Here is a 53,739-nt window from a genome sequence, read left to right on the forward strand (position 1 = left end):
CGACATCGACGAACTGAAGCGCCAGATGAAGGAAATGCAGGAGCGGCTGGAGCGCATGTCGAAGCCCTCCGGCGGCGACAACTGAGATTTACATAAATTCCATCAAATGGCCGGGCTCGTCCCGGCCATTTGTTTTATGTGTGCCAGGCATGGCTGCCCTTTCGGGAGCCGGATAGAATCGCGGCACGACGATTCGCCTCCCGATCGATCTTCCGGAGCCTTCATGCACAACCCAGGCCGCAAGCTCGCATTCGTTCTCGTGTCATCGAGCCATGGAACGATGATCGTGAACCGGATGGACCGCCACATGGTCAACGCCGACACCGGCTACGGCGTCGGATACCAAATTCTCGAAACCGCCGCCTTCGATCCTTCGGAGGTCGATCTCGCGCTCCAGATTCTGCATTTGCGGCGGCGCCATTACGGTGACGGCGTCGTCGCCATCGATTGCGGCGCCAATATCGGCGTCCATACCATCGAATGGGCGGCCTCCATGACAGGCTGGGGATCGGTGCTGTCGATCGAGGCGCAGGAGCGCATCTACTACGCGCTGGCGGGCAATATCGCGATCAACAACTGCTTCAATGCGATTGCCATCAATGCGGCGGTGTCTTCGGAAAACGGCACGCTGCGAATTCCCAATCCCGACTATCTGACTGCTGCGAGTTTCGGCAGCCTTGAGATGCGTCAAAGCCCGAACAACGAATTCATTGGCCAGCCGATCGACTATTCTGCGGAGGGCACCGTCGAGGTCCGCAAGCTCGCCATCGACGGCTTCAACCTGCCGCGCGTCGATTTCATCAAGATCGACATCGAAGGCATGGAAATGGAGGGGCTGGAAGGAGCCGCTCAAACGATCGGGCGAAGCCATCCAATCATGCTGATCGAATCGATCAAAACCGATCGCGAACAATTACAGCAGTGGCTGGAGCGGCAGGGCTACACCATCACCAAGGCCGGCATCAATGTGCTGGCGATTCACCAATCCGACAAGACGCTCGGCGATCTCAACCAGCAGTAGCGGTGGACGTGCGGCTCATCGCGCTCCCGCAACAGGATGCGGGACAGCGGCCAGATCCCACGGCCGCTGCGTCGTGGCGAGCCCGGTCAGCCGGCCCTGAATGTAATCGCAGCCCCAGCCCTGCAGGAGCTTCGCGGCTTCCTCGTCCTGCACCCATTCGGCGACGGTCTTGAGCCCGAGCCGATGCGCCAGATCGATCATGGTCTGCACGAAGGCACGATCGTCCGCCGAGCGCGCGACGTTCTGCACGAAGGCGCCATCGATTTTCACGATATCGACGCCAAGTTTGCGCAAATTCCGGAACGACGTGTAGCCTGCGCCGAAATCATCGATCGCGATACGGCTGCCGAAATCCTTCAGCCGGTTCACAAAGCCGCGCACGTCGTCGAGATCCTGGATCGCCACCGTCTCGGTGATCTCCACGATCATGCGCTCCGCCACGCCGGGATAGGTGCGGAACAGGGACTCGATGCTCGCCCACCAGTTCGGATCCATTGTGGTGTCGGGCGAAATATTGAGGCTGAGCTGAACCTGAGGCGACTGCGCGAGCTCTTCCACCACAAGTTCGAGCACGCGATGATCGACAAGGCGAATGAGACCGAGCTTCTCGGCTACCGGGACAATATCGGGCGCCAGCGAAAACTCGCCCTCGCCATGCCGCATCCGCACCAGACACTCGTAGAACGCAGGCTGGCGTGAGACCGCCTCAACCACCGGCTCGAATGCCATGACGATGCGGTGCTCGTTCAAGGCGGCCACGATCTCGTCGGTGACGCGAATATTGACGCGGCGCTGCGCATCGCGCTCGACATTCGGATGCCATGCATGAAACGAACCGCGGCGGCGAGCCTTTGCCGTCTCCAGCGCTTCCTGAGTCCGGCTCATCGCCTCGTCCGCGGTGCGCGCGTAGCGCGGCGCATTGACCGCCCCGATCGAGGCTGTCAGCGACACGGGCCCGGAGGCGGTCGGCACGATCTCATCGCGGATGCCGGCGAGAAAGCGCTCGGCGGCCACCTGCATGTCGTCGGCGGTGCAGTTCTTCAGAATCAATCCGAACTTGTTGCCGGAAAACCGTCCCAGCACATCGCCGCCGCGCAGCCGCGCGCGAATCCGCTGCGACACCTCGCAGATCACCTCGTCGGCCACATCGAAGCCGAAAGCTTCGTTGAGGCGCGCCAGATGGTCGATGCCGATCAGCATGAAGGCGAAGGAGGAACGGAAACGCGCGGCTTCTTCCACTGCTTCCGCAAGCGCTGCGACGAGATGGGTCCGGTTGAGATCCCCAGTCAGCGGATCGCGCTGCGAGAGCTTGCGCAACTGTTCTTCATGGGCATGGCGCTCGTTGTTGATGCGCAGGATGCCCCGCACATAAGCGGGCTTCCCATCGGCACCTGCAAACCAGCGGCCGGTCTCCTCAACCCAGACGACCGGCGCCGACATCCGCGCGCGCAGCCCGTATTCGATCTGATAGTGAACACCCTGTCCCATATCCTGCGCCGAGCCATGCATCACCGCTTCACGACGGATATGCGGCTGCGGCTCGATCAGCTTGGCGAATTCCGCACCCAACTCCATCGCGTCCAATGGAACACCGGGCAGGACCTCATTGATATTCGCGCTCCACGACAGCGCGTCGCTGGCGATATCCCAGGTAAAGGCTGCCTGTCCCAGACATGCCAGAACCGTGTCCACGGATGATTCTTCGAGGCGGCCGGGGGCCTTCTCTGGCAGGGACATCGCGGAAGACGTTTGAATTGCGGACACAGCGCCTCGATCCGGGACAGATTCGAATCATTTGTTCGGAAGCATAGAGCCTTCGTGGACTCCGAGCCTAGGTGGCGTTCCTTAAACAATCCAAAAAAGCGCGGATTCCCGGCGATACCGCAAAGGGTAAGACGCTGCCGCCATGTCCGGCATAATCCTTGCGAGGTTTCCATCGAAGCAGCGCGGCTGTCCCATACCGGGACAGATGGCGCATCGGAATAGCGGCGATGGTATCGGCAATTTCACCACGGCAAGGGTTGGCGGCGGAGCCCCTCAAGGGCCATTCGCATCATGCCGAAGCGTCAGCGACATCGCTTACATCAACGGCTCTGGTGCCCGTTGCTCCGGTGCAGCCCGCGAGCCGACCATACAGCCCAAGGCTCCGTCCTGATCCATCCTTCGTGATGCATCTGATCGCGACCGCCAGCCACGCTCCGCAGACCCGCAGGCTACGGCAAGCTACCGCGAGCGACGGCGTAGCGCGCTACGCCGCAACGCGCGTCGCGGTCCAGCCGCGCGCCTCCAACGGATCGCGGTTCAAGGACATCGCCTGATTTTGTGAGATCAGTCGCGACGCGGCACAATCGGGGGAGACGCCGGTCTATCCGTCGCCTGCTCGTCATGATCGCGCACGAGATCGGACGCGCTCCAGTCCGAAACGCTTTTGTGCGCGGGCTCCTTCACCACACCGCCAACGTCACCGGACTTCGCCGCATCCGGCTGCACATGTTGCGGCGGGCTGTCGACCTCGGGCGTGATGACCTCCATCTGCGGATGAGAGGGCGGCGGCTGTTTAGTGGCGAGTGGCGGAGGTTCGGTGCGAACAGGCGCGGGCGCGGAAGGCGGCGGCGCGGCAGGAACGGGGGCCGGTGCGGGCGCGGGTGCGGCTTCATATCCGGCGGTACGCAGCATCGCGCGGCGCGCCGCACGATGGCGCAGGCTGAGCGTCAGACCGCCCAGGAAATCGACAAATGTGAGAAGCACCAGCAGGAAAAAGGCCGAGGTGCCGAACGGCGCGAGCCACAGGAATTCGGCACCCGCCGCGCCGAGCACAACCAGCGAGAGGATGTGATCCATCACATATTTCGCGCCGGGCCTTGAAGCGCGGGCGAATTCGAACAGCAGAAGGATGATGCCGAGCGCCAGTATCAGATCATTGAAGCTGACGCCCCACGCCACGCCGGACAACAGCGGCAACGTGAACAGCGGCGCGGTGAACGCCGCGCCGGGCATCAGAAATACGACGATGTTGTAGATTGCGATCGGAATGAGAAGGAGCGGGAAACCGATTGTAGGCATCGGCGAAGCCTTCTGTGGGCTGGCGGTCTTCCGAGACGATACTCCGAAAACTGCCGAACCTCATACCCCGCGGCAGACACAATCGCGGCTTGCGCCGCGATTGGAGAGATCGCTTAGTCTTCCTTCTTCACCTTCAGAACCTGACGGCCTTTGTACATGCCGGTCTTCAGGTCGAGATGGTGCGGACGGCGCAATTCACCCGAGTCCTTGTCTTCGACATAGGTCGGCTTCTTGAGCGCATCGGCTGAGCGGCGCATGCCGCGACGGGATGGCGAGGTTTTTCTGCGGGGAACGGCCATTGGATCGTCGTCCTTCAAGCGAAAGCAGCCCGCCCTCGGGAGCTTTCTGGAGAATTTCGGTTGAGGCCGCGCTTATAGAGGATGAAGGCGGTCAGCGCTAGGGCCGGACCAGCTGAAAATGCTTCAAAATCCTCAATTCCGGGTCCAGCAGGCCGAAATCGCCGCCGAACGGGCGCGCGCCGTGTAGGTCCCGGCCAGACGGCGGATATGGGCGCTGGGCATCCGGGCGCTGCGGGTCACCGGATTGGGCAGAACCGCCGCCAGAAGCGCTGCCTGGTGGGGCGAAATGGTCGATACACCCCGACCGAAAGCATAGCGGGCACCCGCCTCGGCCCCGAATTGCCCGCTCGGCCCGAACTCTGCAACATTCAGATAAAGCTCAAGAATTCGTTTTTTTGACAGCACGAGGTCGATCCAAAGCGCCAGCGGGAACTCCAAACCCTTGCGGATGTAGCTGCGCCCTGGCCACAAAAACAGGTTTTTCGCCACCTGCTGGGTGATGGTGGAACCGCCACGGACGACCTCTCCGTCCTCCGCGTCCTCCAGCACGTCGCTGAGGGAATCCCAATCCACGCCATGGTGGCTGCAAAACCGCGCGTCTTCCGCCGCCACCACCGAGCGGGGCATTGCGGGCGACATCGCGCCGAGGTCCACCCAGGTGCGCGACACTGGGCTGCCCGTCAGGAACCGCCCCACCATCAGCACCGAAATCGGATGGCCGACCGAGTAAACCGGTACCAGCAGATACGGCAGCAAAAGCAGGGCCACCACCACAAGCAGGATCGCGCGGAGCGGACGTTTCATCGGCAGCTGGCGTTGCAAGAGCCAATAGGGCGGAAGCAATCCATCCCCTCCCCATAGCAGAAGCTGCGAGAGGCACCGAATCCGGCAATTCCATCGCATGGCAGAATTGACGGGAGCGCCCCCATAAAGGCATGGTCCGGCCAAATTTCGGAGTTTTCGATGACCACGGCCTCTGCCTCGACCACCTCAACCCAGGACTTCAACAAGCTGCTCGATGCCACTGCCGCCGACACCGAGGCGCTGCTGGACCGGCTGCTCTCGGAGCGGCCCGAGCAGGGTGAAATCCTCCGCCCCAAGCGGCTGATCGAGGCGATGCGTTATTCCAGCCTGAACGGCGGCAAAAGGCTGCGGCCGTTTCTCGCGGTGGCGAGTGCGGCGATGTTCGACGTCCCGCGTCAGGGCGCGCTGCTCGCGGGCGCGGCGCTTGAGTGCATCCATTGCTACTCGCTGATCCACGACGACCTGCCCTCAATGGACAATTCGGATTTGCGCCGGGGCCGCCCGACCTCGCACAAGAAATTCGACGACGCGACCGCGATCCTCGCGGGCGACTCGCTGCTCACGCTCGCCTTCGACATCATCACCCGCGACGAGGTACACCGCGACCCGACAGTGCGGCTGTTGCTGACGCGGGCGCTGGCGCGCGCGGCTGGCATTGGCGGCATGGCCGGCGGGCAGATCATGGATCTCGCGGGCGAAGGCCGCTTCGGCGACAAGGAGCCTCCGGATGTCGCCAAACTCCAGCAGATGAAGACCGGCGCGCTTTTGAAATATGGCTGCATCGCCGGCGCGCTGCTCGGCCAGGCCTCGAAGGAGCAATACGCGGCCCTCGATGCTTATGGTCATGCGTTCGGCGAAGCGTTCCAGATTGCCGACGATCTGCTCGACGTCGAAGGCGACGCGGCGGCGCTCGGCAAGCCGGCGGGTCAGGACGCCGCACTCGGCAAAACTACCTTCGTCACGCAACTGGGACTTGATGGCGCCAGGCGCCGCCTGCAAGATTTGCTGAAGCAGGCCGACGCAGCACTTGCGCCGTTCGGCGCGAAGGGCGACGTACTGCGCGCAGCGGCTCGCTTCGTCGCCGAGCGGCAGAACTAGGGATCGCAAAACCAAGGATCGCATGGCGCAAAAGAAAACCGCTTCCCCGTCCCGAAGCGCGTCTCGCGAGAACGACAATCTCGCCCGTTTTCAGCGCATGCCGAAATTTTTGCGCATCGTTTATGCCCGGCCGCGTTTTTTCATGTCGATCGCGGTCGGACTTGTCCTTCTGTTCCTGCTGCCAACCTCGCTGCGCGCGGCAACCCGCCTGTTGCTGGCGTGGGATATCGCGGTCTCGCTGTATCTGCTGCTCGCCTATATCCCCGCCTTTCTCGGCGGCCCTCGTTACATCCGCCGCCTCGCCGCAACCATCGACGACGGGCGGTTTCTCGTTCTCGCAATCACGTTGATCGCGGCCTTCGCGTCTCTCGCCGCGATCATCTTCGAGCTTGGGCAGGCGCAGCGTGCGCCCTACCAACTGGGCCTCGCCATCGTCACCATCACGCTGTCATGGGCCGCCATTCACACCACCTTCGCGCTGCATTACGCGCGCGAGTATTACCACGAGGACACCCGCGGGCTAGCCTTCCCGGGCGATGAAGACGATCCCGATTACTGGGACTTCATCTACTTCTCCTTCGTCGTCGGCATGACAGCGCAGGTGTCCGATGTCGGCATCACCGACAGGATGATCCGTCGCACCGCGACGGTGCATGGTATCGTCTCATTCGTGTTCAATACCGCGCTGCTGGCATTGATGGTCAACATCGCCGCCAGCGCTCTCTAATCTGATTAGGATAACGCTTTCCGGTGACTCACGCCTTTCTGACCTTCCTTCTCGTTCTGAGCGTGCTCGCGGCATCGGCGACGATGGCGCGGCGGCTCGAACTGACACCCGCCATCGTCTTCCTCATCGTCGGCATCGTGCTCGCTTTCATGCCGGGCTTTCCGCCGATCGAGATGAAACCGGAGGGCGTGCTGCTTCTGGTGCTGCCGCCACTGATCTACTCGGCCGGCGTGTCGATGAGCTGGCGCGAATTCAAATTCAACCTGCGCCCCATCGCGCTGCTCGCGGTCGGCTGCGTGATCTTCACCACCTGCGCGGTTGCCGTTGCCGTGCATTACATGCTGGGCCTGCCATGGGGAGTCGGCTTCGTGCTCGGCGCCATCGTCTCGCCGCCCGACGTGATCGCGCCGCTGGCCATCGCGCGCCGCCTCGGCCTGCCTCACCGCATCCTGGTGGTGCTCGAAGGCGAAGGACTCGCCAACGATGCGACCGCGCTCATCCTCTACCGCTTCGCGGTCATGGCGGTATCCACCGGGGCATTCTCGCTGTCGTCGGCCGCTGGCAGTTTCGTCGCCATCGTGATTTGCGAATTGCTGTTCGGCATCGCGGTGGGCTGGCTCAGTCTTCGGCTGCGGCAATGGGCAGGCGATCCGCGCGTCGAGATCACGCTATCGCTGCTCACGCCCTACCTCGCCTTCTGGGTACCCGAACACGCCGGTGGATCGGGCGTGCTCGCCACCGTGGTCGCCGGTCTCTATGTGAGCTGGAACGGCCCGCTGCTGATTTCGGCGGCAACGCGCCTGCAAGGCATCTTCTTCTGGGACTTCGCGACCTGGCTGATCGAAGGCGTGCTGTTCCTGATCGTCGGATTCGAGACGCGCGCGCTCGTCGAGGCATCGAAGTCGCTTCCGGTCCATGACATCATCTCCGCCATCGCCATCACGACCGTCATCGTGATTGTCGCGCGCTTCATCTGGGTGTTTCCCGGCGCCTACCTGCCGCGCCTGCTCAGCAAGCGCATCCGGGCGCGCGAAGAGCCCCCGCCATGGCGCGGCATTGCCATTGTCGGCTTCACTGGAATTCGCGGCGTGGTCTCGCTGGCGGTGGCGCTCGCCCTGCCGCTGACCCTGGACAATGGCGACCCGTTTCCGCATCGCGACCTGATCCTGCTGGTCTCGTTCGGCGTGATCTTCCTCACCGTGGTCGGGATTGGGAGTACGCTGCCTTTCGTCGCGCGGGTGCTCGGCGTGACCGAGTACGGGCATTTCGAGGCAAAACACGAGCGCGAAAAAGAGATCGCGGCACGGCGCGAGCTTGTCGCGGCCTCGCGCAAGGAATTGAACCGGATCGTCAAGGAACGCCAACTGCCGGAAGGTCTCGCGCGATTTCTTGAAACGCGCCACGAGATGCGCGTGCGCGCTTTGCCCGACCCGCCCGCCAAGGACGGCGAGTTCACACCGGCGACCCGCGGCGCGATCATGGTGCGGGAGATCATCTCAATTGAGCGTAAGCTGCTGCACAAGCTGCTGCGCGAGGGAAAGATCACCGACGAGACGCGTCGACGGATCGAGCGCGACCTCGATCTGGAAGAAGCCGTGGTCGACAACCGCGAGAAGAACTCGCCGCTTTAGAACACACCGCCTAAACGAAAATGGCCGGGACGAAGCCCGGCCACCGACAATCCCGAATTCTCAAAACCGCCGAAAACTATTCCGCCGCCGTGACCTTGGCGTTCGCGCCGTAACGCTGGTCGATGTAATCGATCACCAGCGCCTTGAAATCGGCTGCGATGGTCGGCCCGCGCAGGGTGCGGAATTTCTGGCCATCAACGAACACCGGCGCGGCCGGCGTCTCGCCAGTACCCGGCAATGAGATGCCGATATTGGCATGCTTGGATTCGCCGGGGCCGTTGACGATGCAACCCATCACCGCGACGTTGAGCTGCTCGACGCCCGGATAGCGCGTCTTCCAGTTCGGCATCTCGTCGCGGATGAAGCTCTGGATGTCGCGCGCCAGTTCCTGGAACACGGTCGAAGTGGTGCGGCCGCAGCCGGGGCACGCCGCGACCAACGGCACGAAGGTGCGGAAGCCCATGGTTTGCAGGATTTCCTGACCGACCTTCACTTCCAGCGTACGGTCGCCGCCGGGCTCAGGCGTCAGCGAGACGCGAATGGTGTCGCCGATACCGTCCTGCAGGAGAATGCCAAGCGCGGCGGATGACGCCACGATGCCCTTCGAGCCCATGCCCGCTTCAGTCAAGCCGAGATGGATCGCGTAATCGGAGCGCGAGGCCAGTTCGCGGTACACCGCGATCAAATCCTGCACGTTCGACACCTTCGCCGATAGGATCATCTTGTCCTTCGGCAGGCCGATCTCTTCGGCGCGCTTGGCCGACAACAGCGCCGATTGCACCATAGCCTCGCGCGTCACCGCGCGGGCGTCGATCGGATTCGGCGACTTGGCGTTGTCTTCCATCAGGCGCGTCAGCAATTCCTGATCGAGCGAGCCCCAGTTGGCGCCGATACGAATCGCCTTGTTGTTCTTGATGGCAATCTCGACGATGTCGGTGAACTGGCTGTCGCGCTTGTTCTTGAAGCCGACATTGCCGGGATTGATGCGATATTTTGCGAGCGCAGCCGCGCAGTCCGGGTATTCGGCCAGGAGCTTGTGGCCGATGTAGTGGAAGTCGCCGATCAGCGGCACGTCCACACCCATCTTGTCGAGTTTCTCGCGGATGTGCGGAACAGCGGCCGCTGCTTCCTCGCGATCCACCGTGATGCGCACCATCTCCGAGCCCGCGCGGGCGAGAGCCGCAACCTGCGTCACCGTGGATTCGACATCCGCGGTGTCGGTGTTGGTCATCGACTGCACGACGATGGGCGCGCCGCCGCCGACCTTGACGTTGCCGACCGTGACCTGAACGGTCTTGTGGCGGCCCTTCGGGCCAGCCTGAATTTCTTTCACGTCCTGCGGGCGGGCTAGCAAATCGGCATCGGTCATGGCGTTGAAATATCAGCTTTGTGTGACAGCCGGCCATCTGCCGGCATAATGGAGACATCTACCAGAAAAGCCTGTGTAACTTAAAGGCCTTGGCAAATGCCAGCGAAGGCGGATCGCGCGAACCAGGGCTTTCTTCGATACCCTTAAGTAAATGGGCGTCAAAAATGGCTTTGCAAAGGACCTTTTCGCGGTTTCGGTGCCGTTTTCAGGCCGCCCGCTGGCAATGGCCACACAAACCGGTGATCTCCACCACCGAAAGTTTTGGTGAAAATCCGGTTCCATCGACCATCTCGGCGACGCTCCGGGCAAGCGTGGCGGCGGGAATTTCGCCGACCGAGCCGCAGCGGTCGCAGATCAGGAGCGCCACGACGGGCGTGGCGTCATGACTGTGCACGCAGGCCAGAAAGGCGTTGCGGCTCTCGATGCGGTGCACGAGGCCGTTTTCCATGAGAAATTCGAGGGCGCGATAGATCGTGATCGGCGCCGGGCGGGGCATGATACGGGCCAGATCGTCAATGATTTCATAGGCTCCGAGCGGCTTGTGGCTTGCCAGCAGCGCCTGCAGCACCCGCCTGCGAATCGGCGTGAATTTCTGCCCCCGGGCCGCGCATTGCTGTTCCGCATGGGACATCGCGTCCGCCGCACAGCGTCCGTGATCATGATCCGGTGCCGGAAAAGCGGGCTTCAGAGGCATGGGAACGCTTTCTTTATTGCAGCTATGCTGCGCAACATAACTTTTAATATCAATAGCTTAACTGGAATCAACCTTACTGAAAGGCAGGATTCACATCGTTGCTATTGCATTGCAACATAACTGGCCTAGCTTTTGTCGGTGGCCGCACCGCCGCGGTAACATGCAGATCATATAATAAATGCTGGGATCACAGAAAGCAGGCCGCCGTGGCATCAAACCTGAAATCCTATCTCGATAGCCTCGCCCCCTGGGTGGTTGCCGGCAACCGGAGCACCCGGCCGAGCGTCAAGAAGATCAACCTCGCTTTGCAGGGTGGCGGCGCCCACGGCGCTTTCACCTGGGGCGTGCTCGACCATCTTCTCTCCGACGGGCGGCTGGAAGTCACCGGCCTGTCCGGTGCTTCGGCCGGAGCGGTCAATGCGGTGATGGTCGCCGATGGCCTCGCGCGCGGCGGCCCCGAGGAAGCACGTAAGCGCCTCGCCGAGTTCTGGCGCGCGGCGAGCGTCGGTGGAGACCTGCCGCCAGTGCAGCGCGCCATCGCCGATCGGCTGTTCTCGATCTTTCCCTTCTCGACCTCACCGGTGCAGAACTGGTTCGAGACGATGTCGCATTATTTTTCGCCTTACGATTTCAACCCGCTCAACATCAATCCGTTGAGCGAATTGATTGCACGCTTCGTCGATTTCGACGCGATCCACGCCAGCGACCTTGCGCTCTATATCTCCGCCACCAACGTCCACACCGGGCGGCTCAAGGTATTTTGCCGCAACTCTGTCAATGCCGACGTGGTGATGGCCTCCGCCGCGCTGCCCTATCTGTTCCGCGCCGTGGAGATCGACGGCGTGCCCTATTGGGACGGCGGCTACATGGGCAATCCCGTGATTTTTCCGTTCCTGCAGGCCACCGACAGCGAGGACGTGCTGGTGGTGCAGATCAACCCGGTGTCGCAGGAGGTCACACCGAAAACCTCCGCCGAGATCGTCAAGCGGCTGAACGAGATCACCTTCAATTCCGCGCTGATCTCCGAACTGCGCACGATGGATTTTGTCAACCAGTTGATCGATGACGGACGGCTGCCGCGCGGCAAGGAGCACAACCAGTACCGGCGGCTGAACATTCACCGGATCGACCTCGGCACATTCGCATCCAACCTCGATGGCCTCAGCAAGTTGAAGAACGATTACGATTTCTTCGAATCGCTGCATGAGGAAGGCGTGCGCGCCGCCACTGCGTTTCTCGACAGCCATTTCGACGATATCGGCGAGCGCGGCACGCTCGACCTTGCCGCCGAATCCGGCGTGGAATGGGCATAAAATCCCGGCGCGGAACGGGGAAAACCCCGATTCCGTGGCCGTTCCGGGTGTGAAGCCCACCCTTAATTTTGCTAGCGTGCCCGCGCCATGACGATGCACGCCCCATCCCCCACAACGACCGCGCCTGCCGAGCCCAAAGACACGGCTGCGCGCGTGACGCCGATGATGGAGCAATACCTCGAGATCAAGGCCGCCAATCCGGGCCTGTTGCTGTTCTACCGGATGGGCGATTTCTACGAATTGTTCTTCGAGGACGCGGAGACCGCCTCGCGCGCGCTCGGCATCATGCTCACCAAGCGCGGCAAGCATCAGGGCGAAGACATCCCGATGTGCGGCGTACCGGTGGAGCGATCCGACGACTACCTGCACCGGCTGATCGCACTTGGCCATCGCGTTGCGGTGTGCGAGCAGATGGAGGACCCGGCCGAGGCGAAGAAGCGCGGCGCCAAGAGCGTGGTGCGCCGTGACGTGGTGCGCCTCGTCACACCGGGCACGCTGACGGAAGACAATCTCCTCGACGCCAAGGCCAACAATTATCTGATGGCGATCGCGCGCGTTCGCGCCTCCAGCGGCGACGACCGCCTTGGACTCGCATGGATCGACATCTCGACTTCGGAATTCACCATCACCGAATGCAGCGCGGGCGAATTGTCCACTACGCTCGCGCGCGTCAGCCCGAACGAGATCGTCGTGCCGGACGCGATCTTCGGTGACGAGACACTCGGCCCGATCCTGCGCGAGCATACCGCCGTGACCCCGCTGACCCGCGACGTGTTCGACAGCGCCAATGCCGAACAGCGGCTGTGCGCGTATTTCGCCGTCGCCACCATGGACGGCCTCGCCACGCTGTCGCGGCTGGAAGCCACCGCCGCGGCCGCCGCCGTCACCTATGTCGAGCGCACGCAGGTCGGCAAGCATCCGCCGCTGTCTCCGCCTGCGCGCGAACTCGCAGGCACCACGCTCGTCATCGATCCGGCAACACGCGCCAATCTCGAACTCACCCGCACGCTCGCGGGCGAACGCCGCGGCTCGCTGCTTGACGCGATCGATCTGACCGTGACCGCGGCGGGCTCACGGCTTCTTGCGCAACGGCTCGCGGCTCCGCTCACCGACATCGCCGCCATTACACGACGCCACGATGCGGTAGCGGCGTTCGTGGCTGATCCGGCCGCTGCTGACGATCTGCGCGCGATCCTGCGCGAAGCACCAGACATGTCACGCGCATTGGCGCGGCTCTCGGTCGGGCGCGGCGGGCCGCGCGATCTTGCAGGACTGCGTGACGGCATCGTCGCGGCCGATGCCGCCATCGCGCGGCTTCAGCGCATGGAGTCGCCACCGCAGGAGATCGCCGCCGCTCTTGAATCGCTGCGCAAACCTTCGCGCGCATTGGCCGAGGAACTTTCCCGCGCGCTCGCCGAGCAGTTGCCGCTGTCGAAACGCGACGGTGGCTTCGTGCGCGAGCGTTACGACACAACGCTGGACGAAACCCGCTCGTTACGCGACGCCTCGCGCCTCGTGGTCGCCTCGATGCAGGCGCGCTATGCCGACGACACCGGCGTGAAGGCGCTGAAAATCCGGCACAACAACGTGCTCGGCTATTTCGTCGAAGTCACCGCGCAACACGGCGACAAGCTGATGTCGGCGCCGCTGAACGCAACCTTCATCCATCGCCAGACGCTGGCGGGACAGGTCCGCTTCACGACATCCGAACTCGGCGAGATCGAGGCCCGGATCGCCAATGCAGGCGACCGCGCCCTGGGACTGGAGCTTGAAATCTTCGAGCGGCTCGTGGCTCAAACCGTCGCTATCGGTGACGATCTGCGCGCCGCGGCCCATGCCTTCTCCGTGCTCGATGTCGCCACCTCGCTGGCGCGGCTCGCGATGGATGAAAATTACGTCCGTCCCGAAGTCGATGGCTCGCTCGCCTTTTCTATCGAAGGCGGGCGGCATCCGGTTGTGGAGCGCGCGCTGAAACGCGACGGCCAGCCCTTCATCGCCAACACATGTGATCTTTCTCCTGCGCCAACGCAGACCTCCGGCCAGATCTGGATTCTCACCGGTCCGAACATGGCGGGCAAATCCACCTTCCTGCGCCAGAACGCGCTGATCGCATTGCTCGCACAGATCGGCAGTTTCGTACCAGCGAAACGCGCGAAGATCGGCGTGATCGACCGATTGTTCTCGCGCGTCGGCGCCGCCGACGATCTGGCGCGTGGGCGTTCGACCTTCATGGTCGAAATGGTGGAGACGGCGGCGATCCTCAATCAGGCGGGCGAGCGGGCGCTGGTGATTTTGGATGAAATCGGGCGCGGCACCGCGACCTTCGACGGCCTGTCGATCGCATGGGCCTCGATCGAACATCTGCACGACGCCAACAAATGCCGCGCGCTGTTCGCGACGCATTACCACGAACTCACCGCGCTCTCGGCCAAGTTGCCGCGCCTGTTCAACGCCACCGTGCGCGTCAAGGAATGGCACGGCGACGTGGTGTTCCTGCACGAGGTGCTGCCCGGCGCGGCTGATCGCTCCTACGGCATTCAGGTCGCCAAGCTCGCAGGCCTGCCGCCCGCTGTGATCGCACGCGCCAAAACGGTGCTGGCCAAACTCGAAGCACAGGATCGCGGCAACGGCGCGCAAGCATTGATCGACGATCTGCCGCTGTTTGCGGTCACGTCGCGTGCGAGCGACAACGAGCAGGCGCCCTCGCCCGAGGCCTCAGCGCTGATCGAAGCGCTCAACGCCATCCAGCCAGATGAACTGACCCCGCGCGAAGCGCTGGACGCGCTCTACGCGCTGAAGGCGAAGCTTACCAGCTAGGCCGGATGCTTACACCCTGTTGATCGAGACATGCGTAGCCTTCGGCCCGTTCTTGATGGTCTGATAGACCACGCAATAACGCTCGGTCAGCTTCAGCAACTGGTCGAGTTTTTCCTGCGGCGCGTCGGTCTCGACATCGAAGCGCAGGCGGATTTCCGCAAAGCCCACCGGCGCTTCCTTGTCCACGCCCAATGTGCCGCGAAAATCGAGATCGCCCTCGGCACTGACATTGCCGGATTTCAACGGAATGTCGATCGCGGTCGCCACCGATTTCAGCGTCACGCCCGCGCAGGCCACGAGCGCTTCCAGCAGCATGTCGCCCGAGCACAATTCCAGGCCCGAACCGCCGGTCGCCGGATGCAGGCCCGCCACCGCGAGCGCGCGGCCCGTCTCGACCTTGCAGGCGATGCCTTCATTGTCGATCGAACCCTTGGCCTTCAGGGTAATCAGGGCCGTCTTCGGATCTTCCTTGTAGCGGCTCTTGATCGGCGCCTGCATGGCGCGAAGTTCGCTCGAATCCATCGCATGTCTCCTCGTCATGGCCACAGCGGCCATCCGGTTTTCATCTCTTCCTATAATGGCGGGAAGCTTCGGCACAAGACCGTGCGCCGATTCATAACACCGGCACAGGCGACTAAATTCCCTCGCCCGCCGTCAGCAGATCGTCGACGGAATGGCGCTTCTCGCGATCGAGCGAACGATCGAGCGCCTCCAGCACCTGAAGCTTGACCGCCTCGAATGCAGGGGCGGCGCGATCGCGCGGGCGCGCGAGATCGACCCGCACTTCCTCGAACAGGCGCCCCGGCCGCGGCTTCATCACCAGAATCCGATCCGCCAGCACCACGGCTTCATCGACATCATGGGTGACGAGAACGAGCGTCGGCTGCGTGTCGGCCCACAGATCGAGCAGATGGTCCTGCAGATCGGCACGGGTGAAAGCGTCAAGCGCAGAAAACGGCTCATCGAGCAGCAGCACTTCAGGCCGTGGCACCAGCGCGCGCGCAATCGCCACGCGCTGCGCCTGTCCGCCGGAGAGTTCGCGCGGCCACGCCGCCGCCTTGTCGAGCAGGCCGACACGGGCCAGCGCCGCCGCCGCGCGCTCGCGCCGCTGCGCGCGCGTGCCGTCCGACAGGCCGAACGCGACATTCTCCGCGACCGACAGCCATGGCAGCAGCCGGGGCTCCTGAAAGATAATGCCGATCTTTTCGTGCGGCGCCTTGATCGCCTCGCCATCGAGCGTGATCGCGCCGGAAGTCGCGGGATCGAGTCCCGCGATGGCGCGCAGCAAAGTGGACTTGCCGCAGCCCGAGCCGCCGATAACGGCGACGATCTCGCCGATCTTGATGCGCGCGGAAAAGCCCTGCAGCGCCTTGACGCCGTTCGGATAGGTTTTGCCGACATGATCGAGCACGAGCATCGCTTATGCCCTTCCTGCCTGCGAGGAGAAGGCATCCTGCCAGCGCAGCAACGGCGCGAAGGCGAGCTGGACCAGCCAGTCGGTGGTCTTGCCGAGCAGCGCAAACACGATAATCGCCGCCAGAATTTCCGCAGGCTTGCCTAGCTGCTGGCCGTCGATCAGGAGATAGCCGAGGCCCTCCGACGCGCCCATCAATTCGGCGGCGACGACGAACATCCAGCCGAGGCCAAGCCCCTGCCGCAACGAGACGACATAGGAGGGCAGCACCGCAGGCAGCAGGATGCGCCGGATCATCGCCGGGCCGGAGAGACGGAAGATGCGCCCGACCTCGACGATCTTGCGATCGACGCTCAGCACCGCGCCCATCACCCCGAGATAGATCGGGAAGAACACGCCGATCGCGATCAGCGCGACCTTCGACATTTCGAAGATGCCGAGCCACAGCACGAACAGCGGTACCCAGGCGATCGACGGGATCGCACGCAGCGCCTGCAATGTCGGATCGAGCAGCCGCCGCGCCAGAGGCGAATAACCGCACAGCGCGCCGAGCAGCGTGCCGGATACCACGCCCAACCCAAACCCCGCGCCGACACGCCATGTGGTGATGAAAACATGCCGGCTCAGTTCGCCGCTTTTGGCAAGCTGCGCCAGCATCTCGTAAATCTTGCTCGGCGGCGGCACCAGACGGCCGTTCGACCAGCCGCGCGCAACCGCGATCTCCCAGCCGATCCCGACCACGAGCGGCACGATCAGGCCGAGCGCGGGCTTGATCCAGCGCGGCGGGCGGCTTGGCGCCGTCGCGGCTGGTTCAGCAGCCGGGGCCGTGGAGGTTTCAAGCGTCATGACCATAGCAAAGATCGCTTATCGGTCCGAAATGCAAGGCGGCTTGCGTCGCATATCATCCATTCCGCATGGGGCCCGGGCCCATGGCCGGCGGGATCGATGCGGAGCCTCCCGCCTGCGTGCCCATTGGGCACGGCAGGCGGGTCTCTGTTTTAGTTCGAAGGCAACTGGACGTCCGCGTCGAGCAGCGCGTCGGTGTTCTTCTTCACATCGACATCGGCGGCGATGACGCCAGCCTTCTGCAGCGCCAGACCCGCCTGAAGGATCGCGTCGCGCTGCGGCGCGCCGATCTTGCTGAAGGTAAGATCGGTGCGCTCCTTGAGCTGCTTGTCGACCACCGCGTCAGGCAGCTTGGTCACTGCGATGAAGTCGGCCTTCAACTCGTCATAGTGTGTCAGCGAATATTTGCGCGCTTCCTCATAGACCGCGAGGACGCGGTTCACGATATCCGGATGCTCCTTCAGGAACTGCTCGCGGACATTGAGGATACCGAAGGTATTGGCCTCGGGCTTGCGATAGAACAGCCGCGCACCATCCTCGATTTCCGCCTGCGCCATCATCGGGTCAAGACCGGCCCAGGCATCGACATCGCCGCGGATCAGCGCGGTCTTGCCGTCCGGATGCTGCAGCAACACCGGTGTGATGTCCTTTTCGGTCAGGCCGGCGTCGAGCAGCGCGCGCACCAGGAAGATGTGCGGATCGGTGCCGCGCGTCACCGCGACACGCTTGCCCTTCAGGTCCGCGACGGTCTTGATCTTGGAATCCTTGGTGGTGACGAGCGCGGTCCATTCGGGGCGCGAATAGGTGTAGACTGACTTGATCGGGTTGCCGTTGATGCGCGCGACCAGCGCCGCCGATCCCGCCGTCGAGCCAAAATCGATCGAGCCCGCATTGAGGAATTCGAGCGCCTTGTTCGAACCGAGCGTCTGCACCCAGACGATCTTGATCCCGTCCTTGGCGAATTCCTTTTCCAGAAGGCCTTGCTTCTTCAACAGGATCGAAACTGGATTGTAGGTCGCCCAATCGATCGCGATCTGGGTAGGCTTGTCGGCAGCCAGGGCCGCGCCCGGCGCGAGCAGCGCGATGGCGGCGCCGAGAGTAAAGATGCGCCGGGACAGAGTGGTCATGGGAAGCTCCAATCAGACAAGATTTTAATGCGAGGGTGACTAAAGATTACGCTTGTTCTTCAAGGCGTTATCGTCAAGAGTCAACTGGAAGAATGTTTGCCTCCAAGCCCGCCCGGACAAGAGAATGTTCTTGCCCGCGCCAGGGCTTCGTCAGTCCGATTATTTTGCAGCTAGCGCCATGACCCCCACGTCGTCTTCCGCTCTTGAAATCTCCCTGCCCGACAGCACGCGCGAACGCGGCAGCGAGCTACCCGTGCTCGGATTCGATTCCGCAGCGGTGATGAGCCGGATCGATGCGCTCGCCGAAAAACACGAAGGGCACGATGACACGTTCCGTTCGGCAATGGCCCAGCTGCTGAAAGCCGAACTGGTGCGCGCCCGCGACGTCGCGCAGGCCGAATTGCTCAACGAGCGGCACGGCCGGCGCACCGCCGAACGGCTGTGCGCGCTGCACGACGCGATCATTCGCATTCTCTACACGACGGCGACGAAGCATCTCTATCGCTCGCCGACGCCATCCGATTCCGAGCGGATGGCGATCGTCGCCACTGGCGGTTACGGGCGCGGCCTGATGGCGCCGGAATCCGACATCGATCTGTTGTTCGTGCTGCCCTACAAGCAGACCGCGTGGGGCGAGCAGGTCGCTGAAGTCATCCTCTATTGTCTCTGGGACATGGGACTGAAGGTCGGCCACGCCACCCGCACCGTCAACGAGTGCATTCGTCAGGCGCTCGCCGACATGACGATCCGCACCGCTATCCTCGAAAGCCGCTATCTGATCGGCGACCGGCACCTCTACGACGAGCTGATGATGCGCTTCGACAAGGATGTGGTGCAGGGCACGGCGTCCGAATTCGTCGCCGCCAAGCTCGCCGAACGCGAGGAGCGGCTCACCCGCGCCGGACAATCACGCTATCTGGTCGAGCCGAACGTCAAGGACGGCAAGGGCGGCTTGCGCGATTTGCACACGCTGTTCTGGATCGCGAAATACGTCTATCGCGTCCGCGACGCCAGTGAACTGGTCAAGCGCGGTATTTTCGACGCCGTCGAATATCGCACCTTCCGCCGCTGCGAGGATTTCCTCTGGTCGGTCCGCTGCAACATCCACTTCCAGACCAACCGCGCCGAAGAGCGGCTGTCGTTCGACATCCAGCGCGAGATCGCGCAACGGCTCGGTTACACCGAGCATCCCGGCATGCAGGATGTCGAACGCTTCATGAAGCATTACTTCATGGTAGCCCGGCAGGTCGGCGGCCTCACCGCGATCCTGTGCGCCAAGCTGGAGGAACAGGAAGCCAAACCCGCACCGGTGCTCAACCGCGTGATGGCGCGGCTGCGGCCCCACAAGCGTCGCGGCAAGATCGCAGGCACCGAGGACTTCATCGTCGACAATGCCCGCATCAATCTCGCGGCCCCGAATGTCTTCAAGCACGACCCGGTCAACTTGATCCGCATTTTCCGCCTCGCGCAGAAGAACAACCTCGATTTCCATCCCGATGCGATGCGCGCGGTGACGCGCTCACTGAACCTGATTACGCCACAGGTCCGCGACAACCCCGAAGCCAACGCTCTGTTCATGGAGATCCTCACCTCACCGGACGCGGAGACGGTGTTGCGGCGCATGAACGAGACCGGCGTGCTCGGACAGTTCATCCGCACCTTCGGCAAGATCGTCTCGATGATGCAGTTCAATATGTATCATCACTACACGGTGGACGAGCACCTGATCCGCTGCGTCGGTATTCTGCAAGAGATCGAAGCGGGGACCCACGAGGAGTTCGCACTCGCCAACGACCTGTTCAAAAAGATCCGGCCTGAGCATCGCTCGGTGCTCTACATGGCCGTGTTCCTGCACGACATCGCCAAGGGCCGGCCCGAGGATCACTCCATCGCCGGCGCGAAGGTCGCGCGGCGACTGTGCCCGCGCTTCGGCTTCAACGCCGCCGAGACCGAACTGATCGCGTGGCTCATTCAGGAGCACCTCACGATGTCCACCGTCGCGCAGTCGCGCGATCTGTCGGACCGCAAGACTATCGAGAACTTCGCGGCTGTCGTGCAATCGGTCGAACAGATGAAACTGCTCACCATCCTCACCACCGCCGACATCCGGGGCGTCGGTCCCGCCGTGTGGAATGGCTGGAAGGCGCAGCTTCTGCGTACGCTCTATTATGAAACCGAACCTGCGCTGACCGGCGGCTTCTCCGAGGTCAATCGCGCCCGCCGCGTCGACGTTGCGCATGCCGAATTCCGCAACGCCTTCAGTGACTGGCCGGAAGCCGAACTCGACGCCTATATCAGCCGGCAATATCCGGCCTACTGGCTCAAGGTCGATCTGCCGCGCAAGATTCATCACGCGCGCTTCATCAAGAGCGCCGACGCCAGCGGCAAGAAGCTCGCAATCGAAGTCGGCTTCGAGGAAGGCCGCGCCGTCACCGAACTCACATTGCTCGCGCCGGACCATCCGTGGCTGCTTTCGATCGTCGCGGGCGCCTGCGCGGCCAATGGCGCCAATATCGTCGACGCGCAGATCTACACCACCACCGACGGCCTCGCGCTCGACACCATCGCGATCTCGCGCGAATACGACCGCAACGAAGACGAAGCCCGCCGTGCCTCGCGGATCGGCGAGATGATCGAGCAGGTTCTGGAAGGCAAGGTGCGCCTGCCCGAGGTGATGGCGCGCCGCACGCAGGCTCGGGCGAAGACCAAAGTGTTCGTGGTCGAGCCGGAGGTCGTCATCAACAACCAGTGGTCGGATGTCTATACCGTGATCGAGGTCACCGGCCTCGACCGGCCCGGCCTGCTCTATCAGCTCACCACCGCGATCTCGAAGCTCAGCCTCAACATCGGCTCGGCGCATGTCGCGACCTTCGGCGAGCGCGTCCGCGACGTGTTCTATGTCACCGACCTGATGGGTGCGCAGATCACCGCGCCGACACGGCAGGCCGCGATCAAGCGGGCGCTGGTGCACCTTCTTGCCAATCCCGATACGACCCGAGGCGTGGCGTAAGTGGCCCAGAGTGCTAACCGGCGTTAACCAGCCAGTAACCTGCCCTTAAACCGCCGCCGTTAGCTTCCAACCCGGTCACCGGAGAGAGGCACGGACACAGCGGATGGCGCGGAAGAAATCAGGCGGACGCCGCGAACCGAAATTCGAGGGCAAGGCGTCCCTCGACGGCTTGCGCCTGAACCGCAGCGACCGCGTCGGCGACAACAGCGATTTTGAGGACGAGGAGGACGAGCCGCCTGTGCGTGCGCGCCGCGAGAAACCCGAACCCCGCGAACGCAAGGCCTCCAAAAGCCGATCCAGCCGCGCCAGCAAGGTTCCTTTCCGCAAGCGCTTCGGCCGCATCGCCTATTGGGGCGTCGTCCTTGGCCTGTGGGCGATGATCGCCGCCGTCGGCGGCGTGATCTGGGTTGGCGCACACCTGCCTTCGATCAGTTCGCTGGAAATTCCAAAGCGGCCGCCGACGATCCAGATCGTTGGAACCGATGGTTCCGTCATCGCCACGCGCGGCGAGATGCCAGGCGCCAACGTCTCGCTGAAGGATCTGCCGCCCTATCTGCCGAACGCCTTCATCGCTATCGAGGACCGGCGCTTCTATTCGCATTTCGGCATCGATCCGATCGGCATCGTGCGTGCCGCGATCGCTAACGTGCTGCACCGCGGCGTTTCACAAGGTGGCTCGACGCTGACGCAGCAGCTCGCCAAGAACCTGTTCCTGACTCAGGAGCGCACGCTGCAGCGGAAACTGCAGGAAGCCGAACTCGCGCTGTGGCTCGAGCGCAAATACAGCAAGAAGACGATCCTCGAGCTTTATCTCAACCGCGTCTATTTCGGCTCCGGCGCCTATGGCGTCGAAGCGGCGGCGCAGAAATATTTCGGCAAGCCCGCGAAGGACGTGACGCTGTACGAGGCGGCTATGCTCGCCGGCCTCGTCAAATCGCCGTCGCGGCTTGCGCCCAACCGCAATCCGGAAGGCGCGGAGAAGCGCGCCGATGTCGTCCTCGCAGCGATGGTGGACGCCAAGCTGATCACGCCCGCGAAGCAGAAGGCGGCCCTCGCGCATCCGTCCTTCGCGATCAAGCCGACGGGCGCGGGCACCATCAACTACGTCGCGGACTGGATCGGCGAAGTGCTCGACGACCTGATCGGCCAGGTCGACCAGAACATCGTGGTGGAAACCACCATCGATCCGAAACTGCAAAGCGTGGCGGAAGCGTCCATCATCGACGAGCTTGCCGCCAAGAGCGTGAAGTACAATGTCAGCCAGGGCGCGCTGGTCGCAATGACGCCGGATGGCGCAGTGCGTGCCATGGTCGGCGGGCGCAACTACGCCGAAAGCCAGTTCAACCGCGCGGTGACCGCACGGCGGCAGCCGGGCTCGGCGTTCAAACCGTTCGTCTATCTCACCGCACTGGAAGCGGGGCTGACGCCGGACACCGTCCGTCAGGACGCGCCGATCGACGTCAAGGGATGGAAGCCGGAAAACTACAGCCACCAGTATTTCGGACCCGTCACGCTGACGCAGGCGCTGGCGATGTCGCTCAACACTGTGGCGGTACGGCTCGGCCTCGAAGTTGGCCCGCAAAACGTGGTACGCACCGCGCATCGTCTCGGCATCGCCTCCAAGCTCGAGCCGAATGCCACGATCGCACTCGGCACCTCGGAAGTCTCTCCGACTGAACTTGTCGGCGCTTACGCTACCTTCGCCAATAACGGCATCGCCGTCTCGCCGCATGTCATCACGCGCATCAAAGCTGCCGACACCGGCAAGGTTCTCTATGTACGTCCGCTCGATCCCGCCTCGCAGGTGATCGACCCGCGCTACGTCGCGATGATGAACGGCATGATGCACGAGACGCTGGTGATCGGCACCGCGAAGAAGGCTGACATTCCGGGGTGGTATGCCGCAGGCAAGACCGGCACCAGCCAGGATTTCCGCGACGCCTGGTTCGTCGGCTACACCGCGCATCTCGTCACCGGCGTCTGGCTCGGCAACGACGACAGTTCTCCGACCAAGAAGGCCACCGGCGGCGGCCTGCCGGTCGAAGTATGGACGCGGTTCATGAGGGCCGCGCATCAGGGCGTGCCGGTCGCGAACCTGCCGGTGCCGCAATCGGGCAACCCGGTCAGCGATTTCTTCCAGTCGTTCTCGCACGGCGGCAGTGCGCCGACACAGCATCTCGGCCCGGCTCCGACGGATCAGGCCACCTATGCGAGGGAGCCGTCGTATGGCGCGGGGCGCTACAGCCAGCCTGCCTACCCGCCTCGCAACGGCAATGCGCGACCACAACCAGCGCAAACCTCGGGACGGCCGGAAGCCGACGCCGGGTTGTCCGGCGGCGGCTGGTTGATGGATAGGCTGTTCGGCGGTCGATAGACTGAAGCAGCTCGCCTAGTCCTTCACGCCATAGCGATGCAGATCGTTGCCATGGGCATCGAGCCACTTCTTGGCGCGTTCGGTCTGCGGGCAGATTTTCCCGACCACCCGCCAGAACCGCGTGGAATGGTTCATTTCAACCAGATGCGCCACTTCATGCGCGGCGAGATAATCCAGCACGTAAGGCGGCGCGAGGATCAGCCGCCAGGAGTAGGACAGCGCGCCCGCCGACGTGCACGATCCCCAGCGGCTCGACTGGTCGCGGATCGAAATGCGCTTCACCTTCACGCCCAGCATCTCGGCGTAATGGTTGGAGGCGCGCGTCAGTTCCCGCCGCGCCTCGCGCTTGAGGAAATCGAGCACGCGGCGCTCGACATGCTCGACGCCGCCAGCCACGCACAAAATCTTCTCGCCGCTGTCGCGCGTCTCCATCCAGACGGTGCCGCGTTCGCCGGCGCGATGCACGATCTTGTGCGCGACATGACGCAGCGGCAGCGAGGTACCGGGCGAAAATGGCGCAGCCTTCGGCAACCCGCCGAGACGCGCCGCGATCCAGGCGCCATGACGCTGCGCGAAATCCCTCGCATCGGCCAGATTGCCACGCGGAGGCATGGTCAGGATGGCTTCGCGGCGGCTGGGATGGATGCGCAGGGTATATCGCCTCGCGCGCCTGTGCCTTCGCAACTGAACCGCATAAATCGCTGCGCCAATTTTGACAGCGAGCGTGCGAGGTTCGGTGGGACGGCGATAAAGGAGGGCGCGAAAAGCCATGTCAGGAGATCCGGGGGCGAGAAGAACGCCCGGATTCTGCCATATCCGCCGCCAGGGAAATCCGCTTTGGCTAAAACAAATCATTTGCCCAATATCTCGTGGGACCTGAGGGTTCCTCTCCCATATCAGGGGGCAAGGAACAGAGATTCGCTATTCATTCTTACCCGAAAACCCGAATTCCAGGACATCCAGACTGGTCACTTTGATGCCACAGAATTTAAGCGCCGAAAGCGATAAGGATTCAATAACTTACAGCAATTGAGCGGCGCACGGCAGCGCTTCGGAGCCAGAAATGGCCGTCAAATCGGCACTTCCTGCGAATCTTGCTCGCAACTGGGCTATTCGGCGGCCACTCTGGAACTCGCGGCAACGGGAACCGAGACGATGAAATCGGCGATCCGCGGCAGGATCTCGGCGCGAAACCGCGAACCATTGAAGACACCGTAATGACCGACGCCCTTCTGCATGTAATGCACCCGCAGCTCGGCTGGAATCGAGGTGCAAAGGTCGTGCGCTGCTTCCGTCTGACCTAACCCGGAGATGTCGTCGTTCTCGCCTTCCACCGTCATCAGCGCGACACGATGTATTTTCGACGGGTCAACCCGCGTACCGCGATGCATCAGCTTGCCATTGGGCAGCGAATGCTTCACAAACACCTCCTCGACGGTCTGGAGGTAGAATTCCGCAGTAAGGTCCATCACCGCGAGATATTCGTCATAGAACTCGCGGTGCTTGTCGACGAGGTCGCCGTCACCCTTGACCAGATTGTCGAACAGCTTGCGATGCGCCTCGAGATGGCGATCGAAATTCATGCTGACAAATCCGGTCAGTTGCAGAAAGCCCGGATAGACATCGCGCATGAAGCCAGGATGAGGGAACGGCACTCTGCTGATAACGTGGTTGCGGAACCACTCCATTCCTTTTTCGGCCGCGAGATTGTTCACCGCGGTCGGATTGCGCCGCGTATCGATCGGCCCGCCCATCAGGATCATGGACGCGGGCACGAACGGATCCTTGCGCGTCTCCATCACCGAAACCGCCGCAAGCACCGGCACCGAAGGCTGACAAACCCCCACGACATGCACGTTTCCGCCAAGTCCGTGCAGCATCTCGATCACGTAGTCGACGTAATCGTCCAGATCGAAACGTCCCATCGCGAGCGGCACCGTGCGCGCATCGACCCAGTCGGTGATGTAGACCTCGTGGTTGGGAAGGAACGCTTCCACCGTGCCGCGCAGCAACGTCGCGTAGTGGCCGGACATCGGCGCGACGATCAGCACGCGCGGCTGCGGCTCGCGCAGCGGCCGCAAGAACTTGCGCTTGAAATGCAGCAGGCGGCAGAACGGCTTTTCCCAGACCGTCCTGACTTCCACCGGCGTGGAGACGCCCTGCACCTCAGTATGGTCGATGTGCCATTCCGGTTTGCCGTAACGGCGCGTCGTGCGCTCGAACACTTCGCAGCCTGCCGCGATCGATTTGCCGATCTCGGTACTCGCCAGCGGGTTGAGCGGGCTCTGGAACATCAATTTGGTGGCGTCGGCGAAAGCGCGTGCCGGGCTGAGAGACGCCTGTCCCATTTCGTACATCCAGTACATGGGGGAGACGACAGGCGCGCCTACATCCTCTGGTAAAGACGGCGGCCGCCCGAATTCTCCAATCGGCATCGCGAATCCTTTCGATTTTGCGCTGCAATAGCATGATGGCAGCATTTCGCTGCGTCAATCCGCCGTATGGAGTGACGACCGGCTTTCTCACCCTTAATCATGCGTGCCTCAGGCACTCGGAACTTTCCGCAATCGAGGGTTGACGTATAAATGACGGTCATGGGCGACACCCTCCACTCGGATTTCCGGCATCCCCGGCCGGACGTGCGTCTGCACACGATTCTGCGGCTGCGTTGGCTTGCCGTTCTGGGACAGCTCGCCGCGATCTTCATCGTGGCGCAGGGCTTCGACTTCGAAGTCCCGATCCTGCCCTGCCTCATCGTCATCGGCCTTTCGGCAGGCCTGAACCTCGCTTTGCAAATCGCCTTCGCGCCGACGCATCGGCTCGATCCGGTATTCGCCGCAGCACTGCTGGCCATGAACATCGTCGAGCTCGCGGCACTCCTGATGCTGACGGGCGGATTGCAGAATCCGTTCTCGTTTCTGTTCCTCGCGCCGGTGCTGATCTCGGCGACGGCGCTGCCGACCCGCTACACCATCGCGCTCGGGCTACTGGCCGCAACCTGCGCCACCATTCTGGGCTTCTTCCATCTGCCGCTGCCGTGGAATGGCGACGAGCCGCTGGTGCTGCCGCCAACCTATATGTTTGGTGTCTGGCTCTCGATCATCATGGTGCTGGTGGTGACGAGCCTCTACGCCTTCCAGGTGACCGAGGAAGCCCGCAAGCTCTCCGACGCACTCGCCGCCACCGAGCTGGTCCTCACCCGCGAGCAGCATCTCACCCAGATCGACGGGCTCGCCGCAGCAGCAGCCCATGAACTCGGCACGCCGCTGTCGACCATCTTCCTGATCGCCAATGAATTGCAGAACGCCGCGAAGGATCGGGCGCCGGACGATCCGCTGATCACCGACGTCGCCACCATTCGCGAACAGGCGAAACGTTGCCGCGACATCCTCGCCAAGATCACCCAGCTTTCATCAAGCGGCGCGCCGTTCGACCGCATGCCACTGACCAACCTGATCGAGGAGGTGGTGGCGCCGCATCGCGAATTCGGCATCGACCTGAAAATCCGCATCTCCGGCGGCAGCCCGCCCGAACCCGTCGGCCTGCGCAATCCAGCGGTGCTCTACGGCATCGGCAACCTCGTCGAGAACGCGGTCGACTTTGCCCGCGACGCGGTCGAGATCAATGCATGGTGGAGTCTGGAGGAGGTCAACATCGTCATCTCCGACGACGGCCCGGGCATCCCGCCCGACCTCCTCAAGAAGATCGGCGAACCCTACCTCTCCCGCCGGGCCGTCGGCGACAGCCGGAGCGGCCATCGCGGACTGGGGCTCGGGGTGTTCATCGCCCGTACCCTGCTGGAACGGACCGGCGCCAAGGTCGGTTTTGCCAATCGGCCGTTCCCGGACCATGGCGCGATCGTCACCATTTCCTGGCCGCGCGAGCGCTTTGAAACCGGTGTCAGCGGTCCTACTTAAGGACTAAGCTCGGGTGAGGCGTTCTGACGCAGGGACCCGACATATTGCCGGATCAATTTGGAATAGGATGACCATGGACAAAGGAAAAGCCATGTACGCAGCCACCCAATCGTCTTCCTATCAGTTGCCTGTCGAGCCCGCGCCCCGCACCCTGCTGATCGTCGAGGACGACAAGGCCTTTCTCGAGCGCCTGTCGCGCGCGATGGAAACCCGTGGGTTCACCGTCACGAGCTGCGACAACGTTCCCGAGGGCCTCACCGCCATCGAACAGTCACCGCCAGCCTTCGCGGTGGTCGATCTGCGCGTCGGTGACGGCAACGGGCTCGATGTCGTGGCCGCGCTGCAAAGCAAGCGCCCGGGTGCCCGCGCCATCGTGCTGACGGGCTACGGCAACATCGCCACCGCGGTGACCGCGGTGAAGCTCGGCGCGGTCGACTACCTCGCCAAGCCGGCGGATGCCGACGAAGTTGCCGCCGCGCTGCTCGCGGTCGGCGGTGCCAAGTCGGAATTGCCCCAGAACCCGATGTCGGCCGACCGGGTGCGGTGGGAGCACATCCAGCGGATTTACGAGATGTGCGACCGCAACGTCTCGGAGACCGCGCGGCGGCTGAACATGCACCGCCGCACGCTCCAGCGCATTCTGGCCAAGCGCGCGCCGCGCTAAGCCAAAATTCAAATCCGAATTCGTCATCCGGCCCGCTCGCAGCGGGCCGGAACTTTTTTGGGCTGCTCCGCGTTGCACCGGTGAATTCAGGGAGCAATCGACGGTCCATGCGCAAAGCCCGCCACATCGACATCTCGACGCGTCTCGAAGCCACCAAGCGGCTCGGCCTCTTGGAAGACTACCGCGTGGACTGGGACAAGCCGCTGGGCGCGCCCCGCGTCACCGTGTGCGGCCGCCCGTCCTATCCCGCGCAGATCACCAAGAATTATATCGCAGACCTTCTCGCCGAACTGGTGCCGGCGCGCGAGATCGTCGTCACGCGACCCTCCAGGGCCTGAGACCATCCGCGAGCGGGCCATGATCCACGATCTCATCCGCGAAGCGACCCACACCTCCCACCGGCGTCTCGACCTTGCGCTGTCGTGGCTCGACCTCAGCAAGCCGCGCTATTACGCCAGTTTTCTGCGCGGGCAGGCCGAGGCCCTGTTCCCCATAGAAGCCGCGCTCGAGCGCAACGGCGTCGCATTCATCCTGTCTGACTGGCCGCGCCGCGCCCGCACCGCCGCGCTCGAGCACGACCTGATCGTGATGGATGCGTCCTGCGATCCGCTGCCCGAGCCGCATCTCGACAACCCTGCACAAATGTTCGGCACGGTCTATGTGCTGGAAGCCCTGCGCATGGGCGCGCGCGTGATGCTGTCGCGCCTCGCGCAATATCCCGACTCCTGCTCGATCGGTGCCACGAAATATCTGCGGCATGGTTTCGGCCAGCGGCTGTGGCCGACATTCCTCGACGCGCTGGAAACCCATCCGGCCGCGCTCAACGACCCGCGATCCGTGGTGCAGGGCGCCGAGATTGCGTTCGGCATGTTCGAGAGCGCATTGGTGCCGATCGTCAGCACCGCCGCCGAATAGCCAGCGAATTGACTCGCTAAAATTCACTTGGCCGGGAGCGGAAAATGCGCTTTGTGGCCGCATGACCGAGCAGACCGAAGCGCCCAAGGCCGGCGCAACCATCATTCCCGTCACGCCGTTCCAGCAGAACTGCATGCTGCTGTGGTGCGAGCAAACGAAAAAGGCCGTGGTGGTCGATCCCGGTGGCGACGTGCTCGACATCCTCAACGCGATCAAGCAGGCCGGGGTCAAGGTCGAGCACATCTGGCTCACCCATGGCCATGTCGATCATGTTGGCGGCGCCGACGAGCTGCGCGAGCATCTCAAGGTGCCGATCACCGGCCCGCACATCGCCGACAAGTTTCTTCTCGATCATGTCGTGGACAGCGCGCGGCGCTACGGCCTCACCGGCCTGCGCGACGTCACGCCGGATACCTGGCTCAGCGAAGGCGACAAGGTCAGCGTCGGCGAACTGACGTTCGAGCTGCTGCATTGCCCCGGCCATTCGCCGGGCAGCATGGTGTTCTTCAACCCGGCCATGAAATTCGCGATCATGGGCGACGTGCTGTTCAACGGCTCGATCGGACGCACCGATTTGCCCGGCGGCGATCACGAGACGCTCTTGGCCTCGATCCGCGACAAGGTGCTGCCGCTCGGCGACGAGGTCGGCTTCATCTGCGGCCACGGCCCGGGCTCGACCATCGGCCAGGAACGGCTGACCAATCCGTTCCTCACCGGCATGGCGTGAGCGCCGTCACTCCATCGCGGCCTTGAGCGCGACCGCCGCCGAGGCATAGCCGCCGCGCGCGCCGTCGATGAAATGGAAATGCCCGGCCTGCGCCTGCGGCAGCGAAAAGCAGGTCATCAGCGCGGCATCCTGCCGGTGCAGGCCGTAGCGGATCGTGCCCATGTCCGCCGCGCGGGTCAGCAGCGTTTCGATCGCGCGCGCGGTCGGCGGCGAACAATCGATCACCATGCGCAAGCCGTCGTCGTATTTCCGGAAGTCGGAGTTCTCGACCACCTCGCGCATATAGACCGGCGCGGAAAATCCACCGACGCGCAGATTGAAGCGAAACAGCACGTAGAGCCACAGCGTCCATCCCGTGACGGCGATGCGCCGCCACCACAAGGGGCCGCGTTGGCGAGTGCGCGCGACGTAGTCCACGCCCGGCGCAGGCCAGCGGCGCGGCGGGCCTTGCGGCGGGATCGGACGGCCCCCCTCCGGGCTCATCTCCACCAGCGCCAGCATTCTTTCGATCACCGCACGGAATGCAGATTTATCCTCGCCATGCGGCACGACGAGAATCGACAGCATCACACCGCGCGCCGACATGATCTCGGAGAAATGGCAGGACAGGCCGGTGAGATCGGGATGGCTGCCACGCGGCGCTTGCGGCACCGCGAACGCGCCCCGCTTCATCGCGGCATCGGCCCATTTGAGGCCGCCGCCCTCGAACATCGCATAAGAGACATTGGGTGACGGCGCATAGCGCGCCACGCTCACATCGAGCCCCTCCGCGCGGATCGCCTCGATTGGAATAAGCGCGACGCGCATGGTGAGATCGAGAGCCTCCTTCACCCATGCGGCTGTTTCTGCGAGGGCACGTTCGGCAATCTTGCGATCGGCGGCCGCCACAGCGAAGCTCGCGCCGTCGCCGCCGAACACGAACGGAAAATCACGCAACTCCATCGCATTGGTCATCGCCGCGATCACCGCCGCGCCCGCCATGTTCACGGCCTTGTACCGCTGATTGGCGATCGCCTCCGTCGAACGCACGATGTCGGCGGTGCCGATCAGCCAGCCGTCCGGCAGCGGACGGTAGAACGACGGCTCCATCAGCCGGCCGAAATCATCGAATACCGGAATGCCGGAATAGAACGCGGCATCATTGTCCCGATTCATTCCGTTTTCGCTCCGGTTCATTCTTCTGTCTCATTTGGATCATGCGGTGCGGTCTGCTACCAAGTCCGCCGCACCAACGATAGTGAGATCACACGTGAGTGAACTGTTCACACCCTGGCACCTGGGCCAGCTTGCCCTCTCCAATCGCATTATCATCGCACCGATGTGCGAATACTCCGCCGAGGACGGCAGCGCCACCGACTGGCACATGATCCATCTCGGCCATCTGGCGCTATCCGGTGCGGGCCTCCTCATTCTGGAAGCCACCGGCGTATCGCCCGAAGGCCGCATCTCGCCGCAGGATCTCGGCCTCTACTCCGATGCCAATCAGAAGGCGCTGGCGCGCGTGCTACATGCGGTGCGCGCTTATTCGCCGATCAAGGTCGCCATCCAGCTCGCCCATGCCGGCCGCAAGGCCTCGACCAAGGTGCCGTGGGAAGGCGGCGGGCAGATTCCGCCGGGCGGGAAAGACGGCTGGCAGACCGAAGCGCCCTCCGCACTTCCCTTCGCGGCAGGAGAAAATCCGCCGACCGCACTCGATGCACAGGGACTTGCGCGCGTGCGCGACGATTTCGTGCGCGCGGCAAAGCGCGCAGCCGAACTCGGATTCGACGGCATCGAGATTCACGCCGCGCACGGCTATCTGCTGCATCAGTTCCTGTCACCGCTCTCCAACGCACGCACCGATCAATATGGCGGCAGCCTGGAGAACCGGATGCGGTTTCCACTCGAAATCTATGACGCGGTGCGCGCGGCATTTCCGGCGGACAAACCGGTCTGGGTCCGCCTCTCCGCGACCGACTGGGCGGATGGCGGCTGGGATGTCGATGGTTCAATTGCCTTCGCGAAACAATTGAAAGCCCGCGGCTGCCCCGTGATCCACGTGTCCAGCGGCGGGCTGACGCCTTCGCAGCAGATCAAGCTCGGCCCGGGCTATCAGGTCGCCTTCTCCGAGCGCATCCGCGCCGAGGCCGGCATTCCCACCATCGCGGTCGGTCTCATCACCGAGCCCAAGCAGGCGGAAGAGATTCTCACCAAGGGTCAGGCCGATGCGATCGCATTGGCACGCGCCGCGCTGTACGATCCGCGCTGGCCGTGGCACGCCGCCGCCGAGCTTGGCGATCATGTTCACGCACCGCCGCAATATCTGCGCTGCGCCCCGCACGGCCATTCGGATTTGTTCGACGCGCCTTGACGGCGACCGGCATGCCCAAAACCTATCGCCTGCTCGGGCCTGACGGCGCGTTTTATGACAGCACCGCACCGGGGCAGTTCGGTGGTCATAAAAAGCAGCGCATCTATGGCCGCCTCGATTGCCGCACCGCCACCCTTGCACTCACCAAGGGCGACACCTACCGGCGGCACAGGGTGTTCTTCGCCGACGAGGCCAGCGCGATTGGCGCCGGATACCGTCCTTGCGCGGTCTGCCTGCCGACCCAATATCGAGCGTGGCGCGCACGAAAAACGTGACGCGCGCAACGCAAACCACGAGGGCCGCACATGTCTCCGGTTTCGCTTCTCCTGAACATTCTCTGGATCGTGCTCGGCGGCTTCTGGATGGCGGTCGGCTGGATGGTCGCGGCCGTGCTGATGGCAATCACCATCATCGGCATCCCATGGGCGCGCGCGGCCATGACGATTGCGGGCTACACGCTGTTTCCGTTCGGCCAGCGCGCGATCTCTCGTGAAATGGTCACCGGCCGTTCCGATGTCGGTACCGGGCCGCTCGGGGTGATCGGCAACATTATCTGGTTCATTCTGGCGGGCTGGTGGCTGGCGCTCGGCCATCTCGGCACCGCACTCTTGATGGCGATCACCATCGTCGGCCTGCCGTTTGCGTGGGCGCACCTCAAGCTCGCGGGCATCGCGCTGTGGCCGATCGGCAAGACCATCGTCCCGGCGTAACCCTCAGGTTCGCGTTGCCGAGACCGGCGCGATCCGATAAAGGGACATCAGGCACCCGTAGCTCAGCTGGATAGAGCGTTGCCCTCCGAAGGCTGACGTCAAGGGGATTTGGTTTGTAAGGAAGTCGAAAAAGGAAACGAGTTTCAGTAGGTTGACGTTCTCTCAGTAAGCTACCTTATCTGGAAGATTCTTCGCGTAAGCACCGCGTAAGCAGTTTCCAGAGAGGAAAAGCGAACAAGCGCGTAGCGCAGCGACTACCAGCACGATGCGTTGGACGCTTGGAACGAGAGGATCGGTTGAAAATATCTGAATCCGTTGACCGCCGGAGGTCAATAGGATTAAGCGAAGTGAAATGCGCCCGTAGCTCAGCTGGATAGAGCGCCACCCTCCGAAGGTGGAGGCCACACGTTCGAATCGTGTCGGGCGCGCCATTTTCCACCACTCCAGAGCAAAGCTGGGCACCAAGACAGAGACGGTAGCTCTGCGCGTAAAGTCGGTCGTTGAGATGACGTGCCCGGGTCCAACAAGCGGACGTCCGAGTGAACAGGTGATGCGACACGTCTGCCCCGCCCAAAGCGACTTGAAGGACTGGAGACCGCGGCCATCCACCTCTACCGACCGGCGATCACTTGAATCGTGGCGTCCAGCTTTCAATCAACTTGTCTTCGTCTCCGTCGTCCTCCTCGGCTTCGGAGCGCATAGACAAGCCCTTGCAGGTCAATATCGTAAGACTGCGTCCGTACCGACCCAAACCGATGACTTCTTCCGTCACGCGATATGAACAATCGCCGCCCATCCAGTCATTGAGACAAGCCTCTCTGGAATCGCTTTGGCCAGCTCGCTCATCATCTGGGCGTGTATTGAAAGAAGCCGTCAGCGTCGTATCGGGAACTGGCGCCCATTTGCGAATGAACCTCAGTCCCTTCGCTTGCTTCAGGCCATCCGACATGAAGCACCATTCCACGCCGTCGCCCTTAGTCAACAACACCGCAACTCCATCAGCAGTCAACGTGACGTAACGTATGGCAGTCGCGGTTAGTGAGGTTTCGCATTGCTTGCTCAGCGCCTCGACGCAAGCGAGGCCAGGGTCGTACTCGTCAATTGCGCGCTTGAACGCTCTCTCCGGCATCAACAGCGCCGCCGCAAAGTGATCCGCTTCGTGCTCGTAAGGATCGGAAGATTGGAACCCTGCGTGTGAGATGTGCATCCCGTTATCGAGGAGCGCGTCCGAATGTCCCTCGATGCAGTAGTGCCCTAGTTCATGGGCAACGCTGAATCGTTGGAAACCACGGCTTGGAATTTTCGTAGCATAGAGTATTCCGAACTCGTCGCCTGCCTTGAGGAGCATCCCTGATACGCCGTCGGCGGTATCCGGCTTGGCACGAACTTCGATACCCTTAGCCTTGGCAATCGCTATCGGATCGACCCATGGACCTTCAATGTTGTTTGCGCGCAGCACTTGGGTCGCTGCCGACTCCGCAATTGAGCGCCGAGCCAGTCGCAGTCCCGCACTCATGTTTGGTCGTTTCCGGAGTTGCGCTTCTTGAGGAGAAGCTCGACGAAATCCTGAGCTAGCTCCAGGTCTTGTGATGACAATTTGTGTAGATCACGGTGAAGTCGGCCAACTGTTTCCGCCGATGCGTCGGGTGTTTCGGAACGACCAAGCAAATAGTCCGTCGTCACGTCCAATGCCTTGGCCAGAGCCTTGAGATTATCGAAGGACGGTTTCCTAGGTCCCGATTCGAAATGCGACACGGAAGCGGGCGGCAGACCCGCTTTGGCCGCCAGCAGGGCTTGGCTCAAGCCCCGCAGGTCGCGCGCTTCTCTGAGCCGTTTACTAAAGATTTCAGTGGCTTGGTCCTCACCCATGGCGTCTCCGACATAAATAACTTGACATCTTCGCCATGAAAGACAAACGATGGCGGTAGTAACAAGTGTGCCATGGCAGAATCGCAAGGTGCAAGTCAAAGTTGGAGACAGCGAATGTCGAAGAATGATCGCTTTGTAGTGAAGCACGGCACGGATTGGGCGGTGAAGAAGGCCGCTTCGGCCACACCCGAAAGCGTGCACCACAAACAGTCCAATGCCGAACAGCAGGCAAAGGCAACGGTCCGCAGCCTCGGCGGTGGCGAGGTTAGGATTCAGGGTCGCGACGCGAAATGGCGCGACTCTGATACGGTCGCTCCGGGACGCGATCCTTTCCCGCCTCGTGACAAAAAACACTAAGCAAGGAGCATAGACATGGCGAACGGTAACAACAACGGCAATGGGAACGGTAATGGCGGGGGCAGCCCCGGCCACGGCGGCGGCAACGACCACATGATCACAATCTACGTGAACGGCACGCCATATGAGGTCGAGAAGGGCCCCCTCTCTTATGCGCAGCTGCTGGTCTTGATCAGCGCGGCGCCGCTGCCGGAGAACCAGCGCTATGCGGTTCAGTATAGCAAGGGCAACAACGACAAACCGACCGGCACGCTTATCGAAGGCGAGTCCGTGCAGGTGAAGAAGGACATGGAATTCGATGTCACACCGGCTACTCGCTCGTAGCGATGATTTGCTCGCGCTTCGCAACGCGGGCTTTCATCTCGAGATCCGCAGCGGATACCTCTTGGTCAAGGATGTGCCCTACGTCACGTCCTCGCGCGAAGTCCGCGAAGACGGCGTTCTCTTCTCCAAGTTGGAGACGCAGGTCGTTAACGGGCACGAGCGCACCAAGAAGCCGGGCGCTCACGTTGCCTACTGGACGGGGGAGCACCCATGTAAGGCCGACGGTGCAAAAATCCGCGCCTTCGAGAATCCCAGTGCGCCACAGAATTTCGGCAAAGGCGTCCAAGCTGACTTCACCTTCTCGGCGAAGGCCAGCTATCGCGATTACGTCCACAAGATGCAGGCCTATCTCGGCTGGATTGTTGGCGAGGCGCAGAAGATCCGCCCGGAAGTCACGGCGCAGACCTTCCCGGTATACGCTACGGACGAAGACGATGACGATGTCTTCAATTACATCGACACGGCGTCAAGCCGTGTCCACGTGGGCGCCGATAACGAGAAGCTCGAAGAGCAGCGCGTCGCCATCATAGGCGTAGGCGGCACTGGATCGTACGTCCTCGATTTCGTGGCGAAGACTCGCGTCGGGGAGATTCATATCTTCGACGGCGACCGTTTCGACACGCACAACGCGTTCCGCGCACCGGGAGCGTGGTCGCTGGAAGAGCTCGAAAGCAAGAAATCCAAGGTCGATACACTGGGCGACATCTACGGCAAGCTGCGCAGACGCGGCTTGATCAAGCATCCAGCAAAGCTGACCGCTGAAAACATCCAGCAGCTTGAGGGTATCAACTTTGCCTTTCTGTGCCTGGATAACGGTAAGTCTAAGCGCGCAATCGTCGATTGGCTCCTTGAACACAACGTGTCGTTCATCGACGTCGGCATGGGCGTGGTGCGTGCGCCGACGGGCTTGCAGGGTATCGTGCGCGTCCTCACCTGCACGCCAGACAAGAGCGATCATATCGCAACCCGCATGTCGTTCGGCGAGGAAGATGAGGCGGAGAACGAGTACGCCACCAACATCCAGATCGCTGAATTGAATGCGCTGAACGCCGCGATGGCTGTGATAAGATGGAAGCGTTTGATCGGCTTCTACCGCGACGCCGGACGCGAGCATTATTCCAGCTACCAAATTGCAACCGGCGTAATCGCGATTGAGGAGACCGAGTGACGCGGCGCACGACCATGAAGCACTGCTACGTCGAGTTCATCCCAAAGGATCTCGACAAAGGCATGCTTTACATTTCCAACCGCTTTAAAACCGCATCTCACCTATGCTGCTGCGGCTGCGGCAATAAAGTTGTGACGCCCCTCAATCCCTCGAAGTGGCGATTGACTGATCACGGCTCGACGGTCTCGCTTGAGCCCTCGATAGGCCTCGGCGTTTTGCCCTGCAAATCACACTATTGGATCAGGGAGTCGCGGATCGATTGGTATCCGAGCATGACCTATGGTGAGACGCAGCGCGCGCAACGAGCAGATCACTACACCAGCCAAGTTTACACTGGTGAAATCAAGCCGCCACCGCCGCCGGCGCCGTCCACACCGCCAGCTTGGTGGCAACGGTTCATCGCCTGGGTAGTAACGCTGTTTAAGCGTGCGAAATAACTGCGTCTGGCGCGAAGTGCAAATTGCCGGAATCAGAAATTGATGGCGGCAACAATGACATAGCAGTGCCCAGTTTGATCCTGTCCGGCGCGCCACTCCTCTTAAGGGTTGGCTTCGAGGGTCTAGCGATTGCTCCCCGTTTAATGTTTCTCAGACTTGCGGCACATGGCGCTGGGAGAGTCGGAAGCAGGCCATATGAGTCTTTCGCCCGCAATGCCCCGACGCCTTCAAGCGAGGCCACGAAGGCGGAAGGACTGCCGGCGTCGGTCTTAGGTATGGGATGGGTGACGCCCGTCGATTATTCAATTCTGACTTCTGTCAAAGAGCTCCTTCACCACGGCGAGTGATGATGCTCCTGAAAAATCAGGTTGAGTTCTTTTCGGGGCGCGTGACGGCGACGTAAGAGAGGCGGCGAGCGTCGCGAAGAGCGGTGGTACTTTTCTTGTCGCGTTCGCTGGGAAGATCGCTCGCGCTCATTGGAGGTCACAGGTTCGGATCCTGTCCCCACAGCCGAACTACCCCGTAAATTCGATTGCTTGGCTTGTTTTCCGATTCGCGCCGAAGTCCGCGCTTCCGGATAAACTGGGAGCAAAATCCAGCGTGTTTCGGCGTAATCGAGCCGACCTATTCGACGGTCGTCTCACGAAACAACGTCTCGATCAGCGGGCAATCCGGGCGCCTTCCATCACCGCATTGCGCGAGGACCCTCTTCAGGACTCCCTCCATACGTTGCAGATCGGCGATTTTCGTCCGCACGTTCACCAAGTGAGTTGCCGCGAGTCGGCTCGCTTCCGCGCACGGCTGGTCCCGCTCGTCCACCAGACGCAACAAGGCGCGTACCTCCTCAAGTGAGAATCCAAGTTCACGCGCCCTCAGCACAAAGCTGAGACGGCGTTCGTGCGCCCTGTCATAGCTCCGATAGCCGGCGGCCGTTCGCGGCGGCGGTGGCAGCAGGCCGACCTTCTCGTAGTAGCGCACTGTTTCGAGATTAGCGCCCGTCCGCCGGGCCAATTCGGCCCTCTGGAGGCCCTTCGCCGGAGTCTGATCGCGCATCGCAAAAACCTCTTGACCCTGTAGTCGCTACAGACCGTAGCCTAGTTCGAGATCGACGTTTTGGGCAAGCAGAGAGAGTTTGAAGATGCGCGATACACCCGCTGCAATCGCCGCTGCGACGGCCCACGCCTCGGCCGTAACGTCAGAGCGTTTAGACGCAGATCGAACGCCGCGCCTGTTCGCTGTCGGCGGTATCCTCGGCGCTCTAGGAGCGGCGTCGTGCTGCGTCATCCCCTTCGCGTTATTCCTGGCTGGTGTCAGCGGAGCCTGGATCGGCAATCTGACCGCACTCGAGCCTTACCAGCCGATTTTCGCGGGCGTCTCGCTCACCTTCATCGCCTACGGCGGGTGGCGTCTCCGGCGCAACCGGGAAATCGCATGCGCGGATGGCTACTGCGCCACGTCCCAATCGGACCGGGCCGCGAAGATCGGCCTCTGGACCGCCGCGACGTTGGTCGTGCTCGCTGTCGGGTTCCCCTATGCGGCGCGCTATCTCCTCTGAAGCGCCGGCGTCCGGCGAGAGCCACCCTACCATCGACATCCAGTGTTCAATGCCAGGAAAGGTTAGAGACATGAAGACCCAGATCGGAACATTTGCCGCACTCGGCATGCTGCTTGCGCCATTGGCCGCGCAGGCAGGACAAGCCACCGTTATCCTCGACGTTCATCATGCGGGCTGTGTGCTGTGCGGGCCAATCGTCAAGAGCGCGCTCGCCCACGTCAAGGGCGTCACCGGTGTTTTTGGTTAGACAGGCAGACGGCAACGCCGATGTCGAAGCGACCGTCACATATGACGACGCTCAGACTTCGCCGGCGGCGATGATCAAGGCCACCACTGGCCAAGGTTACCCTGCGGAAATCTCGAAGCGCACGAAAAGCTGATGGGCGGCCGCTTCTGCGCTAGAGCTCAAGGATGTAAGCGGAAAAAGTCTCTTGGCGCAATTGTCGCTGGTCTGGCCGTCCTGTGTTCGCCGGACCCGCGCCGTTAGTGGCCGTCGACTCCATCGCGCCTGCTGCGCCTGTGCTCACTGGCTCTGTCGCGATTGTGACCGTCATCGCTTTGATCGGCGTTTGACCTTACGTCGTGACCGGTTGGCCAACCAAAACACTGTCGATTGCTGCGCGCTCGAAAGCGCAAAACGAAAGTCAAACTCATGAACGATTGCTACACGGCGGACGCCACGAATCGAAACCGTCACTACGACCTTGCGGTCATCGGCGCCGGATCAGCGGGATTCTCGGCCGCGATCACGGCCGCCGATCAGGGCGCGCGGGTGGCGCTCGTCGGGAGCGGCCCCATTGGTGGGACCTGCGTCAATGTTGGCTGCGTACCATCGAAGACCCTCATCCGCGCCGCAGAGACACTTCATAACGCCCGCGCGGCCGCCCGCTTTGCCGGCATCACGGCCAACGCCGAACTGACCGACTGGCGTGGAACCGTTCGTCAGAAGGACGCACTCGTTTCTGCGCTGCGCCAAACTAAATACATTGACCTACTCCCCGCCTATAACGGCATCACTTATCTCGAGGGACCGGCGCGCCTCATCAAGGGCGGTATCGAGGCGGGGAGCTTCCGCGTCGCTGCTGGCAAGATCATCATCGCGACCGGTGCGCGGTCGGCGATGCCCGCCATTCCTGGTATCGAGGCGGTGCCGTATCTAACTAGCACGACGGCACTCGACATCGAAGAGTTGCCGCGCTCCCTGCTCGTCATCGGCGGCGGCTATATCGGCACTGAACTCGCTCAGATGTTCGCCCGGGCCGGCGTTAGAGTAACGCTCGTGTGCCGCTCGCACCTGCTGCCAGCGGCTGAGCCCGAGATCGGCGCGGCGCTCATGGGATATTTCGAGGATGAAGGAATTACCGTCGTCTCCGGCATTGCCTACCGGGCAATTCGCGGGATCGCGGGTGGGATTTCACTCATCGTCACCCGCGATAATCGCGATATTGCAATCGACGCCGACCAGGTGCTGGTCACGACTGGGCGTGCGCCCAACGTCGAAGGCCTTGGGCTCGCCGAACACGGCATCCCTATCTCGCCGAAGGGTGGCATCGTCATCGACGAGTGCATGCGCACCACCAGGGCCAACATCTATGCCGCCGGCGATGTCACCGGCCGCGACCAATTCGTATACATGGCCGCCTATGGCGCCAAGCTCGCAGCGAGGAACGCCCTCAACGGTGACAGTCTGCGCTACGATAACAGCGCTATGCCCGCCGTCGTGTTCACCGACCCGCAGGTCGCAAGCGTCGGGCTGACCGAGTTTGCGGCCCGCGCCGCGGGCCATATTGTCCGCGTCTCAACCATCAACCTCAATCAAGTGCCGCGCGCACTTGCCGCCCGTGACACGCGGGGGCTCATCAAACTGGTTGCCCATGCAGGCGACGGGCGGCTGCTCGGCGCCCATATCCTCGCCCCGGAAGGCGCCGATAGTATCCAAACCGCTGTTATAGCGATCCGTGCCGGACTGACCGTACAGCAGATCGCGGACACGATATTCCCATATCTCACCACGGTGGAAGGCCTGAAGCTCGCAGCGCTCGCGTTCGACAGAGAAGTGACGAAGCTTTCATGTTGTGCTGGATGAGGACGACAGTGTCTTGCCGTCCTAGGTGTCGTCGATCTGAAACAGCGAGAATGCGCTGTAACCTTTCAGCATGATTGGTCGAACCATTCTGTTAAGGCCGGTCGCTGGCCTCAGGCTGCGGCAATTGTTATCACTAAGAATAGAAAGGCATCTGATGCAGGGCCGCTACGATCTCGTTGTTATCGGTTCGGGTGCTGGCGCGACGACGGCAGCGTTTCGTTGTCGCGCCGCTGGCTGGCGCGTCGCCATTGTCGACCATCGTCCGTTTGGGGGCACTTGTGCGCTCCGTGGGTGCGATCCGAAGAAGGTTTTGGTCGGAATTGCAGACGCTTTGGACCAGAGCCAGCGATTGCGTGGCAAAGGCATTAGCGGAGGAGAGCCGTCTATCGATTGGCGTCAGCTCATGGCGTTCAAGCGGAGCTTTACCGACCCTGTGCCGAATCGGCGTGAGGAAGAACTCGCCAAGCATGGCATCGACGCGTTTCGTGAACATGCGCGGTTTCGCGGCCCGAACGCGATCGAGGTTGGCAATCAGACGTTAGAGACCCGTTTTACCCTAATCGCGACAGGGGCGGTGCCGATGCGTCTGGGTATCGCGGGCGAGGAGTACCTTGCAACCAGCACCGACTTTTTAGAGCTCGACGAGTTGCCGAAGCGGCTAGTGTTTGTCGGCGGAGGCTTCATCGCAGCGGAATTTTCGCACGTCGCAGCGCGCGCCGGTGCTGCGGTGACCATTCTGGAGCGATCGCCCACAGTTCTCGCTCAATTCGATCAAGAACTCGTGGGTTGGCTCAACGACAAGTCTGCTGGTTTGGGCATCGATATCCGCTTAAAGACACGCGTCGAGTCGATCGAAAAGACCCGGGACGGCTTCAGGGTTGTGACCATATCTGAGGGTACACGCTCCGTTGTGGAGGCCGATCTTGTTGTGCATGCAGCTGGGCGTACGCCAGACCTGGAAACGCTGGATCTTGCAGCAGCAAATGTCTCGCAAGAGAGCGGACGGCTGTTACTGAATGAGTTTTTGCAAAGCACGTCCAATCCTGCGGTCTACGCCGCGGGCGATGCTGCCTCGAGTGGGCCGCCTTTGACCCCTGTCGCGAGCCGCGACGGGGCGGTGGTCGCAGCGAACATGGTCGAGGGAAACCAGCAGCGCCCAAACTACCAGGGCGTAGCGAGCGTAGTTTTCACCATCCCGCCGCTCGCCAGCGTGGGTCTGCTCGAAGACGAGGCCCAGCGGCGAAACCTGCGCTACCGAGTTCGCCACGAGAAGACCTCAGATTGGTACACCGCACGGCGTGTGGGGGAGGACTGTTCAGGGTTCAAGATCCTAATCGAAGATGGCACAGAGCGAATTCTCGGTGCGCATCTTATTGGGCCGCATGCGGAGGAAGTCATTAACGTCTTTGCGCTCGCAATCCGTGCTGATCTGCCCGTGTCGCGATTGAAAGAGGCGATCTTTGCTTATCCGACGGCCGGTTCGGACATTGCTTACATGCTGTGAGGGCACGATGGCGGCGAAGTGGTTTCCCGAAGCTGTTGCGTTCGATGTAATTGAGACGGTCTTCTCGTTGGAAGAATTGCGTCCCCTGTTAGTCGCCGCCGGCTTGCCAAGCGAGGCGCTGGAACTCTGGTTTGCGCAAATCTTGCGGGATGGATTCGCCCTCGACGCGAGCGGCGTATACCGGCCATTTCGGGATGTCGCGTCCGCTACGTTGGAGACCTACATCGTGGAGCGCAGGGACGCAGCCGCCACAAGGCTTGCCGCCGTCATCGACGGGTTCGCGCAGCTAAAACCCCATCCGGACGCCGGCATTGCATTCCGACGACTTCATGAAGCTGGGATACGCATCTTCACCCTCACGAACGGCAGCACTGAAGCGACGGCGAAGTTGCTGCAAGCCAGTGGGCTAGACCAATTTGTCGAAGAAACGCTGTCAGTGGATGACGTCAGACACTGGAAGCCGCGTCGCGAGGTCTACCTCTATGCCGCCCAGCGTGCCGGGATTGCGGCTGGGAAGCTTGCCCTGGTCGCGGCTCACGGATGGGACGTTCACGGCGCGGGCTGCGCCGGATTGAGAACGGTCTATATCGCGCGCTCTAACAAGTATCCGAGAATTATGCGAGCTCCTGACGCCGTAGTGGAGTCACTCGCAGAGGCATCCGAAGCGCTTGTGCATTACGGCATTCCGAGCACACGAGATCGAGGCGACGGATGGAAAGCGACGGCGAGATCCCGGCATAAGCCTCTCAAAATGGCATCGCCGGGCTTGGGCTGATCGGCGACCGAGGATGCGACGTTTCCATCAACGGTCAAACTCTCTCTAGGAGAGCGACTGTCCCCTGCCCGCCGTCGGCACAAACGCTAATGATCCCGCGTGATCCCGCCGGTCGCGACCAAAGCTCCTTCACTGCCTGACTCAAGTCTCTCGCGCCCGTCGCGGCGAACGGGTGACCAATCGCGACTGAGCCTCCATTGGGATTGACGCGGTCCCACCGGAAGGTACCGAAATCGGCGTCAACTCCAGTCTTGGACCGGATCCAATCCCTCCGTTCGATGGCAGCGACATTCGCCAGCACCTGGGCCGCGAAGGCTTCGTGGATCTCCCAAAGGTGAATGTCGTCAAAGCGCAGACCGTGTCGTGCAAGCAGACGAGGAATCGCATAGGAGGGCGCCATCAGCAGCCCCTCAGTATGGTGGTCGACCGCAGCGACCTCGTAATCGACCAAGCGCAAATACGGCGTATTCGACGGCAGCCGGTCGAGGCCCGCCTCGTTTGCAATCCAGCAGCCGGCGGCGCCGTCTGTGATGGGTGACGAGTTTCCTGCCGTAAGCGTTCCCTGTCCGCTCCTTTTGTCGAACGCGGGCTTGAGCGCGGCAAGTTTCTCCGATGACGTATCTGCGCGCGGATTGGAGTCACACTCGAGTTCGGGTAGCTTGATAACCAGATCGTCGAAGAAGCCGCTATTCCAACCGGCAACGGCCCGCTGATGGCCCTTGAGCGCCCAGGCGTCTTGCGCCTCGCGGCTGATGTGCCACTCCTTCGCGGTCTCTTCCATGTGCTCGCCCATTGTTCGGCCGGTAATCCGATTGGCCCATCCCTTGATTTGGCAGCACATAGTCTTTTGGTTCGAGCGCTCGTAGCGCGGCCAAAGCGGCAGCGGGATTGTGTCCGAACAGATCGGTCAGCCGTTTTGATGCCTCGGACGTCAGGGCGATCGGCGGTCGGCTCATCACCTCCGCACCTCCCACCAATGTGAGGTCAATCCCGCTGCCAAGCATACCGGCGGCCGCGAACGCCGCGGTCATGCTCGTCGAACACGCAAGCACGACGGAGAATGCAGGAACGTTAGGATTGAGCTTTGCATCGAGCCAGACTTCGCGCGCGACGTTGCTCCAGCCGAGATTAGGGATCACGTTTCCCCAGACGACCAGGTTGGGTTCGGCGCGATGGGCCATAGCCTGAACGACTGGAACGGATAGGCTGATGCCATCATAGTTGGCGAGCGCGCCCACCGCGCCCGAAGGGGGTGCGGAGTCCGGCGGCGACGAAGACAGTGTCTGGAAAACGGTGCACGGCAGCTCTCATTCTAATGGGGTTTGATCGCGTTCAGCTCGGGCTCTAATTGACGTTTCGGGTATCTCGGGCTGCGAGGGACTTTGCAAACCCTGCATGTTGGACGCTCGGTCGTAGTTCGTGGAATCGTTGCGATTTGCTGCTCGACGTTCATGCGGCGCGCAGGCGGTGCAAGTGTTCCAATACAGGCAAGACGTCCCGTGGCGGAGAACGGCCGGACTGCCCGGGGTTGATTTCGGAGAAGGCGATCAGCCCAGCCCTGTCGATAATAAAGCGGGCCGGGATCGGCAGTGTCCAACTGTCGTCACCGTTGAGAAGCGGGAGGTCGATGCCGCTCTTCATGTGGACTTCCCGGAGGATCTCCGGAATGCGCCAGCGCACGCCGAACAGCTCGGCAATTCGGCCGCCTCGGTCTGAGAGAATCGGAAAACCCAGTTTCAACTGGGTGTGTGCCTTTGCGTTCTCCTCGATCGTCTGTTGTGAGATGCTCACGAGCGACGCGCCCTGCATCTCGACCGACTGCCGGAGGGACTCGAACGCCTGCAGGTCACGGCCGCATGCCGGGCACCACGAGCCGGAATAGAACGTCAGGATCAACGGACCGGGCTTAAGGAGCGTTTCCAACGCAACCTCAATGCCTAGTTGGTCACGCAACCGAAAGGATGGTGCGCTGTTGCCCGCCTTGAGCGCGCGCTCGGCCTGTCGTGTCGCGATCAAGTATTCGGTCGTGCTTCGTATCGCATCCGCAGGGTCGCGCTTGCTTGGCTTCGTTGCCCGACGCGGAGCCGTCGCGTGCGTGTTCTCGCTTTTCCTCATGTCCGGTCTTCCCTCAGCTCGCGGTGGTCAGTGACCCCGGGAAATTCTGGTTAAGGTTGATCGAGTGCAGTAGTCGTCGTCGGTAACTTTGAGTTATTCGCGCAGGTTATGATTGGACGGGCTTGCGCCGCCAGCCGTTTCCAGAGACGCATCAGGCGTCAGCGATTAGTGAGGCGATGTCCTCGAGCGGGCGACGGCTGAAGTCCTTCGCGAGCTCGCCTATGATCTTGCCTCTCAGGTCGCGGTGGAAGTGCTTGCGCATCTCCCCCAGGGTCTCGGGATCGGAGACAACGACCAGGTGCTCAATGGTCCCGTCCAGGCTGAGCGTGTTAAGGAACGCCGCCGTCACTGCCGCGAAATCGTCTTCAACGAGTTGCCTGCTGTCCAGGTTGGCGGAGCCGTTATGGTGGCGTGCGCCCGAACCCGCATGGGCGGACGCGGGCGCCGCGGTGATTTCAACCAGATGCACGCCAGGTTTCACGCCCGTATTGTGGAACAGGCGCACCGTCTCGCCGTCAGCAACCGCTATTGTCGTACCGGTGGGTAGAATCATCGAAAAATCTCCTGTTCACGATTCTGCACAAACGTCGGCAGGCTATTGAGCTTGAATGCTGGGGCTTTGCGCCGCGTCAACGACGGGCTCCTGCTGCGAAGCTCCCCAGAGTAGAACCGTCCCGAAGACAGCCGAAAGAATCGATGCGGCGAACACAGCGATCTTGGCGGCCGAGAAATCAGTGGTGTTTGGGAATGCCTGGCCGGCGATAAAGAGCGACATCGTAAAACCGATACCAGCAAGGGCTCCCGCTCCGGCCAGCTGCCGCCACGTGTATTCGGTCGGCTTGACGGCGATGCCCGTGCGAACTGCCGCGGTAGCCGCTAGAAAGATGCCGAGCGGCTTTCCTATGGCGAGGCCAGCGACGATCGCTGCCATGAGCCAACCATGCCCCACGAAGACGCTCGGGTTGATCGCCACTCCCCGCATTCGCAAGTGCGAAGACTGGGAAGACAACGTAGCTCGACCGCGCGCCGGCGTGCCGCCGCAATCGGTCGGCGGGCGATTCAAGTTGCTCGCGGGTTTTGTGGTGAAGTAACGGGTGAAGGCCTGCGAGAGGACCTCTTCGGGCATGCCCATCCCATCATCGGCAACGACGATCTCGACGAATCCCTGCGTTGCGCCGGCGGAATGCTCGACGTTCCGCGCCGCAATTGTAATGATGCCGCCCTCAGGCATAGCGTCGGCCGCGTTTCGGCAAAGGTTCAGTAGAGCGAAGTACAGGTCTTCTGCATCGGCATTGAACGCCCACAAGTCAGGAGCGATCTCCATGCGGATTGTGATGTCTGGATGGAACGCCCGGTCGAGGCTGCTCGCAATCGCTGCGAGGCGACGACCGTCGACGTACCCGTCGATCGGCTTGGCTCGCGGTCGCGCATCGCCAAGGAGCCGTCGGGTCAGGAACGCGCTTCTTGTGATCGTCTCCTGCAATTTGCCGACGATCGCCTTTCGATCCTCGGCATCATCCTGGCACTCGAGCAATCGAAGCCCGCTGCTGATCACGGCGAGAAGATTGTTGATGTCGTGGACGATGAACTGCGCCGACTCTACTATCTCGCTCGCCCTTTCTGGCTTGTTTGGGGCGATCACGAGATGCGAGTAGGATCGCGGACTGGAGTCATACAGAACCCCCGATACCTCGCCGTCGGGCCCGACGAGCGGGATCTCTACGCACCTGGATGTAACGAAGCCGCGATCGCCGACGTTCCGCACTCTTGAGCTGAATCCTCGCTGCGCTCCGAGCGCAAAACCAGCGCTGTCAACGAGCACCACAACATCCTCAAGCGACTGACTTTCAACAGGACCGCGGAAGGAAACGCCAACTGTCTCTTTGATCTGCATTTCGGACCTCCTGGCCCTCGATCGTTCAACGAAACGTCGAGTCCGGCCCGTACACGAAGGTGGGCGACGATGGATTAGAGATTGAGTCCATGACGGTGGAAAGGAAAATCACCTCTCGCCATGGAGTCGATAGCCGACCGTTATCGGAATGACTGGGGGCTCCTGGGGCGCTGCCCGAAAGCGTACGCCGCGTCTCTCTGCGAGAATTTGCCGACCAGCACTCTTGGCGGCCGACTAGAAGTCTTCGCGCGGCTATCCTGCGGGCCGCGCAGCATTACGGGCGGTTATCGAGATCATAGCTTTACCAGCCGATTCCACGGCAATAACGCTGGTGCCGCGAGCGCGGTCGTGAGGCCGACGCGACGGCGTACACCTCCAACCGAGCGGAACATTGCTGGAAGCATGAAGCAGAAGGTGGAAGACCAGGATGGCATGGAACAAGCCGAGCACGACCTGCTCGCCGACCTCAGGCGAGCCCGCCGCTCACTTCGTCTTCAGGACATGGATGAGCCCCCGGCGGTTGCGCGCCTGACGCCGGGGCAAAGGATAGCGGACGCGGTCGCCACCGTCATGGGATCGTGGAGTTTCATCATCGTCCAGAGCGCAATCCTGGTCGTCTGGATAGCGGCCAACTTGGTCGGCGCGATTAGGGGTTGGGACCCCTACCCGTTCATTCTGCTCAATCTCGCGCTTTCGTTCCAGGCGGCCTACGCCGCGCCGGTTATCATGATGAGCCAGAACCGGCAGCAGGACATCGATCGCAAGGCCGCGGAGAATGACTACCGGATCAATGTGAAGGCGGAGCTCGAAATAGAGTTGCTGCATGAGAAGATCGACCAACTGCGCGAGCGCGAAGTCCTGAAGCTAACGGAGGCCGTCAGGATGCTGACCAAGCTGCTGGAGCAGTCGGCGTCCGGTGCACGCGAGACCGATGCGGAAGCCGGACGGCCGTCATAACGCGCGGCTATCGATTTCATGGCGTGACGTCACTTCCCATTCGCCGCAACGAATTTCATGGTTCGCCGGTAGCGTATTTTATCGGACGACGCTTCTTTTACCTGCCGATGGAGGAAATGCCCCATGGCCACTCGTGGTTTCACAGGCCGCCAATCCGGATCAGAACAATCGGATCGGATTCCTCCGGGACAGCACCTCGTCGATAGCTTCCCGGTGCTTACGGCCGGCCCCACGCCGCGGATTGAACCTGCGGACTGGACTTTCACGCTGAAGGTCGGGCCTCGTCCGGTCAAAACGTGGAGCTGGTCGGAGTTCAATACACTCCCACGAACCAGGATGACACGAGACATCCACTGCGTGACTTCATGGTCGAAGCTCAACACTGCCTGGGAGGGCGTGGTCATCGACGACATTCTCGCCGACGCTGGCCTTAGCGCGCCCACTCCGTTCGCGCTCGCGCATTGCTACGATGGATACTCCACCAATGTGCCACTCGCAGATCTCGCAACCGGCAAGGCGATGGTCGCCCTCAACTACAAAGGTCAGCCGCTGCCGCGTGACCACGGAGGGCCGGCGCGCCTGCTTGTGCCGCATCTCTATTTCTGGAAATCGGCGAAGTGGGTGAACGGGCTTGAGTTCACCGAGCGCGACGAACCCGGCTTCTGGGAACTGCGCGGATACCACGTGTACGGCGACCCGTGGCTTGAGCAGCGCTATACTAATGACTGATACATTTGCCACGACAGCACACTGGCAGAGCTGCGCGATTGTCGAGATCGTGGTGAGAACGTCGACCATCAAGAGCTTTTTCTTCCGCCTGACGGAACCGTTCGACTACAGGGCCGGCCAGCACGTCGATGTCCGCCTGACTGCGCCCGATGGCTACACAGCCATGCGCAGCTACTCGATTGCGTCGGCCCCGAGCGAATCGGACGTGATCGAGCTCGCGATCGAGTGCCTTACGGATGGTGAGGTCTCACCATTTTTTCACGACGTCGCCCAGGTCGGAGATACGATCGAGCTTCGCGGGCCACTTGGCGGGCACTTCCTTTGGCCCGGGCCAACCGAGAAGTCTGTACTCTTGATCGGCGCGGGTTCCGGCGTTGTGCCGCTTATGGCCATGATCCGGTACAGGAAGGCAAGCGGCGAACCCGTACCCGTCGCGCTGTTACTCTCCTCCAAGACTTGGGGCGACGTGCTGTTTAGGGACGAGCTCCTCCAACTTGAAAGATCGTTGCCCGATTTCGCACTCGCCCTTGCGTTGACGCGCGAGCCGGCCGTACGCGGCAGCGACTTCAGTAGGCGGATCGACGCGGCGATGGTCGCCGATGTCGCGGCGCGGCTATCCCGGCGGCATTTTCGTCTGCGGGTCGAATGCCTTCGTCGACATCGCGGCGGACGCGGCGCTCGCGTTAGGGCTGAAATCCAGTTTGAACGTTACGGCGCTTGAGAGACCATCCCTCTCGTTTTGTGAGAGGATAGTTTTCTCAAACGCCGGATTACGCACTCGGGGCAACAGCAGCTACGGTCGCACCTGATGCAGGGAGGCGGCGCAGTCAAGGAAACAGGAGCTACGCAGATGCTGCAGGACTCGGAACATCGGTCGAGAAGTTCGGCGGCCTAAACGAGGTCTACGCTCCGTACTTCCCGAAGAACACACGCGCCAGGATCTTCGTCAACGTGCCGGACTGGCCGGGACACTTCGACATCGAGACCGACTGCCTCGCAGCACTCTAGACCGTCGTGAGGCGCTCAGCGACGCATACAGCACCACCGTCATCGCATTCGCGACGACGAAGCGCCCGTCGCGGAAGAGACGCGGCGGCACGAGCGCATGTCGCGCTTGCCCTTCGCGCAACACCAAGAGAGCGCCAAGCGGTAGCGCAAGCAGAACGAACGCCGTCCCTCGCAACACCGCGCTAGTTCCCGCCGCGATCAGTCCGTAGCTCATCGAGCCGAGGCAAAGCACGCCCACGAGTGGGCTCAACAGGTCGAGCCTGCCGCTGCATTCCGGCCGAGCCGGCCGGACCTTGATGCCCATCGCGAGAGCGGCCAGCGCAATTAGTGCGTTCAGGAAAAAGACGCTCCGCCATCCGACGACATCGACCAGCCATCCACCAAGCGGTGGGCCAAGCGCCGTTGCGATCGCGCCGGCCGCTGCCCAGGTCCCAACTGCCCGCCCGCGGTCCTCGCCTGAGAAGGCGGTCCCTATCGATGCAAGGCTCGCCGGTATGAGACACGTCCCAGCGGCGCTTTGCACGCCCGGAAGACCACGAGCGCCGTCGCAGTCGGCGCAAGCCCGCAGGCGATCGACGCGGCGGCGAATCCCGAGAGGCCGAGAATGAACGTCCGCCGCTGGCCGAACCGCTGATGGGGTCTTGCAGGGTGCTTTCTGGAAGCCTACCAACCCGAACCTCCTCGCGCCGACGTTCTTTATCCCGCGCAGTCTGCGATTACGAGGTCTTGATGCTGGATGGCCGGCCCCGTCAGGCTAGCAGGTGGAAACAGTCCGGCGCAGTGAGGCCAAGATTTGCCCCGGTTCCTCCCGTATCGTGAAGTCGGGTTCGACAAACACGCTGCGGATCCGGCCTTCCGTGTCGATCACGTAAGTTGCGGGAATGGGCAGCATCCAGTCCGGTGACCCGTGCCGCGCCCCGAGGTCGAAACCTAGAGCAGAATAGTGCGCTTTGGTCTCGTCGGGCACCCGGAATAAAATGCCATACGACACCGCAACGCCGTAGTCGACGTCGGAGAGTACCGTCAGGTCCAGCCCCAAGCGTTGCTTGAGGTGCCGCGGGAATTGCCTCGTCTCCGGTGTCAGGACCGCGAGCGTTGCGCCGAGACTCTCGAATTCATCCTTTGCGGCCTGAAGTGCACATAGCTCTGCGGTGCAGAACGGACACCAGCCGCCTCGGATGAAACTCAGGACGAGGGGACCGTCGCGGCGTAGTTGCTCGGAGGAGTGGAGACGGCCGTTCGCGTCCGGCAAGACGAAGTCGGGCGCGGTGTCTCCGACCTTCAACGCGTGCGATGCCACGTCTGTATCGCGAAGCCACCCTACGAGGTGATTGTATGACTCCCAGTCTGCGGCGCTGAACGTCGCCAACAGCTCCGAGCGAATCTGGGCAAGTGTCTTGTCGGTCTGGTTTGGCATCGATGGGGCGTCAGACTGCGGATCGATTGGCTTGAAGTGGTTGGTCGGCGGCGTGCGTGTCGCGGTCATGCCAGCACGCCTGCCGCTTCCGGAAGCGTTGCGTGGGGCATGCCGCGATGGGAGACGTCGATCGACCAGTCGCGAAGCCGTGCGACCTTGACGAAAGCATCCAGCGCCGGCGAGTAGCGTCGCCCCTGCACAGTCAGGAGGTGGACCTCCCGCCAAACCGGGTCGCCTTCAAGCGGAATGGTCTTGAGCGCCGAAAGGCACGGCATGTGCTCGGGCGCGAGCATCACGCCGAAGCCAGCCGCGGCCATGTGCTGCAAGTGCAGTTCGTGAGCGCTGCAGTGGCCGTGGTTGGCCGGTTCCTCGGGGAAATACGATCGTTGAATCTTAAGGGCGACATCGCATCCGGCACGTTCGAGCAAGATGGTTTCGCGGAGGTCGTCGATGCGGATCGAGGGACGGCTTGCGAGTTGGTGTGTCGGCGAGAGAAACGCGACGTAACGTTCCTCGAACAGCGACCAGTCGTCAATGCGGGGGGGGATGTCCTGCACGTCCCCGACCATTGCGGCGTTTATCTTTCCCTCAAGCAAGAGGTCGACGAGTTCCTCCGCTGTACCCTCGCGTAGCTCGACGCGAAGTCCAGGGACGAACTTTGCAATCTCGGCGATCGGGTCGAGGACGAGTGAGGCCGAGATGGAGGGGGCGAGGCCGATTTTCAGTGGCGCGACCTCCTTTCGTTGGAACTCCTGGGCTCTGCGACGCACCGCCTCGGCCGAGGTCAAAGTACGTTCCAACATCGGAAGGACTTCCTTCCCGAGGTCGGTAAGCTGCGTCAGCTGGCGCTCGCGGTAGATCAACTGGCCGCCGAGTTCCTGCTCGAGCTTCTGTACCCCTTTGGTCAGGGCAGGCTGCGTGACGTTGCACTGTTCGGCCGCGCGCGTGAAGTTGAGCGTGGATGCGACGGCGAGGAAGTAGCGAGCCTGATGAAGCTCCATGTGTTGTTCTCCGTCAAGTTGCGGCTGTCTATACTGACGAGCCTTTGTGCTCGACGGCGTGACGGGACACGCCATAACCATGGCGCATGGATGCCACTTGCGTGCACACGTTGGAATGGCCCGGTCTATTGGTTTGGACGCCTGGACACGCTTTCTGGAGCCTGAGAGCGCGCTAGTGCTTGGCGAGGTGGGCGAGGACCGGAAGCAGTTCGGACGGGTCGCCGCGCCGCGTGTAGTCGACGCTGATGTCGGCGTACTCGATCATCCCGTCGGGCGCCACGATGTACCGGGCCGGCATGGTCAACGTCCAGCTCGGATCACCATTGAAACTCGCGAGATCCATGCCGCATACCTCTTCGACGGCGCGCAGTTCGTCGGAGGCTTTCCAACGCAGGCCAAAAGTGTGCGCGACCTTGCCTCCGGCGTCCACCAAGCTGGCGAATGAAAGCTCATTGCGCCTCTGCGTCTCAAGGCTGTTGTCAGCCGTCTGCTGCGAGACGACGACCAGCGAAGCGCCGAAGCTACGTATATCGTGAGAGGCCAATTCGATCGCGCGAAGGTCGACGGTGCAGTAGGGGCACCATCTCCCCCTGTAGAACACGACGACTATGGGGCCGCGACGCAGCGCCTCACGCGACGAGAACGCCCGGCCGCGCCCGTCATGTAGCCGGAACGGAGGGGCTTGCTCCCCGGCCTGCGCGGCGCGCTCTCCCAACCCGGATGTGACAAGCGCTTCCACCGCCCGTTGGCGAACCAGCGTCACGTTCGGCGGGGTCTTGGCCAAATCCTCGGCTTTGACAGCGTCCAATTTGTCTTGGAGTGACATTTTCCGCCCGTCGCGCGCGGCCCGATTTGCCGCTAGCATAATCGCTTATGTAGTGTGGCTCCGGTAGTCTTGCCGCGAAAGTTTGAGTTATTCTTGTCCTGCATGAGTGGTTGCCTCGGGTGAGATAGCTACTTCTTCGGTTTTGGGCCGGATTTTGGCGCAGAGACCTTGGCTAGGTCAGCCGCCAGCGACTTTCGCAGCCGGGACGCGGCGAACTCCATAAAACGTCGGAGCTTGAGAGGCAGGATCGCCTGTCCCGTGTGCACCAGGTGCACCGGGATCGGATCGGGCTCGTAGTCCTCCAGGATCAGCTTGAGCTTCCCCGCAGCTACCGCCCGGGCGACCTGGTAGGAGAGCACGTTCGTGACGCCGACGCTGGCGATCGCCGCGTCGATGGCGGCCTCGGCGGTATTGATCTTCAGCCGGCAGTAGGGACGCACGCTCTTCGGCGCCTTGCCACGCGGATTGAAGATCCACGTCATCCCAGACGCCAGAGCTGTGTAAGTCACGCACATGTGGTCGGCCAGGTCACCGGGCGTCTTTGGGACGCCATGAGCGGCGAAATACTCAGGGCTGCCGCACACTACGGGCCGGATCTCGCCCACCTTCGTCGCGATGAGCGTGCTATCCGGTAACATGCCGATGCGGACGGCCAGGTCGATGTGCTCGTCGACAATGTTTACGGTGTGATCGGAGAGCATCAGCTGAACACTGATCTGTGCGAAGCTCGCGAGGAACTCGTTCACGACCGGTATGACATGGAGCCGTCCGAAGACAATCGGCGCCGTCATCGTAAGGATGCCGCGCGGGACAGTGTACTCCCCGGA

General features: G+C 62.2%; 56 protein-coding genes and 1 tRNA gene (2 of these 57 only partly in view). 31 read left to right on the forward strand and 26 right to left on the reverse strand.

The genetic code is table 11. The features are described 5' to 3' along the window. Together phaR and AFIDRAFT_RS05895 are read left to right on the forward strand one after the other, a co-directional pair. On the forward strand, nucleotides 1-85 hold the final stretch of the coding sequence (phaR, locus tag AFIDRAFT_RS05890) for a polyhydroxyalkanoate synthesis repressor PhaR (protein WP_009338344.1). The gene continues 509 nt to the left of window position 1, outside the view; only the last 85 of its 594 coding nucleotides appear in the window; its start codon lies off the left edge, out of view; the stop codon is at nucleotides 83-85. 138 nt (nucleotides 86-223) lie between these two features. Continuing rightward, complete coding sequence (locus tag AFIDRAFT_RS05895; protein ID WP_009338345.1) at nucleotides 224-1,021, forward strand: FkbM family methyltransferase; 798 nt, start codon at nucleotides 224-226, stop codon at nucleotides 1,019-1,021. A gap of 15 nt (nucleotides 1,022-1,036) precedes the next feature. Here the strand turns inward: AFIDRAFT_RS05895 and AFIDRAFT_RS05900 are convergent, their stop codons facing one another. Continuing rightward, a complete protein-coding gene (locus AFIDRAFT_RS05900) occupies nucleotides 1,037-2,758 on the reverse strand; it encodes a bifunctional diguanylate cyclase/phosphodiesterase (RefSeq protein WP_009338346.1) in 1,722 nt (573 codons plus the stop codon). A gap of 428 nt (nucleotides 2,759-3,186) precedes the next feature. On the opposite strand from AFIDRAFT_RS05900, the gene AFIDRAFT_RS05905 reads away from it, so the two are divergent. Next, the gene (locus AFIDRAFT_RS05905) at nucleotides 3,187-3,339 is read left to right on the forward strand and encodes a hypothetical protein (protein ID WP_245258125.1); all 153 of its coding nucleotides are present in this window, start codon (nucleotides 3,187-3,189) and stop codon (nucleotides 3,337-3,339) included. 10 nt (nucleotides 3,340-3,349) lie between these two features. Here the strand turns inward: AFIDRAFT_RS05905 and AFIDRAFT_RS05910 are convergent, their stop codons facing one another. The 3 genes from AFIDRAFT_RS05910 to mtgA form a co-directional block, all read right to left on the reverse strand. After that, nucleotides 3,350-4,084 carry a hypothetical protein gene (locus AFIDRAFT_RS05910; RefSeq protein ID WP_009338347.1) on the reverse strand — a complete coding sequence of 245 codons (735 nt, stop codon included), beginning with the start codon at nucleotides 4,082-4,084 and terminating at the stop codon, nucleotides 3,350-3,352. Nucleotides 4,085-4,197: 113 nt separating this feature from the next. Next, nucleotides 4,198-4,383: a 50S ribosomal protein L32 gene (rpmF, locus tag AFIDRAFT_RS05915; RefSeq protein WP_002718196.1), complete on the reverse strand. Its 186-nt coding sequence runs from the start codon at nucleotides 4,381-4,383 to the stop codon at nucleotides 4,198-4,200. A gap of 132 nt (nucleotides 4,384-4,515) precedes the next feature. Beyond that, nucleotides 4,516-5,187 (reverse strand): monofunctional biosynthetic peptidoglycan transglycosylase, encoded by a 672-nt coding sequence (mtgA, locus tag AFIDRAFT_RS05920; RefSeq protein ID WP_040298111.1) that lies wholly within the window; start codon nucleotides 5,185-5,187, stop codon nucleotides 4,516-4,518. 159 nt (nucleotides 5,188-5,346) lie between these two features. Between mtgA and AFIDRAFT_RS05925 the strand changes: the two genes are divergently transcribed. Genes AFIDRAFT_RS05925 through AFIDRAFT_RS05935 form a run of 3 tightly spaced genes read left to right on the forward strand, consistent with a single transcriptional unit; the run spans nucleotide 5,347 to nucleotide 8,643 of the window. Continuing rightward, the gene (locus tag AFIDRAFT_RS05925) at nucleotides 5,347-6,285 is read left to right on the forward strand and encodes a polyprenyl synthetase family protein (protein WP_009338349.1); all 939 of its coding nucleotides are present in this window, start codon (nucleotides 5,347-5,349) and stop codon (nucleotides 6,283-6,285) included. Between the two features lie 22 nt (nucleotides 6,286-6,307). Further along, nucleotides 6,308-7,012 (forward strand): DUF1345 domain-containing protein, encoded by a 705-nt coding sequence (locus AFIDRAFT_RS05930; RefSeq protein ID WP_009338350.1) that lies wholly within the window; start codon nucleotides 6,308-6,310, stop codon nucleotides 7,010-7,012. A gap of 23 nt (nucleotides 7,013-7,035) precedes the next feature. Continuing rightward, nucleotides 7,036-8,643 (forward strand): Na+/H+ antiporter, encoded by a 1,608-nt coding sequence (locus tag AFIDRAFT_RS05935; RefSeq protein ID WP_009338351.1) that lies wholly within the window; start codon nucleotides 7,036-7,038, stop codon nucleotides 8,641-8,643. Nucleotides 8,644-8,719: 76 nt separating this feature from the next. Here AFIDRAFT_RS05935 and ispG read toward each other — a convergent pair whose 3' ends face one another. Then, nucleotides 8,720-10,012 carry a flavodoxin-dependent (E)-4-hydroxy-3-methylbut-2-enyl-diphosphate synthase gene (ispG, locus tag AFIDRAFT_RS05940; RefSeq protein ID WP_009338352.1) on the reverse strand — a complete coding sequence of 431 codons (1,293 nt, stop codon included), beginning with the start codon at nucleotides 10,010-10,012 and terminating at the stop codon, nucleotides 8,720-8,722. Between the two features lie 205 nt (nucleotides 10,013-10,217). Next, entirely contained in the window at nucleotides 10,218-10,706 is a 489-nt protein-coding gene (locus tag AFIDRAFT_RS05945) for a Fur family transcriptional regulator (RefSeq protein ID WP_040297842.1), read from the reverse strand. 206 nt (nucleotides 10,707-10,912) lie between these two features. On the opposite strand from AFIDRAFT_RS05945, the gene AFIDRAFT_RS05950 reads away from it, so the two are divergent. Together AFIDRAFT_RS05950 and mutS are read left to right on the forward strand one after the other, a co-directional pair. Continuing rightward, nucleotides 10,913-12,019: a patatin-like phospholipase family protein gene (locus AFIDRAFT_RS05950; protein ID WP_009338354.1), complete on the forward strand. Its 1,107-nt coding sequence runs from the start codon at nucleotides 10,913-10,915 to the stop codon at nucleotides 12,017-12,019. Between the two features lie 87 nt (nucleotides 12,020-12,106). Next, entirely contained in the window at nucleotides 12,107-14,836 is a 2,730-nt protein-coding gene (mutS, locus tag AFIDRAFT_RS05955; RefSeq protein WP_009338355.1) for a DNA mismatch repair protein MutS, read from the forward strand. 9 nt (nucleotides 14,837-14,845) lie between these two features. Here the strand turns inward: mutS and AFIDRAFT_RS05960 are convergent, their stop codons facing one another. The 4 genes from AFIDRAFT_RS05960 to AFIDRAFT_RS05975 all read right to left on the reverse strand — a co-directional run bounded on the left by AFIDRAFT_RS05960 (nucleotide 14,846) and on the right by AFIDRAFT_RS05975 (nucleotide 18,223). Further along, nucleotides 14,846-15,358 carry an OsmC family protein gene (locus AFIDRAFT_RS05960; protein WP_009338356.1) on the reverse strand — a complete coding sequence of 171 codons (513 nt, stop codon included), beginning with the start codon at nucleotides 15,356-15,358 and terminating at the stop codon, nucleotides 14,846-14,848. A gap of 112 nt (nucleotides 15,359-15,470) precedes the next feature. Next, nucleotides 15,471-16,253 (reverse strand): ABC transporter ATP-binding protein, encoded by a 783-nt coding sequence (locus AFIDRAFT_RS05965; RefSeq protein WP_009338358.1) that lies wholly within the window; start codon nucleotides 16,251-16,253, stop codon nucleotides 15,471-15,473. A gap of 3 nt (nucleotides 16,254-16,256) precedes the next feature. Then, on the reverse strand, nucleotides 16,257-17,102 hold the full coding sequence (locus AFIDRAFT_RS05970; RefSeq protein WP_040297845.1) for an ABC transporter permease: 846 nt from the start codon (nucleotides 17,100-17,102) through the stop codon (nucleotides 16,257-16,259). 146 nt (nucleotides 17,103-17,248) lie between these two features. Next, the gene (locus AFIDRAFT_RS05975) at nucleotides 17,249-18,223 is read right to left on the reverse strand and encodes an aliphatic sulfonate ABC transporter substrate-binding protein (protein ID WP_009338362.1); all 975 of its coding nucleotides are present in this window, start codon (nucleotides 18,221-18,223) and stop codon (nucleotides 17,249-17,251) included. A gap of 178 nt (nucleotides 18,224-18,401) precedes the next feature. Here AFIDRAFT_RS05975 and AFIDRAFT_RS05980 point away from each other — a divergent pair, with 178 nt between their 5' ends. Then, the gene (locus tag AFIDRAFT_RS05980; RefSeq protein WP_040297847.1) at nucleotides 18,402-21,233 is read left to right on the forward strand and encodes a [protein-PII] uridylyltransferase; all 2,832 of its coding nucleotides are present in this window, start codon (nucleotides 18,402-18,404) and stop codon (nucleotides 21,231-21,233) included. Between the two features lie 103 nt (nucleotides 21,234-21,336). After that, nucleotides 21,337-23,607 carry a transglycosylase domain-containing protein gene (locus tag AFIDRAFT_RS05985; protein WP_009338366.1) on the forward strand — a complete coding sequence of 757 codons (2,271 nt, stop codon included), beginning with the start codon at nucleotides 21,337-21,339 and terminating at the stop codon, nucleotides 23,605-23,607. A gap of 15 nt (nucleotides 23,608-23,622) precedes the next feature. Here the strand turns inward: AFIDRAFT_RS05985 and AFIDRAFT_RS05990 are convergent, their stop codons facing one another. Together AFIDRAFT_RS05990 and AFIDRAFT_RS05995 are read right to left on the reverse strand one after the other, a co-directional pair. Continuing rightward, entirely contained in the window at nucleotides 23,623-24,462 is an 840-nt protein-coding gene (locus tag AFIDRAFT_RS05990; RefSeq protein ID WP_156786850.1) for a M48 family metallopeptidase, read from the reverse strand. A gap of 254 nt (nucleotides 24,463-24,716) precedes the next feature. Further along, on the reverse strand, nucleotides 24,717-26,042 hold the full coding sequence (locus AFIDRAFT_RS05995; RefSeq protein WP_009338369.1) for a polyhydroxyalkanoate depolymerase: 1,326 nt from the start codon (nucleotides 26,040-26,042) through the stop codon (nucleotides 24,717-24,719). A 150-nt stretch (nucleotides 26,043-26,192) separates the two neighbouring features. On the opposite strand from AFIDRAFT_RS05995, the gene AFIDRAFT_RS06000 reads away from it, so the two are divergent. From AFIDRAFT_RS06000 to AFIDRAFT_RS06020, 5 genes are all read left to right on the forward strand, one after another. Then, on the forward strand, nucleotides 26,193-27,524 hold the full coding sequence (locus AFIDRAFT_RS06000; protein ID WP_009338371.1) for an ActS/PrrB/RegB family redox-sensitive histidine kinase: 1,332 nt from the start codon (nucleotides 26,193-26,195) through the stop codon (nucleotides 27,522-27,524). A gap of 91 nt (nucleotides 27,525-27,615) precedes the next feature. Next, entirely contained in the window at nucleotides 27,616-28,188 is a 573-nt protein-coding gene (locus AFIDRAFT_RS06005) for an ActR/PrrA/RegA family redox response regulator transcription factor (protein WP_040298113.1), read from the forward strand. A 107-nt stretch (nucleotides 28,189-28,295) separates the two neighbouring features. Then, nucleotides 28,296-28,526, forward strand: a complete 231-nt coding sequence (locus AFIDRAFT_RS06010; protein WP_009338373.1) for a hypothetical protein — start codon at nucleotides 28,296-28,298, stop codon at nucleotides 28,524-28,526. 19 nt (nucleotides 28,527-28,545) lie between these two features. After that, a complete protein-coding gene (locus AFIDRAFT_RS06015) occupies nucleotides 28,546-29,103 on the forward strand; it encodes a biliverdin-producing heme oxygenase (RefSeq protein WP_009338374.1) in 558 nt (185 codons plus the stop codon). A gap of 61 nt (nucleotides 29,104-29,164) precedes the next feature. Then, on the forward strand, nucleotides 29,165-29,830 hold the full coding sequence (locus tag AFIDRAFT_RS06020) for an MBL fold metallo-hydrolase (RefSeq protein ID WP_009338375.1): 666 nt from the start codon (nucleotides 29,165-29,167) through the stop codon (nucleotides 29,828-29,830). A 6-nt stretch (nucleotides 29,831-29,836) separates the two neighbouring features. On the opposite strand, the gene AFIDRAFT_RS06025 is transcribed toward AFIDRAFT_RS06020, so the two are convergent. Further along, nucleotides 29,837-30,985, reverse strand: a complete 1,149-nt coding sequence (locus AFIDRAFT_RS06025) for a DUF3095 domain-containing protein (RefSeq protein ID WP_009338376.1) — start codon at nucleotides 30,983-30,985, stop codon at nucleotides 29,837-29,839. 94 nt (nucleotides 30,986-31,079) lie between these two features. Here AFIDRAFT_RS06025 and AFIDRAFT_RS06030 point away from each other — a divergent pair, with 94 nt between their 5' ends. The 4 genes from AFIDRAFT_RS06030 (at nucleotide 31,080) to AFIDRAFT_RS06045 (ending at nucleotide 33,321) form a co-directional block, all read left to right on the forward strand. Then, nucleotides 31,080-32,180, forward strand: a complete 1,101-nt coding sequence (locus tag AFIDRAFT_RS06030) for an NADH:flavin oxidoreductase/NADH oxidase (protein ID WP_009338377.1) — start codon at nucleotides 31,080-31,082, stop codon at nucleotides 32,178-32,180. Between the two features lie 11 nt (nucleotides 32,181-32,191). Continuing rightward, on the forward strand, nucleotides 32,192-32,455 hold the full coding sequence (locus AFIDRAFT_RS06035; protein WP_009338378.1) for an Ada metal-binding domain-containing protein: 264 nt from the start codon (nucleotides 32,192-32,194) through the stop codon (nucleotides 32,453-32,455). Nucleotides 32,456-32,485: 30 nt separating this feature from the next. Continuing rightward, nucleotides 32,486-32,890 carry a YccF domain-containing protein gene (locus AFIDRAFT_RS06040; RefSeq protein ID WP_009338379.1) on the forward strand — a complete coding sequence of 135 codons (405 nt, stop codon included), beginning with the start codon at nucleotides 32,486-32,488 and terminating at the stop codon, nucleotides 32,888-32,890. A 354-nt stretch (nucleotides 32,891-33,244) separates the two neighbouring features. Continuing rightward, nucleotides 33,245-33,321 (forward strand) — tRNA-Arg (locus tag AFIDRAFT_RS06045). Nucleotides 33,322-33,515: 194 nt separating this feature from the next. Here the strand turns inward: AFIDRAFT_RS06045 and AFIDRAFT_RS06050 are convergent. After that, nucleotides 33,516-34,406, reverse strand: a complete 891-nt coding sequence (locus tag AFIDRAFT_RS06050) for an ImmA/IrrE family metallo-endopeptidase (RefSeq protein WP_002718173.1) — start codon at nucleotides 34,404-34,406, stop codon at nucleotides 33,516-33,518. Beyond that, nucleotides 34,403-34,759, reverse strand: coding sequence for a helix-turn-helix domain-containing protein (locus AFIDRAFT_RS06055; protein WP_002718172.1), 357 nt, complete (start codon nucleotides 34,757-34,759; stop codon nucleotides 34,403-34,405). Before AFIDRAFT_RS06055 ends, AFIDRAFT_RS06050 begins: the two co-directional genes overlap by 4 nt. A 114-nt stretch (nucleotides 34,760-34,873) precedes the next feature. Here AFIDRAFT_RS06055 and AFIDRAFT_RS06060 point away from each other — a divergent pair, with 114 nt between their 5' ends. The 4 genes from AFIDRAFT_RS06060 to AFIDRAFT_RS19350 are packed head-to-tail and all read left to right on the forward strand — an operon-like array spanning nucleotide 34,874 to nucleotide 37,045. Beyond that, complete coding sequence (locus tag AFIDRAFT_RS06060) at nucleotides 34,874-35,116, forward strand: DUF2188 domain-containing protein (protein WP_002718171.1); 243 nt, start codon at nucleotides 34,874-34,876, stop codon at nucleotides 35,114-35,116. Between the two features lie 15 nt (nucleotides 35,117-35,131). Continuing rightward, a complete protein-coding gene (locus AFIDRAFT_RS06065; protein ID WP_002718170.1) occupies nucleotides 35,132-35,440 on the forward strand; it encodes a multiubiquitin domain-containing protein in 309 nt (102 codons plus the stop codon). After that, complete coding sequence (locus AFIDRAFT_RS06070) at nucleotides 35,415-36,608, forward strand: ThiF family adenylyltransferase (RefSeq protein WP_002718169.1); 1,194 nt, start codon at nucleotides 35,415-35,417, stop codon at nucleotides 36,606-36,608. Before AFIDRAFT_RS06065 ends, AFIDRAFT_RS06070 begins: the two co-directional genes overlap by 26 nt. Further along, complete coding sequence (locus AFIDRAFT_RS19350) at nucleotides 36,605-37,045, forward strand: ubiquitination-like system serine protease family protein (protein ID WP_002718168.1); 441 nt, start codon at nucleotides 36,605-36,607, stop codon at nucleotides 37,043-37,045. The genes AFIDRAFT_RS06070 and AFIDRAFT_RS19350 overlap by 4 nt, the downstream gene beginning before the upstream one ends. A 624-nt stretch (nucleotides 37,046-37,669) precedes the next feature. Here the strand turns inward: AFIDRAFT_RS19350 and AFIDRAFT_RS06075 are convergent. Continuing rightward, complete coding sequence (locus AFIDRAFT_RS06075) at nucleotides 37,670-38,098, reverse strand: MerR family transcriptional regulator (protein ID WP_002718167.1); 429 nt, start codon at nucleotides 38,096-38,098, stop codon at nucleotides 37,670-37,672. Between the two features lie 85 nt (nucleotides 38,099-38,183). On the opposite strand from AFIDRAFT_RS06075, the gene AFIDRAFT_RS06080 reads away from it, so the two are divergent. The 5 genes from AFIDRAFT_RS06080 to AFIDRAFT_RS06095 all read left to right on the forward strand — a co-directional run bounded on the left by AFIDRAFT_RS06080 (nucleotide 38,184) and on the right by AFIDRAFT_RS06095 (nucleotide 42,965). Continuing rightward, the gene (locus tag AFIDRAFT_RS06080; protein ID WP_002718166.1) at nucleotides 38,184-38,600 is read left to right on the forward strand and encodes a mercuric transporter MerT family protein; all 417 of its coding nucleotides are present in this window, start codon (nucleotides 38,184-38,186) and stop codon (nucleotides 38,598-38,600) included. A gap of 70 nt (nucleotides 38,601-38,670) precedes the next feature. Continuing rightward, the gene (locus tag AFIDRAFT_RS19990) at nucleotides 38,671-38,847 is read left to right on the forward strand and encodes a hypothetical protein (RefSeq protein ID WP_002718165.1); all 177 of its coding nucleotides are present in this window, start codon (nucleotides 38,671-38,673) and stop codon (nucleotides 38,845-38,847) included. 405 nt (nucleotides 38,848-39,252) lie between these two features. Next, nucleotides 39,253-40,686, forward strand: coding sequence for a mercury(II) reductase (gene merA / locus AFIDRAFT_RS06085; protein ID WP_002718164.1), 1,434 nt, complete (start codon nucleotides 39,253-39,255; stop codon nucleotides 40,684-40,686). A 154-nt stretch (nucleotides 40,687-40,840) separates the two neighbouring features. Then, nucleotides 40,841-42,190, forward strand: a complete 1,350-nt coding sequence (locus tag AFIDRAFT_RS06090; protein WP_002718163.1) for a dihydrolipoyl dehydrogenase family protein — start codon at nucleotides 40,841-40,843, stop codon at nucleotides 42,188-42,190. 7 nt (nucleotides 42,191-42,197) lie between these two features. Beyond that, entirely contained in the window at nucleotides 42,198-42,965 is a 768-nt protein-coding gene (locus tag AFIDRAFT_RS06095; protein WP_002718162.1) for a haloacid dehalogenase type II, read from the forward strand. Between the two features lie 34 nt (nucleotides 42,966-42,999). Here the strand turns inward: AFIDRAFT_RS06095 and AFIDRAFT_RS20335 are convergent, their stop codons facing one another. From AFIDRAFT_RS20335 to AFIDRAFT_RS06115, 5 genes are all read right to left on the reverse strand, one after another. Continuing rightward, a complete protein-coding gene (locus AFIDRAFT_RS20335) occupies nucleotides 43,000-43,758 on the reverse strand; it encodes a thiolase family protein (RefSeq protein WP_002718161.1) in 759 nt (252 codons plus the stop codon). Beyond that, nucleotides 43,652-44,146, reverse strand: a complete 495-nt coding sequence (locus AFIDRAFT_RS19355; RefSeq protein ID WP_081602560.1) for a thiolase family protein — start codon at nucleotides 44,144-44,146, stop codon at nucleotides 43,652-43,654. Before AFIDRAFT_RS19355 ends, AFIDRAFT_RS20335 begins: the two co-directional genes overlap by 107 nt. A 268-nt stretch (nucleotides 44,147-44,414) precedes the next feature. Continuing rightward, on the reverse strand, nucleotides 44,415-45,080 hold the full coding sequence (locus AFIDRAFT_RS06105; protein ID WP_002718160.1) for a peroxiredoxin-like family protein: 666 nt from the start codon (nucleotides 45,078-45,080) through the stop codon (nucleotides 44,415-44,417). Nucleotides 45,081-45,231: 151 nt separating this feature from the next. Then, nucleotides 45,232-45,633 (reverse strand): host attachment family protein, encoded by a 402-nt coding sequence (locus AFIDRAFT_RS06110; RefSeq protein ID WP_002718159.1) that lies wholly within the window; start codon nucleotides 45,631-45,633, stop codon nucleotides 45,232-45,234. A gap of 42 nt (nucleotides 45,634-45,675) precedes the next feature. After that, entirely contained in the window at nucleotides 45,676-46,974 is a 1,299-nt protein-coding gene (locus AFIDRAFT_RS06115; RefSeq protein ID WP_002718158.1) for a Na+/H+ antiporter NhaA, read from the reverse strand. A 402-nt stretch (nucleotides 46,975-47,376) separates the two neighbouring features. Here AFIDRAFT_RS06115 and AFIDRAFT_RS06120 point away from each other — a divergent pair, with 402 nt between their 5' ends. From AFIDRAFT_RS06120 to AFIDRAFT_RS06130, 3 genes are all read left to right on the forward strand, one after another. Further along, a complete protein-coding gene (locus tag AFIDRAFT_RS06120) occupies nucleotides 47,377-47,931 on the forward strand; it encodes a DUF1003 domain-containing protein (RefSeq protein ID WP_002718157.1) in 555 nt (184 codons plus the stop codon). Nucleotides 47,932-48,054: 123 nt separating this feature from the next. Beyond that, nucleotides 48,055-48,660, forward strand: coding sequence for a sulfite oxidase-like oxidoreductase (locus AFIDRAFT_RS06125; protein ID WP_002718156.1), 606 nt, complete (start codon nucleotides 48,055-48,057; stop codon nucleotides 48,658-48,660). Between the two features lie 52 nt (nucleotides 48,661-48,712). Next, entirely contained in the window at nucleotides 48,713-49,381 is a 669-nt protein-coding gene (locus tag AFIDRAFT_RS06130; RefSeq protein WP_245258126.1) for an FAD-binding oxidoreductase, read from the forward strand. A 225-nt stretch (nucleotides 49,382-49,606) separates the two neighbouring features. Here AFIDRAFT_RS06130 and AFIDRAFT_RS06135 read toward each other — a convergent pair whose 3' ends face one another. The 5 genes from AFIDRAFT_RS06135 to AFIDRAFT_RS06155 all read right to left on the reverse strand — a co-directional run. Further along, on the reverse strand, nucleotides 49,607-50,191 hold the full coding sequence (locus AFIDRAFT_RS06135) for an MFS transporter (protein WP_244597793.1): 585 nt from the start codon (nucleotides 50,189-50,191) through the stop codon (nucleotides 49,607-49,609). A 231-nt stretch (nucleotides 50,192-50,422) separates the two neighbouring features. After that, complete coding sequence (locus AFIDRAFT_RS06140; protein ID WP_002718153.1) at nucleotides 50,423-51,154, reverse strand: peroxiredoxin-like family protein; 732 nt, start codon at nucleotides 51,152-51,154, stop codon at nucleotides 50,423-50,425. Beyond that, on the reverse strand, nucleotides 51,151-52,086 hold the full coding sequence (locus tag AFIDRAFT_RS06145) for a LysR family transcriptional regulator (protein ID WP_002718152.1): 936 nt from the start codon (nucleotides 52,084-52,086) through the stop codon (nucleotides 51,151-51,153). The genes AFIDRAFT_RS06140 and AFIDRAFT_RS06145 overlap by 4 nt, the downstream gene beginning before the upstream one ends. 172 nt (nucleotides 52,087-52,258) lie before the next feature. Further along, nucleotides 52,259-52,912, reverse strand: a complete 654-nt coding sequence (locus tag AFIDRAFT_RS06150) for a peroxiredoxin-like family protein (RefSeq protein ID WP_244597791.1) — start codon at nucleotides 52,910-52,912, stop codon at nucleotides 52,259-52,261. 128 nt (nucleotides 52,913-53,040) lie between these two features. Next, a protein-coding gene (locus AFIDRAFT_RS06155) for a LysR family transcriptional regulator (protein ID WP_002718150.1) crosses the window boundary here: on the reverse strand, nucleotides 53,041-53,739 show its 3' portion. Its footprint extends 249 nt past the window's final position; the window shows 699 of its 948 coding nt (coding positions 250-948); its start codon lies beyond the right edge, outside the window; it ends in the stop codon at nucleotides 53,041-53,043.

Source organism: Afipia sp. 1NLS2 (genome assembly GCF_000178995.1).
GTDB lineage: Bacteria > Pseudomonadota > Alphaproteobacteria > Rhizobiales > Xanthobacteraceae > Afipia.

Excerpts from the sequence above, each read along its gene's own strand:
- AFIDRAFT_RS05970 (WP_040297845.1), bottom strand. The coding sequence starts at position 17,102 with ATGGTCATGACGCTTGAAACCTCCACGGCCCCGGCTGCTGAACCAGCC.
- AFIDRAFT_RS06000 (WP_009338371.1), top strand. The coding sequence starts at position 26,193 with ATGACGGTCATGGGCGACACCCTCCACTCGGATTTCCGGCATCCCCGG.
- AFIDRAFT_RS05965 (WP_009338358.1), bottom strand. The coding sequence starts at position 16,253 with ATGCTCGTGCTCGATCATGTCGGCAAAACCTATCCGAACGGCGTCAAG.
- AFIDRAFT_RS06150 (WP_244597791.1), bottom strand. The coding sequence starts at position 52,912 with ATGTCACTCCAAGACAAATTGGACGCTGTCAAAGCCGAGGATTTGGCC.
- AFIDRAFT_RS05960 (WP_009338356.1), bottom strand. The coding sequence starts at position 15,358 with ATGGATTCGAGCGAACTTCGCGCCATGCAGGCGCCGATCAAGAGCCGC.
- AFIDRAFT_RS06140 (WP_002718153.1), bottom strand. The coding sequence starts at position 51,154 with ATGACCGCGACACGCACGCCGCCGACCAACCACTTCAAGCCAATCGAT.
- AFIDRAFT_RS05900 (WP_009338346.1), bottom strand. The coding sequence starts at position 2,758 with ATGTCCCTGCCAGAGAAGGCCCCCGGCCGCCTCGAAGAATCATCCGTG.
- ispG (WP_009338352.1), bottom strand. The coding sequence starts at position 10,012 with ATGACCGATGCCGATTTGCTAGCCCGCCCGCAGGACGTGAAAGAAATT.
- AFIDRAFT_RS05980 (WP_040297847.1), top strand. The coding sequence starts at position 18,402 with ATGACCCCCACGTCGTCTTCCGCTCTTGAAATCTCCCTGCCCGACAGC.
- AFIDRAFT_RS06005 (WP_040298113.1), top strand. The coding sequence starts at position 27,616 with ATGTACGCAGCCACCCAATCGTCTTCCTATCAGTTGCCTGTCGAGCCC.
- AFIDRAFT_RS19990 (WP_002718165.1), top strand. The coding sequence starts at position 38,671 with ATGAAGACCCAGATCGGAACATTTGCCGCACTCGGCATGCTGCTTGCG.
- AFIDRAFT_RS05990 (WP_156786850.1), bottom strand. The coding sequence starts at position 24,462 with ATGATTTGTTTTAGCCAAAGCGGATTTCCCTGGCGGCGGATATGGCAG.
- AFIDRAFT_RS06040 (WP_009338379.1), top strand. The coding sequence starts at position 32,486 with ATGTCTCCGGTTTCGCTTCTCCTGAACATTCTCTGGATCGTGCTCGGC.
- AFIDRAFT_RS06110 (WP_002718159.1), bottom strand. The coding sequence starts at position 45,633 with ATGATTCTACCCACCGGTACGACAATAGCGGTTGCTGACGGCGAGACG.
- AFIDRAFT_RS06060 (WP_002718171.1), top strand. The coding sequence starts at position 34,874 with ATGTCGAAGAATGATCGCTTTGTAGTGAAGCACGGCACGGATTGGGCG.
- AFIDRAFT_RS06125 (WP_002718156.1), top strand. The coding sequence starts at position 48,055 with ATGGCCACTCGTGGTTTCACAGGCCGCCAATCCGGATCAGAACAATCG.
- AFIDRAFT_RS06065 (WP_002718170.1), top strand. The coding sequence starts at position 35,132 with ATGGCGAACGGTAACAACAACGGCAATGGGAACGGTAATGGCGGGGGC.
- AFIDRAFT_RS06095 (WP_002718162.1), top strand. The coding sequence starts at position 42,198 with ATGGCGGCGAAGTGGTTTCCCGAAGCTGTTGCGTTCGATGTAATTGAG.
- AFIDRAFT_RS05925 (WP_009338349.1), top strand. The coding sequence starts at position 5,347 with ATGACCACGGCCTCTGCCTCGACCACCTCAACCCAGGACTTCAACAAG.
- AFIDRAFT_RS05995 (WP_009338369.1), bottom strand. The coding sequence starts at position 26,042 with ATGCCGATTGGAGAATTCGGGCGGCCGCCGTCTTTACCAGAGGATGTA.
- AFIDRAFT_RS06090 (WP_002718163.1), top strand. The coding sequence starts at position 40,841 with ATGCAGGGCCGCTACGATCTCGTTGTTATCGGTTCGGGTGCTGGCGCG.
- AFIDRAFT_RS06025 (WP_009338376.1), bottom strand. The coding sequence starts at position 30,985 with ATGAATCGGGACAATGATGCCGCGTTCTATTCCGGCATTCCGGTATTC.
- AFIDRAFT_RS19355 (WP_081602560.1), bottom strand. The coding sequence starts at position 44,146 with ATGGCCCATCGCGCCGAACCCAACCTGGTCGTCTGGGGAAACGTGATC.
- AFIDRAFT_RS06075 (WP_002718167.1), bottom strand. The coding sequence starts at position 38,098 with ATGCGCGATCAGACTCCGGCGAAGGGCCTCCAGAGGGCCGAATTGGCC.
- AFIDRAFT_RS20335 (WP_002718161.1), bottom strand. The coding sequence starts at position 43,758 with ATGGGCGAGCACATGGAAGAGACCGCGAAGGAGTGGCACATCAGCCGC.
- mutS (WP_009338355.1), top strand. The coding sequence starts at position 12,107 with ATGACGATGCACGCCCCATCCCCCACAACGACCGCGCCTGCCGAGCCC.
- merA (WP_002718164.1), top strand. The coding sequence starts at position 39,253 with ATGAACGATTGCTACACGGCGGACGCCACGAATCGAAACCGTCACTAC.
- rpmF (WP_002718196.1), bottom strand. The coding sequence starts at position 4,383 with ATGGCCGTTCCCCGCAGAAAAACCTCGCCATCCCGTCGCGGCATGCGC.
- AFIDRAFT_RS06015 (WP_009338374.1), top strand. The coding sequence starts at position 28,546 with ATGATCCACGATCTCATCCGCGAAGCGACCCACACCTCCCACCGGCGT.
- AFIDRAFT_RS05910 (WP_009338347.1), bottom strand. The coding sequence starts at position 4,084 with ATGCCTACAATCGGTTTCCCGCTCCTTCTCATTCCGATCGCAATCTAC.
- AFIDRAFT_RS06105 (WP_002718160.1), bottom strand. The coding sequence starts at position 45,080 with ATGAGGAAAAGCGAGAACACGCACGCGACGGCTCCGCGTCGGGCAACG.
- AFIDRAFT_RS05975 (WP_009338362.1), bottom strand. The coding sequence starts at position 18,223 with ATGACCACTCTGTCCCGGCGCATCTTTACTCTCGGCGCCGCCATCGCG.
- AFIDRAFT_RS05930 (WP_009338350.1), top strand. The coding sequence starts at position 6,308 with ATGGCGCAAAAGAAAACCGCTTCCCCGTCCCGAAGCGCGTCTCGCGAG.
- AFIDRAFT_RS06010 (WP_009338373.1), top strand. The coding sequence starts at position 28,296 with ATGCGCAAAGCCCGCCACATCGACATCTCGACGCGTCTCGAAGCCACC.
- AFIDRAFT_RS06050 (WP_002718173.1), bottom strand. The coding sequence starts at position 34,406 with ATGAGTGCGGGACTGCGACTGGCTCGGCGCTCAATTGCGGAGTCGGCA.
- AFIDRAFT_RS06020 (WP_009338375.1), top strand. The coding sequence starts at position 29,165 with ATGACCGAGCAGACCGAAGCGCCCAAGGCCGGCGCAACCATCATTCCC.
- AFIDRAFT_RS06035 (WP_009338378.1), top strand. The coding sequence starts at position 32,192 with ATGCCCAAAACCTATCGCCTGCTCGGGCCTGACGGCGCGTTTTATGAC.
- AFIDRAFT_RS05985 (WP_009338366.1), top strand. The coding sequence starts at position 21,337 with ATGGCGCGGAAGAAATCAGGCGGACGCCGCGAACCGAAATTCGAGGGC.
- mtgA (WP_040298111.1), bottom strand. The coding sequence starts at position 5,187 with ATGAAACGTCCGCTCCGCGCGATCCTGCTTGTGGTGGTGGCCCTGCTT.
- AFIDRAFT_RS06070 (WP_002718169.1), top strand. The coding sequence starts at position 35,415 with ATGTCACACCGGCTACTCGCTCGTAGCGATGATTTGCTCGCGCTTCGC.
- AFIDRAFT_RS05945 (WP_040297842.1), bottom strand. The coding sequence starts at position 10,706 with ATGCCTCTGAAGCCCGCTTTTCCGGCACCGGATCATGATCACGGACGC.
- AFIDRAFT_RS06055 (WP_002718172.1), bottom strand. The coding sequence starts at position 34,759 with ATGGGTGAGGACCAAGCCACTGAAATCTTTAGTAAACGGCTCAGAGAA.
- AFIDRAFT_RS06120 (WP_002718157.1), top strand. The coding sequence starts at position 47,377 with ATGAAGCAGAAGGTGGAAGACCAGGATGGCATGGAACAAGCCGAGCAC.
- AFIDRAFT_RS06080 (WP_002718166.1), top strand. The coding sequence starts at position 38,184 with ATGCGCGATACACCCGCTGCAATCGCCGCTGCGACGGCCCACGCCTCG.
- AFIDRAFT_RS05895 (WP_009338345.1), top strand. The coding sequence starts at position 224 with ATGCACAACCCAGGCCGCAAGCTCGCATTCGTTCTCGTGTCATCGAGC.
- AFIDRAFT_RS06145 (WP_002718152.1), bottom strand. The coding sequence starts at position 52,086 with ATGGAGCTTCATCAGGCTCGCTACTTCCTCGCCGTCGCATCCACGCTC.
- AFIDRAFT_RS06115 (WP_002718158.1), bottom strand. The coding sequence starts at position 46,974 with ATGCAGATCAAAGAGACAGTTGGCGTTTCCTTCCGCGGTCCTGTTGAA.